The 54,920-nt window shown below is 66.2% G+C and carries 58 protein-coding genes, 4 tRNA genes and 2 pseudogenes (1 of these 64 running past the window's edge); 43 read left to right on the forward strand and 21 right to left on the reverse strand.

What is annotated here, in order from left to right:
- Positions 1-115, forward strand: a 115-nt coding sequence (locus tag A5745_RS24455; protein ID WP_175879821.1) for a class I SAM-dependent methyltransferase, incomplete at its 5' end; no start/stop codon positions are given.
- 7 nt (positions 116-122) lie between these two features.
- On the opposite strand, the gene A5745_RS16850 is transcribed toward A5745_RS24455, so the two are convergent.
- The 3 genes from A5745_RS16850 to menJ are packed head-to-tail and all read right to left on the reverse strand — an operon-like array spanning position 123 to position 2,506.
- Positions 123-509: a DUF732 domain-containing protein gene (locus A5745_RS16850; protein ID WP_076060878.1), complete on the reverse strand. Its 387-nt coding sequence runs from the start codon at positions 507-509 to the stop codon at positions 123-125.
- A 42-nt stretch (positions 510-551) separates the two neighbouring features.
- A complete protein-coding gene (locus A5745_RS16855) occupies positions 552-1,223 on the reverse strand; it encodes a class I SAM-dependent methyltransferase (protein ID WP_076117498.1) in 672 nt (223 codons plus the stop codon).
- Between the two features lie 56 nt (positions 1,224-1,279).
- A complete protein-coding gene (menJ, locus tag A5745_RS16860; RefSeq protein WP_139329663.1) occupies positions 1,280-2,506 on the reverse strand; it encodes a menaquinone reductase in 1,227 nt (408 codons plus the stop codon).
- A 47-nt stretch (positions 2,507-2,553) separates the two neighbouring features.
- On the opposite strand from menJ, the gene grcC1 reads away from it, so the two are divergent.
- From grcC1 to A5745_RS24775, 3 genes and pseudogenes are all read left to right on the forward strand, one after another.
- Entirely contained in the window at positions 2,554-3,561 is a 1,008-nt protein-coding gene (grcC1, locus tag A5745_RS16865) for a nonaprenyl/(2E,6E)-farnesyl/geranylgeranyl diphosphat synthase (protein ID WP_076117860.1), read from the forward strand.
- Between the two features lie 81 nt (positions 3,562-3,642).
- Positions 3,643-4,497 carry a zinc metalloprotease HtpX gene (gene htpX / locus A5745_RS16870; RefSeq protein ID WP_076060885.1) on the forward strand — a complete coding sequence of 285 codons (855 nt, stop codon included), beginning with the start codon at positions 3,643-3,645 and terminating at the stop codon, positions 4,495-4,497.
- A 127-nt stretch (positions 4,498-4,624) separates the two neighbouring features.
- A pseudogene (locus tag A5745_RS24775) lies at positions 4,625-4,949 on the forward strand (type II toxin-antitoxin system HicB family antitoxin).
- On the opposite strand, the gene A5745_RS16880 reads toward A5745_RS24775, so the two are convergent.
- Positions 4,946-5,365, reverse strand: coding sequence for a hypothetical protein (locus tag A5745_RS16880; RefSeq protein WP_076117503.1), 420 nt, complete (start codon positions 5,363-5,365; stop codon positions 4,946-4,948). The pseudogene A5745_RS24775 and the gene A5745_RS16880 sit on opposite strands and share 4 nt — an antisense overlap.
- A gap of 99 nt (positions 5,366-5,464) precedes the next feature.
- Here A5745_RS16880 and A5745_RS16885 point away from each other — a divergent pair, with 99 nt between their 5' ends.
- A complete protein-coding gene (locus A5745_RS16885; RefSeq protein ID WP_076060970.1) occupies positions 5,465-6,121 on the forward strand; it encodes a TetR/AcrR family transcriptional regulator in 657 nt (218 codons plus the stop codon).
- Between the two features lie 60 nt (positions 6,122-6,181).
- Positions 6,182-6,442 (forward strand): helix-turn-helix transcriptional regulator, encoded by a 261-nt coding sequence (locus tag A5745_RS16890; RefSeq protein WP_076060888.1) that lies wholly within the window; start codon positions 6,182-6,184, stop codon positions 6,440-6,442.
- Here the strand turns inward: A5745_RS16890 and A5745_RS16895 are convergent.
- The 4 genes from A5745_RS16895 to A5745_RS16910 form a co-directional block, all read right to left on the reverse strand.
- Positions 6,439-7,956: a SulP family inorganic anion transporter gene (locus tag A5745_RS16895; protein WP_076117506.1), complete on the reverse strand. Its 1,518-nt coding sequence runs from the start codon at positions 7,954-7,956 to the stop codon at positions 6,439-6,441. The genes A5745_RS16890 and A5745_RS16895 overlap by 4 nt on opposite strands.
- 228 nt (positions 7,957-8,184) lie before the next feature.
- Positions 8,185-9,210 carry an NAD(P)H-dependent glycerol-3-phosphate dehydrogenase gene (locus A5745_RS16900; protein WP_076060891.1) on the reverse strand — a complete coding sequence of 342 codons (1,026 nt, stop codon included), beginning with the start codon at positions 9,208-9,210 and terminating at the stop codon, positions 8,185-8,187.
- A gap of 41 nt (positions 9,211-9,251) precedes the next feature.
- On the reverse strand, positions 9,252-10,763 hold the full coding sequence (locus tag A5745_RS16905; protein ID WP_076117508.1) for an NAD(P)/FAD-dependent oxidoreductase: 1,512 nt from the start codon (positions 10,761-10,763) through the stop codon (positions 9,252-9,254).
- 82 nt (positions 10,764-10,845) lie between these two features.
- Positions 10,846-11,337, reverse strand: coding sequence for a YajQ family cyclic di-GMP-binding protein (locus tag A5745_RS16910; protein ID WP_076060895.1), 492 nt, complete (start codon positions 11,335-11,337; stop codon positions 10,846-10,848).
- 69 nt (positions 11,338-11,406) lie between these two features.
- On the opposite strand from A5745_RS16910, the gene A5745_RS16915 reads away from it, so the two are divergent.
- Positions 11,407-11,492: transfer RNA gene (locus tag A5745_RS16915), tRNA-Tyr, on the forward strand.
- 18 nt (positions 11,493-11,510) lie between these two features.
- Here A5745_RS16915 and A5745_RS16920 read toward each other — a convergent pair.
- A complete protein-coding gene (locus A5745_RS16920; RefSeq protein ID WP_076117511.1) occupies positions 11,511-12,833 on the reverse strand; it encodes a hypothetical protein in 1,323 nt (440 codons plus the stop codon).
- A gap of 80 nt (positions 12,834-12,913) precedes the next feature.
- Between A5745_RS16920 and A5745_RS16925 the strand changes: the two genes are divergently transcribed.
- Genes A5745_RS16925 through A5745_RS16950 form a run of 6 tightly spaced genes read left to right on the forward strand, consistent with a single transcriptional unit; the run spans position 12,914 to position 18,543 of the window.
- Entirely contained in the window at positions 12,914-14,356 is a 1,443-nt protein-coding gene (locus A5745_RS16925; protein ID WP_076117513.1) for an amidase, read from the forward strand.
- Positions 14,353-14,724 carry a hypothetical protein gene (locus A5745_RS16930; RefSeq protein WP_076117516.1) on the forward strand — a complete coding sequence of 124 codons (372 nt, stop codon included), beginning with the start codon at positions 14,353-14,355 and terminating at the stop codon, positions 14,722-14,724. The genes A5745_RS16925 and A5745_RS16930 overlap by 4 nt, the downstream gene beginning before the upstream one ends.
- A 48-nt stretch (positions 14,725-14,772) precedes the next feature.
- Positions 14,773-15,633, forward strand: a complete 861-nt coding sequence (locus tag A5745_RS16935) for an adenylate/guanylate cyclase domain-containing protein (RefSeq protein ID WP_083662973.1) — start codon at positions 14,773-14,775, stop codon at positions 15,631-15,633.
- Complete coding sequence (gene galT / locus A5745_RS16940) at positions 15,539-16,687, forward strand: galactose-1-phosphate uridylyltransferase (RefSeq protein ID WP_076117518.1); 1,149 nt, start codon at positions 15,539-15,541, stop codon at positions 16,685-16,687. Before A5745_RS16935 ends, galT begins: the two co-directional genes overlap by 95 nt.
- Complete coding sequence (locus A5745_RS16945) at positions 16,684-17,781, forward strand: galactokinase (protein WP_076117521.1); 1,098 nt, start codon at positions 16,684-16,686, stop codon at positions 17,779-17,781. The genes galT and A5745_RS16945 overlap by 4 nt, the downstream gene beginning before the upstream one ends.
- Positions 17,782-18,543, forward strand: a complete 762-nt coding sequence (locus A5745_RS16950; protein WP_076117523.1) for a Mut7-C RNAse domain-containing protein — start codon at positions 17,782-17,784, stop codon at positions 18,541-18,543.
- 7 nt (positions 18,544-18,550) lie between these two features.
- Here the strand turns inward: A5745_RS16950 and A5745_RS16955 are convergent, their stop codons facing one another.
- From A5745_RS16955 to A5745_RS16965, 3 genes are all read right to left on the reverse strand, one after another.
- Positions 18,551-19,033 carry a hypothetical protein gene (locus A5745_RS16955; RefSeq protein WP_076117526.1) on the reverse strand — a complete coding sequence of 161 codons (483 nt, stop codon included), beginning with the start codon at positions 19,031-19,033 and terminating at the stop codon, positions 18,551-18,553.
- A gap of 83 nt (positions 19,034-19,116) precedes the next feature.
- On the reverse strand, positions 19,117-19,794 hold the full coding sequence (locus tag A5745_RS16960; RefSeq protein ID WP_076060910.1) for an LpqN/LpqT family lipoprotein: 678 nt from the start codon (positions 19,792-19,794) through the stop codon (positions 19,117-19,119).
- 82 nt (positions 19,795-19,876) lie between these two features.
- Entirely contained in the window at positions 19,877-22,264 is a 2,388-nt protein-coding gene (locus A5745_RS16965) for a lysylphosphatidylglycerol synthase transmembrane domain-containing protein (RefSeq protein ID WP_076117528.1), read from the reverse strand.
- A gap of 120 nt (positions 22,265-22,384) precedes the next feature.
- On the opposite strand from A5745_RS16965, the gene A5745_RS16970 reads away from it, so the two are divergent.
- The 11 genes from A5745_RS16970 (at position 22,385) to A5745_RS17020 (ending at position 34,812) form a co-directional block, all read left to right on the forward strand.
- Positions 22,385-23,335, forward strand: coding sequence for a class I SAM-dependent methyltransferase (locus A5745_RS16970; protein ID WP_076117863.1), 951 nt, complete (start codon positions 22,385-22,387; stop codon positions 23,333-23,335).
- A 2-nt stretch (positions 23,336-23,337) separates the two neighbouring features.
- The gene (locus A5745_RS16975) at positions 23,338-24,276 is read left to right on the forward strand and encodes a class I SAM-dependent methyltransferase (RefSeq protein WP_076117530.1); all 939 of its coding nucleotides are present in this window, start codon (positions 23,338-23,340) and stop codon (positions 24,274-24,276) included.
- Between the two features lie 173 nt (positions 24,277-24,449).
- Positions 24,450-25,169 carry a FadR/GntR family transcriptional regulator gene (locus tag A5745_RS16980; RefSeq protein ID WP_076117533.1) on the forward strand — a complete coding sequence of 240 codons (720 nt, stop codon included), beginning with the start codon at positions 24,450-24,452 and terminating at the stop codon, positions 25,167-25,169.
- Entirely contained in the window at positions 25,166-25,963 is a 798-nt protein-coding gene (locus A5745_RS16985) for an ABC transporter permease (RefSeq protein WP_076117535.1), read from the forward strand. Before A5745_RS16980 ends, A5745_RS16985 begins: the two co-directional genes overlap by 4 nt.
- Before the next feature lies 1 nt (position 25,964).
- A complete protein-coding gene (locus A5745_RS16990; protein ID WP_076060919.1) occupies positions 25,965-26,834 on the forward strand; it encodes an ABC transporter permease in 870 nt (289 codons plus the stop codon).
- 5 nt (positions 26,835-26,839) lie between these two features.
- A complete protein-coding gene (locus A5745_RS16995; protein WP_076117537.1) occupies positions 26,840-28,054 on the forward strand; it encodes an MCE family protein in 1,215 nt (404 codons plus the stop codon).
- Positions 28,051-29,082: an MCE family protein gene (locus tag A5745_RS17000; protein ID WP_076117539.1), complete on the forward strand. Its 1,032-nt coding sequence runs from the start codon at positions 28,051-28,053 to the stop codon at positions 29,080-29,082. The genes A5745_RS16995 and A5745_RS17000 overlap by 4 nt, the downstream gene beginning before the upstream one ends.
- Positions 29,079-30,623, forward strand: a complete 1,545-nt coding sequence (locus A5745_RS17005) for a virulence factor Mce family protein (protein ID WP_076117541.1) — start codon at positions 29,079-29,081, stop codon at positions 30,621-30,623. Before A5745_RS17000 ends, A5745_RS17005 begins: the two co-directional genes overlap by 4 nt.
- Entirely contained in the window at positions 30,620-32,119 is a 1,500-nt protein-coding gene (locus tag A5745_RS17010; RefSeq protein ID WP_076060925.1) for a virulence factor Mce family protein, read from the forward strand. The genes A5745_RS17005 and A5745_RS17010 overlap by 4 nt, the downstream gene beginning before the upstream one ends.
- 44 nt (positions 32,120-32,163) lie before the next feature.
- Positions 32,164-33,258 carry a virulence factor Mce family protein gene (locus tag A5745_RS17015; protein ID WP_139329679.1) on the forward strand — a complete coding sequence of 365 codons (1,095 nt, stop codon included), beginning with the start codon at positions 32,164-32,166 and terminating at the stop codon, positions 33,256-33,258.
- 3 nt (positions 33,259-33,261) lie between these two features.
- On the forward strand, positions 33,262-34,812 hold the full coding sequence (locus tag A5745_RS17020; RefSeq protein ID WP_076117545.1) for an MCE family protein: 1,551 nt from the start codon (positions 33,262-33,264) through the stop codon (positions 34,810-34,812).
- Positions 34,813-34,824: 12 nt separating this feature from the next.
- Here the strand turns inward: A5745_RS17020 and A5745_RS17025 are convergent, their stop codons facing one another.
- A complete protein-coding gene (locus tag A5745_RS17025) occupies positions 34,825-35,568 on the reverse strand; it encodes a TVP38/TMEM64 family protein (protein WP_076117547.1) in 744 nt (247 codons plus the stop codon).
- A gap of 53 nt (positions 35,569-35,621) precedes the next feature.
- On the opposite strand from A5745_RS17025, the gene A5745_RS17030 reads away from it, so the two are divergent.
- Genes A5745_RS17030 through A5745_RS17055 form a run of 6 tightly spaced genes read left to right on the forward strand, consistent with a single transcriptional unit; the run spans position 35,622 to position 40,093 of the window.
- Positions 35,622-36,740, forward strand: coding sequence for a DUF2235 domain-containing protein (locus tag A5745_RS17030; RefSeq protein ID WP_076117549.1), 1,119 nt, complete (start codon positions 35,622-35,624; stop codon positions 36,738-36,740).
- Between the two features lie 13 nt (positions 36,741-36,753).
- Positions 36,754-37,314: a phospholipase D-like domain-containing protein gene (locus A5745_RS17035; protein WP_076060934.1), complete on the forward strand. Its 561-nt coding sequence runs from the start codon at positions 36,754-36,756 to the stop codon at positions 37,312-37,314.
- Positions 37,315-37,324: 10 nt separating this feature from the next.
- Entirely contained in the window at positions 37,325-37,840 is a 516-nt protein-coding gene (locus A5745_RS17040) for a nitroreductase family protein (protein ID WP_076117552.1), read from the forward strand.
- Positions 37,827-38,600, forward strand: coding sequence for a class I SAM-dependent methyltransferase (locus A5745_RS17045; protein ID WP_076117555.1), 774 nt, complete (start codon positions 37,827-37,829; stop codon positions 38,598-38,600). The genes A5745_RS17040 and A5745_RS17045 overlap by 14 nt, the downstream gene beginning before the upstream one ends.
- A gap of 11 nt (positions 38,601-38,611) precedes the next feature.
- Entirely contained in the window at positions 38,612-39,079 is a 468-nt protein-coding gene (gene cynS / locus A5745_RS17050; protein ID WP_076117558.1) for a cyanase, read from the forward strand.
- Positions 39,080-40,093 carry a patatin-like phospholipase family protein gene (locus A5745_RS17055; RefSeq protein WP_076117560.1) on the forward strand — a complete coding sequence of 338 codons (1,014 nt, stop codon included), beginning with the start codon at positions 39,080-39,082 and terminating at the stop codon, positions 40,091-40,093.
- A 203-nt stretch (positions 40,094-40,296) separates the two neighbouring features.
- Here the strand turns inward: A5745_RS17055 and A5745_RS17060 are convergent, their stop codons facing one another.
- The 3 genes and pseudogenes from A5745_RS17060 to A5745_RS17070 form a co-directional block, all read right to left on the reverse strand.
- The gene (locus tag A5745_RS17060) at positions 40,297-40,992 is read right to left on the reverse strand and encodes a crotonase/enoyl-CoA hydratase family protein (RefSeq protein ID WP_076117563.1); all 696 of its coding nucleotides are present in this window, start codon (positions 40,990-40,992) and stop codon (positions 40,297-40,299) included.
- Between the two features lie 71 nt (positions 40,993-41,063).
- A pseudogene (locus tag A5745_RS17065) lies at positions 41,064-41,932 on the reverse strand (hypothetical protein); the annotation flags it as partial.
- A gap of 78 nt (positions 41,933-42,010) precedes the next feature.
- The gene (locus A5745_RS17070) at positions 42,011-42,733 is read right to left on the reverse strand and encodes an MBL fold metallo-hydrolase (protein WP_076117568.1); all 723 of its coding nucleotides are present in this window, start codon (positions 42,731-42,733) and stop codon (positions 42,011-42,013) included.
- 88 nt (positions 42,734-42,821) lie between these two features.
- Here A5745_RS17070 and A5745_RS17075 point away from each other — a divergent pair, with 88 nt between their 5' ends.
- The 13 genes from A5745_RS17075 to A5745_RS17135 all read left to right on the forward strand — a co-directional run bounded on the left by A5745_RS17075 (position 42,822) and on the right by A5745_RS17135 (position 49,648).
- The gene (locus A5745_RS17075; protein ID WP_076060948.1) at positions 42,822-43,037 is read left to right on the forward strand and encodes a type II toxin-antitoxin system VapB family antitoxin; all 216 of its coding nucleotides are present in this window, start codon (positions 42,822-42,824) and stop codon (positions 43,035-43,037) included.
- 107 nt (positions 43,038-43,144) lie between these two features.
- A tRNA-Thr gene (locus tag A5745_RS17080) sits at positions 43,145-43,217 on the forward strand.
- A gap of 46 nt (positions 43,218-43,263) precedes the next feature.
- Positions 43,264-43,337, forward strand: a tRNA-Met gene (locus A5745_RS17085).
- Between the two features lie 42 nt (positions 43,338-43,379).
- Complete coding sequence (gene rpmG / locus A5745_RS17090; protein WP_007167776.1) at positions 43,380-43,547, forward strand: 50S ribosomal protein L33; 168 nt, start codon at positions 43,380-43,382, stop codon at positions 43,545-43,547.
- A 76-nt stretch (positions 43,548-43,623) separates the two neighbouring features.
- Complete coding sequence (gene hadA, locus A5745_RS17095) at positions 43,624-44,076, forward strand: (3R)-hydroxyacyl-ACP dehydratase subunit HadA (protein ID WP_371337034.1); 453 nt, start codon at positions 43,624-43,626, stop codon at positions 44,074-44,076.
- Entirely contained in the window at positions 44,063-44,491 is a 429-nt protein-coding gene (gene hadB, locus A5745_RS17100) for a (3R)-hydroxyacyl-ACP dehydratase subunit HadB (RefSeq protein WP_076060951.1), read from the forward strand. The genes hadA and hadB overlap by 14 nt, the downstream gene beginning before the upstream one ends.
- A gap of 3 nt (positions 44,492-44,494) precedes the next feature.
- Positions 44,495-44,995, forward strand: a complete 501-nt coding sequence (hadC, locus tag A5745_RS17105) for a (3R)-hydroxyacyl-ACP dehydratase subunit HadC (RefSeq protein ID WP_076117571.1) — start codon at positions 44,495-44,497, stop codon at positions 44,993-44,995.
- Positions 44,996-45,145: 150 nt separating this feature from the next.
- Positions 45,146-45,218: transfer RNA gene (locus A5745_RS17110), tRNA-Trp, on the forward strand.
- A gap of 58 nt (positions 45,219-45,276) precedes the next feature.
- Positions 45,277-45,738, forward strand: a complete 462-nt coding sequence (gene secE / locus A5745_RS17115; protein WP_076060973.1) for a preprotein translocase subunit SecE — start codon at positions 45,277-45,279, stop codon at positions 45,736-45,738.
- Between the two features lie 26 nt (positions 45,739-45,764).
- Positions 45,765-46,490, forward strand: a complete 726-nt coding sequence (gene nusG, locus A5745_RS17120; protein WP_076060955.1) for a transcription termination/antitermination protein NusG — start codon at positions 45,765-45,767, stop codon at positions 46,488-46,490.
- 26 nt (positions 46,491-46,516) lie between these two features.
- Complete coding sequence (gene rplK, locus A5745_RS17125) at positions 46,517-46,945, forward strand: 50S ribosomal protein L11 (protein WP_076060956.1); 429 nt, start codon at positions 46,517-46,519, stop codon at positions 46,943-46,945.
- A 76-nt stretch (positions 46,946-47,021) separates the two neighbouring features.
- Positions 47,022-47,729 (forward strand): 50S ribosomal protein L1, encoded by a 708-nt coding sequence (gene rplA, locus A5745_RS17130; RefSeq protein WP_076060958.1) that lies wholly within the window; start codon positions 47,022-47,024, stop codon positions 47,727-47,729.
- Between the two features lie 65 nt (positions 47,730-47,794).
- The gene (locus A5745_RS17135; RefSeq protein ID WP_217695289.1) at positions 47,795-49,648 is read left to right on the forward strand and encodes a fatty acyl-AMP ligase; all 1,854 of its coding nucleotides are present in this window, start codon (positions 47,795-47,797) and stop codon (positions 49,646-49,648) included.
- Here A5745_RS17135 and A5745_RS17140 read toward each other — a convergent pair whose 3' ends face one another.
- The 5 genes from A5745_RS17140 to mmaA2 form a co-directional block, all read right to left on the reverse strand.
- Positions 49,649-50,866, reverse strand: a complete 1,218-nt coding sequence (locus A5745_RS17140; RefSeq protein WP_076117575.1) for an RNA polymerase sigma factor — start codon at positions 50,864-50,866, stop codon at positions 49,649-49,651. It abuts the gene before it with no gap.
- An 8-nt stretch (positions 50,867-50,874) separates the two neighbouring features.
- A complete protein-coding gene (locus A5745_RS17145; RefSeq protein ID WP_076117578.1) occupies positions 50,875-51,573 on the reverse strand; it encodes a YciI family protein in 699 nt (232 codons plus the stop codon).
- A gap of 94 nt (positions 51,574-51,667) precedes the next feature.
- Positions 51,668-52,564 carry a hydroxymycolate synthase MmaA4 gene (gene mmaA4 / locus A5745_RS17150; protein ID WP_076117865.1) on the reverse strand — a complete coding sequence of 299 codons (897 nt, stop codon included), beginning with the start codon at positions 52,562-52,564 and terminating at the stop codon, positions 51,668-51,670.
- Positions 52,565-52,694: 130 nt separating this feature from the next.
- Complete coding sequence (locus tag A5745_RS17155) at positions 52,695-54,173, reverse strand: NAD(P)/FAD-dependent oxidoreductase (RefSeq protein WP_076061427.1); 1,479 nt, start codon at positions 54,171-54,173, stop codon at positions 52,695-52,697.
- Positions 54,174-54,339: 166 nt separating this feature from the next.
- Positions 54,340-54,920: the 3' portion of a cyclopropane mycolic acid synthase MmaA2 gene (gene mmaA2, locus A5745_RS17160; RefSeq protein ID WP_076061428.1), read on the reverse strand. 286 nt of this gene lie beyond the right edge of the window; only the last 581 of its 867 coding nucleotides appear in the window; its start codon lies off the right edge, out of view — the gene reads right to left on this strand; its stop codon occupies positions 54,340-54,342.

Here is a 54,920-nt window from a genome sequence, read left to right on the forward strand (position 1 = left end):
CGACCAGGCGACGCTGGCGGGTCGAATTTCGGCCGCGGGTTGGTCAGCGGTGCGGTGGCGCAACCTGACGGGCGGCATTGTCGCCTTGCACGCCGCGTACAAGGCGCTGCGTTGACCGGGGCCTAGCGACCGGCGCTTTGTACGAAGCCGACCTGGTCGGGGCAGTAGTGGTCGACCGCGGCGCCGAGGAACTGGAACGCCTGCCCCTCGGTGGTGCCGCGCGGCAGGTTGCGCTGGATGAAGTTGGCCGACTTGTACGGGTCGGTGTCCACGCCCCTGCCGATTCGGTCACAGGTGATCTTGCCCAGCCACGCCAGTTGGTCCTGCGGCTGGTAGATGCCGAACCCGTTCACGGTGTTCTTGAACGGAGCGTCGTAGTCGCTGGGCGGCGACGGTGTCCGGGGCGTCGGATACGGCGCAGTTGGCGGTGGATCGGCGTACACCGGCGCGGCCAGCGCGATGGCTGCGGCCGCCATGGTGACGCTTGCAAGCAGCTTGGTACCCCTCATTAGCAGGACTATACACCTCGGCGATGGCTCGAAATTGGCAAATCAGTCCCGGTGCGCGGACAACAGCCAGGCACCGACGGACCGCAGGCCGCTGGGTTCTTCGCGGAATCCAGCGAACGGCATATCGGGAAAGCTGTCGGGCAGGTTGGCGTGGATACGGGCCGGCCGGATCTCGTCGACCACCCAGAACTTGCGCACCGCGTCGCGCAACTCGTCGGCGGTGACGGCATTGATCGGACCCTCGGGCACGGCCGCTTTGTCGAAGACCAGGGCGAAGTACGAGGCGCCCGGCGCGGCGGCGCGGCTGATCGACCGCTGGTAGCCCTCGCGCGCCTCCACCGGGATGGAGTGGAACAGGGTGCTGTCGACGATGGTGCCGAACCGGCCGTCATATCCGCTGAATTCGCTGATGTCGGCGACCTCGAAGGTGACGTTGGTCAGGCCCCGCTTCTCGGCCTCGCGACGTGCTAGATCGACGGCGGTGGGCGACAGGTCCAGTCCCACCGTGTTGTAGCCGCGCTCGGCGAGCGCCAGCGAGATGGCGGCTTCCCCGCAGCCCACGTCGAGCACGTCGCCGTGGAACCTGCCCTGCTCGATCAGCGCGGCGAGCTCCGGCTGCGGGGCGTCGATGCTCCATGGCGGCCGCACGCCCGCACCGAACGGGGATTCACCGCGGTAGGCCGCCTCGAACTGGAAATCTGTTGGCTGAGTCATGGCCCATGTATATCAAGCGCCCTGATACATGTCAATGAACTTGATATAAACCCGCTTCAGCTGAACGGCGTGCGGCGGTCGATCAGTCGCGACAGCCGACCCCCGCCGCGCCATACCCGCGCCACCCAGTCGGCATCGTCGTCGGTGACCAGGTTGGCCATCACGCGCACGGCGATGGTCATGAGCGTTGTGGAGCGCATCGCGATCGGCCCGGTGGCGGGCAGGAAGCGTTGGAAGGTGAGCAGCAACGCCAGCCTGCGCGCCACTGAGAACCCGCGGCCGTAGTGGTGTTGCAGCAGCGAGGGCCACACCCGCGACAGGTCGCGGGTGTCCAGCAGCTCGGCGGCCAGGCGTCCGGTCTCCAGGCCGTAGTCGATGCCTTCGCCGTTGAGCGGGTTGACGCAGGCCGCGGAGTCGCCGATCAGCATCCAATTCGGCCCGGCCACTCCCGACACCGCGCCGCCCATCGGCAGCAGCGCCGAAGCCACCGCGCGGGGCTGGCCGGTAAAGCCCCACTCGTCGCGGCGCAGGTCGGTGTAGTACGAAATCAGCGGCCGCAGCGCCAGATCCGCCGGCCGCTTCGACGTCGACAACGCTCCCACGCCGATGTTCACCTCGCCGTTGCCGAGCGGAAAAATCCAGCCGTAGCCGGGCAGCACGGCGCCGTCGGGGGAGCGGAGTTCGAGATGCGACGTCAGCCAGGGGTCGTCGCTGCGCGGGGTGGTCAGGTAGCCGCGGGCGGCCACGCCGTACACCGTCTCTTGATGCCAGCGCCGGCCCAGTTTGCGCCCCAACGACGACCGGGCCCCGTCGGCGACGATGAGCCGGCGACAGCGCACCTCGGTGCCGTCGGCCAATGTCAGTGACGTCACCCGTCTCGATGAGTCATGGTGGGTGGCAACGGCTTTGGTTCCGAGCAGCATCCGCGCGCCGGCGTCTTCGGCGACCTTGCGGATTCGGTCGTCCAGCTCGAAGCGGGCCACCGCGCTGCCGGTCGACGGGAACGACGGTCCGGGCCAATCCACTTCCAGCTCGCCGCCGAATCCGCTCATCCGCAGACCCCGATGCCTGATGCGGCTATCCAGCCAGTCGCCCAGGCCCAGCCGTTCCAGCTCGGCGACGGCGCGCGGGGTCAGCCCGTCACCGCAGGCCTTGTCGCGGGGGAAGCTGGCCGAGTCGACGACCAGGACGTCGCGGCCCGCGCGCGCGGCCCAGGCTGCCGCGGCCGAACCCGCGGGCCCGGCGCCCACGACTACCACGTCGGCCTTGGTCTCCACGCTCACCAGTATGTTGGTCGAGTGAGTACTCCGGCGAACAGCGGGTGGGTCGGGTGAGGACTCCCGCAACGGTGGTGGCGGGCGTGGACTTCGGCGACGCCGCGTTCGCCGCGACGGTCCGCGACGGTGTCGCGAAAATCGAGCAGCTCATGGACACCGAACTGCGCAGCGCCGACGCGATCATGACCGACTCACTGACCCACCTGTTCAAGGCCGGCGGCAAGCGGTTCCGGCCGCTTTTCACCGTGCTGTCCGCGCAGATCGGACCCCATCCGGAGGCCGCGGAGGTGACGATCGCCGGCGCGGTCATCGAGCTGGTGCACCTGGCCACGCTTTACCACGACGACGTGATGGACGAGGCGGAGGTGCGCCGCGGCGCCCCGACGGCGAACGTGCGCTGGAGCAACAACGTCGCGATCCTGGCGGGCGACTATCTGTTCGCGACGGCGTCGCGGCTGGTCTCGCGCCTGGGCCCAGAGGCGGTGCGGCTCATCGCCGAAACCTTCGCTCAGCTGGTCACCGGCCAGATGCGCGAGACCCGCGGTGTCGCCGAAGCATCGGATTCGATCGAGCACTACCTGAAGGTGGTGTACGAGAAGACCGCCTGCCTGATCTCGGCCGCCGGCGAGTTCGGCGCCATGTTCTCCGGGGCGGACGACGACCAGGTCGCGCGGCTGAGCCGGCTCGGCGGCCTGGTGGGCACCGCGTTTCAGATCTCCGACGACATCATCGACATCGACAGCGACTCCCGCGAATCGGGGAAGCTGCCCGGGACCGATGTGCGCGAAGGGGTGCACACCCTGCCGATGCTCTACGCGCTGGCCGAAACGGGACCCGAGGCGGCGCGGCTGCGCGAGCTGCTGGCCGGGCCCGTCGACGATGACGACGCCGTGACCGAGGCCCTGACGCTGTTGCGGGCCTCGCCTGGCATGGCCAAGGCCAAAGACTTCCTGGCGCAATATGCCGCTAAAGCCCATCATGAGCTGGCCCTTTTGCCCGACGTGCCCGGGCGGCACGCGATGCAGGCGCTGGTCGACTACACCATCAGCCGGCACGGCTAGCGCTGATTGCGGAACTCCGCCCGCCGTTTCAGGCGTTCAATAGGCTGAAGTCCGCGACAGAGTGGTCCGAGGAGGACACCGATGACCTGGCATCCCCATGCCAACAGGCTGAAGACCTTCGCCCTGTTGGTCGGTATGTCCGTGTTGATCGTGCTGGTGGGCTCGCTGTTCGGCAGGACTGCGATGTGGCTGGCGGTCCTGTTCGCGATCGGCATGAACGCCTACACCTACTTCAACAGCGACAAGCTGGCGCTGCGTGCGATGCACGCGCAGCCCGTCTCCGAGCTGCAGTCACCGGCGATGTACCGGATCGTGCGCGAACTGGCCACCTCCGCGCACCAGCCGATGCCCAGGCTGTACATCAGCGACACGAACGCCCCCAACGCTTTCGCCACCGGACGCAACCCGCGCAACGCCGCGGTGTGCTGCACCACCGGCATTTTGGGCATCCTCAGCGAGCGTGAGCTGCGCGCCGTGCTCGGGCACGAACTTTCGCACGTCTACAACCGCGACATCCTGATCTCTTGTATCGCCGGCGCCCTGGCGTCGGTGATCACGGCACTGTCCTACATAGCGATGTTCTTCGGCGGTGACGACCGGGATGGCGAGAATCCCTTTGCGCTGCTGCTGGTTTCGCTGTTGGGCCCGATCGCCGCGACGGTCGTGCGGCTGGCGGTGTCGCGTTCGCGCGAATACCAGGCCGACGAGTCGGGTGCCGTGCTGACCGGTGACCCGCTGGCGCTGGCATCGGCGCTGCGCAAGATCTCCGGCGGCGTGCAGGCGGCGCCGCTGCCGCCGGAGCCGCAGCTGGCCAGTCAGGCGCACCTGATGATCGCCAACCCGTTCCGTGCGGGTGAGCGAATCGGGTCGCTGTTCTCGACGCACCCGCCGATCGAGGACCGCATCCGCCGGCTGGAAGCGATGGCGCGGGGTTAGGGCCTTCTTGGATTTGATAGCGCATGCGCTATCAAATTTTGAGCAAGCCTCATGGTCCGGACAGCCCGGCTCCGGTTGGGGATGAGTGAGTCACGAAATCGATAGCGCATGTGCTATCAATTCCGGCGTGAACCGCTATGCCTATCGCATCGAATGGTCGCCCGATCGCGACGAATACGTAGGTGTGTGCATTGAGCTGCCTTACTTGAGGCGCGAAGCACCGACCGCGGCACAAGCCGTCGTCGCGATCGAGAACGCTGTCGATCAGCATGTGGACAGCATTCTCCGAACGCGGCTATAGCGGCACATTCGTCGTCAGGACGTCCCCTGAGCTCCATGGGCGCCTTGCCGTCGAGGCCGCCGAGCAACGGGTTTCGATGGATCAGTGGGTTGTTGAGAAGCTCAGCGGGCGAGACCTGAGCGGCGGCCTCGGGCCCTACGGGTTCGATTAGGTCTTGACGGGTGGAAACCAGGGCGCTCCCCGAAGGGGGCGGTAGTCGGCGACGGCGAATGCGGTTGCAGTTGCTGAGATCAGCGCGACGAAGACGCCGGGCTGCCGCGTCGCGTGTTCAGGAAAGTTAAAGGGAATCAGCCAGGCGAGCAGCAACATTGAGGTGGTGTTCAGCAGGTCGGTTGCGGCGATAAGCGATAGATCAGGGCGGCCCGCCCCATACTGTCCGCCGGTGATCGCCGTGGCGATCCCGAGCACGCCGGCGGCCCCGAACAACGCGGCGGCTACTGCGTTGAGCTCCCAACCGGTGCGGTAGACGCCCTGAACGCCTGCCCAGGGTAAAAACACCGCGACGATTAACGAGGCGCCGCCGGCGCCGGCGATCAGCCGTCGGTATATGGATGTTTTCGTGGCCATGTCCGTCCTCCGGGTGAGTGCGGTGGGTCAGTCCCGCGTCGCATAACAACTGTTATTCCCTGTCACGAACATAACGGCCGTTATGGCATCATGTCAATGATGCGTTCGGCCGACACCACGTTGAACACCCGCGACCGTCTGGTCGCCGCCGCTTTGCTCGTCCTCGAGAGAGACGGACCGGCGGCGATTCAAGCGCGCACGCTAGCTGGCGAGATCGGCACGTCCACAATGGCGGTGTACACGCACTTTGGGGGAATGCCCAAGCTGATCGAAGCGATGATGCGTGAAGGCCTTGCGCGCTTCGCCGAGCACACTCGCGGGGTTCCCCACACCGACGACCCGATGGCTGATCTCCTCGCCGGCGGACTTGCCTACGGCGAGTTCGCACTCCAAAACCCGCAGATGTACCGGTTGTTGTTCGGTCTCACCGACCTTGGAGTCGACAAACTCCCTGAGGGTGTCGCCACACCCTGGGATCTCGCCGAGGGAGTCGACGCATTGTCGGTGCTGGTCAGCGCCGTCGAGCGGGTCATTGAAACGGGGCGGATCCGACCGCAGGAGCCGACCGCTGTGGCCACCCAAATCCTGAGTGCCACACACGGATTCGTGCTCCTGGTGATGAGTGGAATAGTCGACTCCCGCGGAGCGCAGGACGTGATGGCACCGTTGGCGATCAACTTGATGGTGGGTCTCGGTGACACGCGCCGGCGCGCCGAACGCTCCCTGGCCGCCGCGATCAAAGCGCGCGCGTCGTAGCAATAAAACGAATCACGCCGAATCAATACGTACCATGGGCGTTACGGATCGATTGGCTACATGGAAGCAGTGATTCCGATGCCGGAAGCTAACTCAATGGATATCCACGAAGCCGGATTGTCACTGGACCTGCCCGATTTGATATTCGAGACGCGCGTCGGCGCAGGCATGAACCAGGCCCAGCTGGCCGATGCACTGGGTATCGACAAGGACGTGGTCGCCGCCTGGGAGAAGGGGAGTGACGTGCCGCGCATCGATGTGCTGGAACGCCTGGCCCAAGTGTGCGGCAAGCGCCTGCACATCAGGATCGACGTCGACTAGGCCGCCGCTTCGGGTCTTTCGGGTTCGACCAGCTCGCGAACGGGCCGGCGGGCATGGCCCGTCTCGAACTCACCGTGGATTCGGATGCTGCCGCCCGTGGCCTCATACTGCTGCCGCCAGTCGGTAATCGCTTGGTGCGCAGCATGATCCATGTAGTTGACTGAAATGCTGACCGACACCGTGTGGCCGGTCGGGACCGACGCCAGCACGCGGGTCAGCCGGGGCAGGGCGAGAAATGTGCACGCGGTGCCCTCGATGATCACCTGCCATTCGTCGCGGACGGCCTTCGCCTCGACCTTGACACGGATCACCCGCCATCCGGTCAACGCGATCGCCAACGCGAGTCCGATCATCACGCCGTGCAGCAGATTGAGGAAGATGACGCTGACCGCCGTCACCACGTACACGGCGAGATCCCGGTGCTTCATTGCGGTTTCGATGTGCGCGGGCTTGAGCAATTGAATGCCGATGACGATGAGCAGTCCGGCAAGGGCGGCGGCCGGGATTTTCTCGACCAATTCCGCGAATGGAACCGTGAACAGCAAGATCCAGACGCCGTGCAGCATCGAGGAGGCGCGGGATTTCGCGCCCGCGTAGACATTCGTTGAGCTGCGCACGATCACGCCGGTGATCGGCAGCCCGCCGATGCTGCCCGACACGATGTTTGCGGCACCCTGTCCGATCAATTCGCGGTCGAAGTCGGTGCGCGGGCCGTGGTGCATCCGGTCGACGGAAACCGCCGACAGCAGGCTTTCGACGCTGGCGATGAGCGCGACCGTAATCACGCCGATTGCCACCGCGCCCCAGTTGCCATGCGGAATGTCGGGCAGCCGCAACGCGTTCAGCGGCGACTCGTCGATCTCGATCCGCCTCACGTGGAACGGGAAGGCCAGGGAGATGATCGTCGCCGCCACGATGGCGACCAGCGGGCCCGGGATGAAGCGCAGGCGCCCCGGAACCCAGCGCCAGGCGACCATGATGACGATCACCAGGACGCCGAGCAGCACCCCCGGCCGATGCGCGCCGATGATTTGGCCCGGCAGGCCGATGAGGTTGTGCCAGGCTGTGCTTTTGGATCTGCCGCCCAGCAACACGTGCGCCTGCTGCAGCGCGATCGTGATCCCGATCCCGGCCAGCATGGCGTGCACGACGACCGGCGAGATCGCCAGGGCCGCTCGCGCGATGCGGCTGAGCCCCAACAGAACCTGCAGCACGCCCGCGGCGGCGGTGATCAAACACGTTACGCCCCAACCGAAATCGGAGATAAGGCCGGCGACCACCACCGTCAGGCCGGCGGCGGGGCCGCTGACCTGCAGCGGCGATCCGCCGATGGCTCCGACAATGATGCCACCGACGATCGCGGCGATCAGACCGGCCAGGACCGGGGCGTTCGACGCGATGGCGATTCCGAGCGACAACGGAAGCGCGACCAGGAAAACCACGAGCGAAGAGGGCAAGTCGTGCCGCAGAATCGATCGCAATCGGTCGGAGGACAGCGCCTCGATATGGTGCATCGGTTGCTCCCTCGTTAGGACTAGCGGGGGACGTTCCGATATCCCGCCCTTGCGTTCAGTAACGTCTGCGTAACTGATTGGCGCACAAACGATTACACCCAGCGCAGCACGATGGGAACGCTTGGCTACCTCGTTCGACGGTATGGGCCAGCAAAACCTCGGTCAAGCTGACGGGGCGGGCGCATATGGAATGCAAATGTTTTCGTAACGCCCCGTTCAGCAGGCCAGTTAGAAGCCCGAGCCGTGTACCTCGTGCCCCGGTACCTCGGCGATCAGCCCGTGATAGGCCTGCTCGACGGACGAGCCGTGGTTGATGACCGCGTCGACCTCACGGGCGATCGGCATGTTCAGGCCGAACTCGTTGGCGAACTCCATGATCACGCTGGCGGCCTTGACCCCCTCGGCGACCTGGTTCATCGACGCGATGATCTCGTCGATCGGCTTGCCGGCTCCCAGCTGCTCGCCTACGTGGCGGTTCCGGCTGCGCTGGCTGGTGCAGGTGACGATCAGATCGCCCAGGCCGGCGAGCCCGGGGAAGGTGTCGGGATGACCGCCGATGGCCACGCCGAGCTTCGTCATCTCGCGCAAGGCGCGCGCGATGACCAGCGCGCGGGTGTTCTCCCCGATGCCCAGCGAGTAACCCATCCCCACCGCGATCGCGAAGACGTTCTTCAGAGCCCCCGCCATCTCCGCGCCGACGACGTCGTCGGTGGTGTAGACGCGGAAGCGCCGGGTGCGGAACAACGCCGCCAGCCGGGTAGCCAAATGCTGGTCGGGCATCGCCAGCACCGCCGCCGCGGCATACCCTTCGGCCACCTCGCGGGCGATGTTCGGCCCGGCCAGGATCCCCGCCGGGTGCCCGGGCAGGACCTCCTCGACGATCTGCGACATCCGCATGTTGGTGCCCTGCTCGAGCCCCTTGACCAGGGATACCACCGGCACCCACGGCCGCAGCTCTTTCGTCAGCTCGGTCAGCACGCCCCGGAAACCGTGCGAGGGCACACCCATGACGACCACGTCGGCGGCGTTGGCGGCCTCGGCGAAGTCGGTGGTCGCGCGCAGGGTGTCGCTCAGCACGACGTCGTTGCCGAGGTAGCGGTGATTGCGGTGGTTGTCGTTGATGTCCTTGGCGGTCGCCTCGGAGCGCACCCACTGCAGCGTCGGTCCGCGGCGCGCACAGATCGACGCCACCGTGGTTCCCCAGGAACCGCCACCGAGGACTACGACTTTGGGTTCGCGCTTCGTAGCTGCCATGGCGATCAGCGTATTGCCGACACTCGCGATTTAGAAGCAGTTCATCCGGCCAGGGGCGCCCGGTCGCCCGCCCGGCCGAACACCATCGCCTCCTCGATACGGTCGAACCGGTAGTCGATCGCGTCGGCGAGGTAGTTCTGCCGGACATTCCACGGCCGCTTGGTGCCCGACTTGGGCAGCGCGTGCAACGAGCGCTTCACATAGTTGGCCTGAATGTCCCAGGCCGGCTTCTCGGCCATGGGCTGATCGCCCAGGTGCGGAGCGGCGTGCGTGTAGCCGTGAGAGGCCATGTGCGCCATCAGCTTTGCGGTTGCCCGAGCGGTGATATCGGCCCGCAGCGTCCACGACGCGTTGGTATAGCCCACGCACCAGAACAGGTTGGGCACGTCTTCGAGCATGTGCGCCTTGTAGACGAAGCGGTCCCGCGGGTTGATCTCTACGCCGTCGATGCTGATCGTGGCCCCGCCCAGCGCCTGCAGCTGCAGGCCGGTGGCGGTGACGATGACGTCGGCGTCGAGGTGGCCGCCCGATTGCAGCGCGATGCCGGTGGCGTCGAAGTGGTCGATGTGGTCGGTGACCACCTCGGCGCGGCCTCCGGCGATCGCGGTGTACAGGTCGGCGTCGGGAATCAGGCACATCCGCTGGTCCCACGGGTTGTATCGCGGCTTGAAGTGCGTGTCGATGTCGTAGCCGTCGGGCAGATACCGGGTCGCCACGTATCGCAGCAGCCGCTTGATCAGCCCGGGCGTCTTGCGGGAGAAAAACCAGAACACCGCCTCGGTCAGCGCGGAGTATGTCCGGGTGACCAAGTGGGCGGCCCTGCGCGGCAACACTTTACGAGCCGCCGCGGCGACCCTGCTGTATTTCGATGCCGCCATCATGTAGGTCGGCGAGCGCTGCAGCATGATCACTTTCGCCGCGCGTTCGGCCAGTGCGGGGATGAGGGTGATCGCGGTGGCGCCGCTGCCGATGACCACGATCTTCTTGCCGCTGTAGTCCAGGTCTTCCGGCCAGTGCTGCGGATGCACGACGGTGCCGCGGAAGTCCTCGATGCCGGGGAAGTCGGGGGTGTAGCCCTCGTCGTAGTTGTAGTAGCCGCTGCCGAAGAACAGGAACCGGCTGCGGTAGTGCTGCGTCGCCCCGTCTTGTTCGACCGTGACCGTCCAGGTGTCGGTGGACGAATCCCAGTCCGCGGAACGCACGTAGCTGCCGAACCGGATGTGGCGGTCGATGCCGTGCTTGCGCGCGGTCGCGATCAGGTACTCGCGGATGTGGGTGCCGTCGGCGACGCCCTCCCTGCGGGTCCACGGCTCGAACGGATAGCTCAGCGTGAAGATGCTGCTGTCGGAGCGCACCCCGGGGTAGCGGAACAGGTCCCAGGTGCCCCCGATCCGCTCGCGCCGCTCCAGGATGGCGTAGGTCGTGTGGGGGTTGCGCTCGGTGATCCGGTAGGCCGCGCCGATGCCGGAGATACCCGCGCCCACGATCACGACGTCGAAGTACCCGGCGTCGGCCGCGCCGTCGCCGGCGGCCTCCTGGGGAGTCACGGTCATCGTGAACCTCGCTTGATTCGTGGGACTCGGCACTACCTTAGGCACCCACCGGTTGGTTGGGCCAGCAGCCAGATCCCCCGCGCTACCGGTAGTTGACGAACTGCAGCGCTACGTCGAGGTCGGCCTTCTTCAGCATCGCGATCACGGCCTGTAGGTCGTCGCGCTTCTTGCTGGTGACGCGGACCTCATCGCCCTGGATCTGCGTTTTGACGTTCTTGGGCCCCTCGTCGCGGATCAGCTTGGTGATCTTCTTGGCGTTCTCGCTGTTGATGCCCTGCTTCAGGGTGCCGGTGACCTTGTAGGTCTTGCCCGAGGCCTGTGGCTCGCCGGCCTCGAAGGCCTTCATGGAGATGTCGCGGCGGACCAGCTTTTCCTTGAAGACGTCGACGGCGGCCTTGACGCGCTCCTCGGTGGACGACGTCAGCTCGACCGCCTCGTCGCCCTTCCAGGCGATCTTGGTGTCGGTGCCACGAAAGTCGAACCGGGTGGCCAGCTCCTTGGCGGCTTGGTTGAGCGCGTTGTCGACCTCCTGCCGGTCGATCTTGCTGACGATGTCGAACGATGAGTCCGCCATTCGATCCGTCCCTTCATCAGGTGATAGCCGTTTGTGCCCTGTCTACCCGTTCGTTGTAACCTGTCTGGCGGCAGGTTGCCCGAGCGGCCAATGGGAGCGGACTGTAAATCCGTCGGCTTACGCCTACACAGGTTCGAATCCTGTACCTGCCACCAAGGTCAGCGCCGGAAGATTCAGAACCACGGACCGGGATAGTGTCCGTCCTGGTCCTGCACCATCACGATCTCCTTGCACTCGCCGGCGGAGTCCGCCGCGGTCTCACCGCGGCAGACCAGCGTCCAGCCGTTGATCCGCGCGAAGGGGCGCACCGACCAGTTCGGGGCGACCGGATCGGGACCGGGCAACGCGATGACCGAGAACGTGTTGCCCACGTTCGTGATGTAGAGGTGATCACCGAAGAAAGCCACCTTGGCGATCGGTTGCTTCAAGGCGTCGTCGCGGTTCTTCAGAAAGTCCCAGTGCTGTGTTCGCAGGTTCCAGACCCCGAACCCGAACTGCGAATTCTCCGACACGCGGCCGTCGACGAACAATTTCCCGTCCGACAGCGTCGTCGCCAGGCCACCGCCCGAGATCCGGTCGGAATCGCCGATCTTGATGACGGTCTTGGAGTTCAGGTCGAAGAACATGGTCGACACGGCCGTGGGGGAGTCCTGATGTGTGATCTTCACGAGTTTGTCTGGGCCATCGGATAATTCGGCGTCGACGGACACAACGTCGTTGTCCTGGTATATCGCTTCCCCGTTGGGCCGGCGGAGCTCGGCTCCCGTCGTCTTACCCTCCGTCGTGTTGCGCTGGAATGCGAGAACGTCCTGCCAGGTCCGGGCTGGCTGCGGGTCGTTCCACGTCGCGGAAAGGTCTGCGCCGGACAGGATTACGGTCCGCGGCGGTGATGTCGCGGTGTGGCCGTCGGTGAAGGCGTTCACCCACGCCACTCCGGATGCCGTTGCGCCGAGCCCCCATCCGTTCGGTGCGGTCAATTTCAGGTCAGGGGTGGGTGGCTGCAGCTCCTTGGTGGCCAGCGGCTGGCCGGACTTGAAATCGAAGGCATACGCGGTCGTCTTGGTGACTTCGGGGGCGGGCGCTTGGGCCGGCTTGACGGTGGTTACCAGGTAGACGACTTTCATGTCGTCGGCGACGCCCGTCAGCGCGCAGATCGCGCCCGTGAGATTCTCACCCGCGGGCACCGTGGGGACAGCAGGTGCTACATACTGTCCGGTTTTGGTATCGAAGACCTTGGGGCGGATGTCCTCGAGTGCCGACTTGGCGACCGAGAACCTTTCGGGACACCCGAAGTAGGCGGTGCCGCCGTAGCTTTTCCAATCCTTTTCCAACGGACCCGTTATCGGGGCTGGCGGGGGCGGCGCGCTGGCGGTCGTCGTGTGAGACGTCGTCGACGAGGTGGTCGGCGTGAACGGGGGCGGCGACACCGTCGCCGAACACGCGGCGACGGCAAGACAGATGCCGGGCACGGCGAGGGCGACCTTGCCTCCGGGCATAACCAACGAGCGTAAAGGCGGGCGGGTGCAATCGCGACTTCTGCACGGCGGTTTTGATCACACGTGATAGACCAAGAGCCATGAGCAAACTTGCCGACGAGACACGGTGGATGGATGCCACGGACCAGGCCGCGCTGGTGTCGAAAGGCGAGGTCACGGCCGGTGAGTTGGTGGACGCGGCGATTGAGCGGATCGAGCAAGCCAACCCGTCGTTGAACGCCGTGGTCATCGAGTGGTTCGAACACGCGCGGTCGGTGGCCGCCGATCCAGGCCTGCCACAGGGGCCGTTCCGCGGCGTCCCGTTTCTGCTCAAGGACCTCTACACGAGTTTCGCCGGCCAGACCCTGTCGAACGGCAACGTGGCGCTCAAAGAAGCGGGCAAGATCGACGCCGCCGACACGACGCTGGTGGCCCGGTTCAAGGCGGCCGGGCTCGTGATCGCGGGGCGGACCAATAGCCCGGAGATGGGCAGCCTGCCGACCACGCAGCCGGTGGCTTGGGGGCCGACGCGCAATCCGTGGGCGCTGGATCGCACGCCGGGCGGGTCGAGTGGGGGCGCCGCCGCGGCCGTCGCCGCCGGGATGGTGCCGTTCGCCAACGCCTCGGACGGCGGTGGCAGCATCCGGATCCCGGCGTCGTGCTGCGGGCTGGTGGGACTCAAGCCGAGCCAGGGACGGATCACGGCCGGGCCGCTGCGCACCGAGGCGGGCCTGGGGGTCGAACTGTGCGTCAGCCGCACGGTGCGCGACACGGCGAGCCTGCTCGACGCGGTGCACGGTCCGGGTGTCGGCGACAGCGTGATCGCGCCGGCGCCCCAGCGGCCGTACGCCACGGAGGTCGGCGCCGATCCGGGCCGGCTGCGCATCGGCCTGCTCGACGTCCATCCGCGCGGCGACTTCCTGCATCCGGACTGCGTCGCGGCCGTGCGGGCGGCGGCGTCGATGCTGGAGGGGCTCGGCCACATCGTCGAGCCCGCCTGGCCGGCGTGCCTCGCCGATACCTCGTTGGTCGAAAAGTTCATGGCGCTGTGGGCGACGCAGATGGCCATGGCGGCCCGCGGATTCGGCGAGACGCTCGGGCGCGAAATGACGGCCGACGACATCGAGCCGGTGAACTGGGTGCTGGTCCAGCAGGCGAGCCGGTTGACCGCCGTCGACTACGCCGACGCCCAGGCCGCGGGATGGGCCTTCCGCAGGGCGGTGCAGGGCTGGTGGGCCGACGGCTGGGACCTGCTCCTCACCCCGACGCTCGCGGAGCCGCCGCTGCCGCTGACGGAGTTCGAGAACAATCCCGAGCAGCCCACCGCGCCCATGCGCCGTGCCGGCCAATTCGCTGCGTTCACACCGCCATTCAACATGAGCGGTCAGCCGGCGATCAGCCTTCCGCTGCACCGCAACGGCGAGGGTCTACCCATCGGAATCCAGCTCGCCGCCGCCTACGGCCGCGAGGACGTTCTGATTCGCGTTGCGGCCCAACTGGAATCGGCCCACCCCTGGGCGTCGGTTCACCCGCCGATCCCGTGACGTTGGAGCAGAGATCAACTTCGCCCGACGGTCGATACAAAGTCTGCGTCGACCCGTTCGAGGCACGCGCTTCCCAGTGGGTGGAGACGCCCGAATTGATTGATTCCGCTACCGACAGAGCACTTCTGGCCCTGACGGATCGCTACTGGCACCTGGATTCGGCCGACTGGCGAAGCCAGTCGGTGGTGATCATGGATTTGCGGCACTTCCCGGATGGCCGCCCCCAGTACCGGGTCGACATCGACTGCGAGCAACTCACCGCAAGCGTTGATGGCGATGGGCCTTACCCCCTAGGGCAACTCGGCAAGGCGCTGGAGCGCGCCAGCGGGGCGCCCTCGCCGGCGCCGGGCCCCGGCGATCCCATTTGAGGCGGATGCCTCATGTGCCGTAACGGCGTCGGGGTGGACCATTTCACCATGATTGACGGCAAGACCCCGCGCCAGAACGCGCCGGTGACCCCGGAGCAGCGCTGGGACAAGGTGTTGACCGAAGGTCACGCGCCTTTGGTGAGCGCGCGGCGGGTGTTTCGCTACCTGCCGTCGGCCCCACGTTGCAAGCTGTGCAACAACCCCTTTGGTGGCCTGATCGGCCGCGCTTTCGCCGCGGCCGGGTTCCGACCGTCGCGCAAGAACCCCAATCTGTGCAGTCGTTGTTGTGATGTGCTGCCCCCCGGTGGCGCGGAGGTCGATATCGCAGTGTTGTTCGCCGACGTTCGCGGCTCCACCGCGCTGGGCCAGCGCGCGGTTGCGGCAGATTTCGCCGCGTTGCTCAACCGGTTCTACGTCGTGGCGACACAGACCCTGCTGCGGCACGACGCGGTGATCGACAAACTCATCGGCGACGAGATCATGGCGTTCTTTGTTCGGGGCATCAGCGGTCCGCAATACCGGCGGCGCGCGGTTCTGGCCGCGACGGAGCTGATCGAGGCGGTCGGGTACGGCAGCGACGAGGGGCCTTGGCTGAAGCTAGGCGTAGCGGTCAATGCGGGGGTCGCATACGTCGGCAACGTCGGGGGCGCGGTGGTCGATTTCACCGCCCTCGGTGATCCGGTCAACGTGTCGGCCCGGATGCAACAACACGCCGCCGGCGGGGAGTTGCTCGTCGCATCCGGAGTGGCCGACGAGCTGATGGGAATGGCGCCGCGGCGGCGACTCGACCTGCGCGGGCACGATCGGCCGATCGATGCCTTCGTTCTGGATTCGGCCTCGCGCGGCGGCCAAGCTAGTCTTCAACGTCGTGACACCGCCGACGCGGGCCAAGCTGGCCGACGGCCGTGACCTGCTTTTCTTTTCGCTGCCCGGGCACCGACCGGCCCCGGTCGAAGACCGCAGGCCGCTGCCGCCGCGCGACCCCGACCAGTCGCACTTGCGGTTCGACCGCTCGACCGGACAGTGGGTGATCATCGCGGCGCTACGCCAAGACCGCACCTATAAGCCGCCGCCGGACCAGTGCCCGCTGTGTCCGGGCCCGACCGGGCTGACCAGCGAGGTGCCCGCCCCCGATTACGACGTCGTCGTTTTCGAGAACCGCTTCCCGAGCCTGTCCGGCGCCTCAGCCGGTCATCCGGCGCCGGTGCCGCCCGCCGGTGACGGCTTCGTGTCCGCTCCCGCGCATGGGCGCTGCGAGGTGATCTGCTTTTCCAGCGACCACACCGGGTCGTTCGCGCAGCTGCAACCGCCGCATGCCCGCCTCGTCGTGGACGCGTGGCGGCACCGCACGGCCGATTTGATCGCAAAGCCCGGCATCGAGCAGGTTTTCTGTTTCGAAAACCGCGGCGAGGAAATCGGGGTGACGCTGACCCATCCGCACGGTCAGATCTACGGCTACCCGTATCTGACGCCGCGCACCGCTGCCATGCTCGGCCAGGCCCGCGAACATCGAATGCGCCACGGCGGCAACCTCTTTGCCGACCTCCTGGCGCGCGAGATCGCCGACGGCAGCCGCGTGATCGCGCGCACCGAGCTGTTCACGGCGTTCGTGCCGTTCGCGGCGCGCTGGCCGGTCGAGGTGCACATCTACCCGAACAGGTTCGTGCACAACCTTGCCGACCTCGACGAAGACGAACTGAACGGGTTCGCCCAGATCTACCTCGACGTGCTGGGACGGTTCGACCGAATGTATTCGGCTCCGCTGCCATACATTTCGGCGCTGCACCAGTTCGCAGACACGCACGACCAGGCCGACGGCTACTTCCACGTCGAGCTGATGTCGATCCGGCGCAGCGCCACCAAGCTGAAGTACCTGGCGGCCTCCGAATCGGCGATGGACGCGTTCATCGGCGACGTCACGCCCGAAGCGGTGGCCCACCGGCTGCGGGAGCTCGGCCGATGACCGACTCGAGCGTGCGGTACGCCGCCCCCGGGCGGATCAACCTGATCGGGGAACACACCGACTACAACCTCGGGTTCGCGCTGCCGATCGCGCTTCCGCAACGCACCCTGGTGACTTTTCTCCCCGACGGCGGCGACGCGATCACCGTGGGCAGCGATCGCGCGGACGGCTCGGTGCGCATTCCTCTCGACACCGCTCCCGGCGGCGTGTCCGGTTGGGCCGGCTACGTGGCCGGGGTGATGTGGGCGCTGCGACAGGCCGGCCACCCGGTGCCCGGGGGCGCGATGTCGATCACCAGCGACGTGGAGATGGGGTCGGGCCTGTCCTCCTCGGCGGCATTGGAATGCGCAACCCTCGGTGCGATCGCGGCGGCCGCCGGTGTGCGCATCGACGCAACGGAGCGGGCGCGGCTGGCTCAGCGCGCCGAAAACGAATACGTCGGCGCCCCAACGGGTTTGCTCGACCAGCTGGCCTCGCTGTTCGGGCGGCCCGCTACGGCACTGCTGATCGACTTTCGCGATGTCACGGTCGAACCGGTGGCCTTCGACCCCGAAGGCCGCGGCGTCACGCTGCTGCTGATCGACTCCCGGGCACGCCACCGTCACGCCGGCGGTGACTACGCGGCCCGGCGCGCCTCGTGCGAGCGTGCGGCCGCCGACCTGGGCGTGTCAACACTGCGTGATCTGCAGGATCGCGGCCCGTCGGTTCTGGCGAGAGTGACCGACCCGACGGACGCCCGCCGTGCCCGTCACGTGCTCACCGAGAACCGCCGGGTAACTGATTTCGTTGGCGCCCTGGGTGATTCGGACTTCGTCGAAGCCGGTCGCATCTTTACCGCCTCGCACGCCTCCATGCGCGACGACTTCGAAATCACCACCGAGCACATCGACCTGATCGCCGATGCCGCGGTCGGCGCGGGCGCCCTGGGTGCCCGGATGACCGGCGGCGGGTTCGGGGGCTGCGTGATCGCCCTGGTCCCTACCGACCGGACGGATTCGGTCGGCGCGGCGGTGCGACGGGCCGTGTCCGACGCGGGGTTTGAGCGGCCGGTGATCACCAGAACCCATGCGGCCGCGGGCGCGGGGCCCCAGTAGGTGGACGAACCGCCGGGAGTCGGCTTCGTCGAGGTTCGGGCGTATGCCGAACTGAACGACTTCCTGGCGCCCGAGCTCCGCGGCGCCACCGTGCGCCGCCCGTTCCGTTCCCACCAGACCGTCAAGGACGTGCTGGAGGCAATGGGCATTCCGCACACCGAGATTGACCTGATCCTGGTCAACGGTGATCCGGCCGGCTTCGACCACCGGCCAACGGCGGGCGACCGCATCGCCGCGTACCCGATGTTCGAGGCGCTCGACGTCGCGTCGACCGCAAAACTTCGGCCGGTGCCGTTGCGCGATCCGCGATTCGTCGTCGATGTGAACCTCGGCCGGCTCGCGCGGCTGCTGCGCGTCCTCGGCTTCGACGCGTGGTGGTCGAGTGATGCCGACGACGTTGCCCTGGCCCGCATCAGCCTCGACGAGCAGCGAATCCTGCTGACCCGCGATCGCGGCCTGCTGAAGCGCCGGGCCATCACGCATGGCCTCTTCGTCCACTCCCAGGATCCCGAGCAACAGGCCCTCGAGGTGATTCGGCGACTGGACCTACGCGAACGGCTGGCGCCGCTCACCCGCTGCCTGCACTGCAACGGCGCATTGGTCGCGGTCGACAAGCGCGACGTGATCGACGAGCTCGAGCCGTTGACCGCCCAGTACTACGAGGAATTCAGCCGCTGCGCCGGGTGTGGCCGCATCTACTGGGCCGGCTCGCATTTCGCAAAGTTGCTCGGCCTCGTCGAACGGCTGCGCGCGCAGCTTTGATCGGCGCCTATACGGGAGTCAGCCGGACCGCTCCCAGGTGCATCCGGTCGACGGCCTCGGCGAATTCGTCGAGGGTCGGGATGCGCTGGTCGCGAAATTTCAATCCGATCATCCGCTGCGCCCGCTGGACGCCGTAGGCCTGGGCGCAGCGCAGGTAGAGGTCGGAGACGACGGCGCGGTCCCGGATGAGCTCGCCGCGCATGGATGTCGTCTTGCCGTCGTAGACAACCTCGGCGGTGGCGCCGCCGCGGAAGTTCTGCTTCCAGGGCGCGCCGGTCAGCGCGTAGAGGTCGTTGTCAATCATGTGGGCGCTCACCGGAAGTGAGTACGGCTTCCCCGTCTTTCGTCCGGTGAAGCTCAACACCATCAGCTGCTTGCGCGCGGACCCGGCCAGCGGGGTGCGCAGCAGGGAGCGCAGCATCGGGTTGACGATGCGAAGTAGAGCCGACGGTGGGTGCCCGACGTCTATCGCGGGCGACTGTTCTGCCATGCCAACACCGTAGGACCAATCGGGGTCCGGGGGAACACGCGATCGCGCCGCGGAATGTTCGTCTCCGCGGCGCGATCCGGTGCTCAGACGGAGATGGTGGTTTGGTCGTCGACGATGTTCATCCCGTCGATCAACGTCGCCTTGTCGGTGGCGAGTGCGTCGGCGTTGAGCTGCAGCACGAAGAGGGCGCCCTGGCCGGGGATCACCACGGTCTTCTGTCCGACGAACCGGGTCTTGCCGTCCTTGACGTAGGTGCCGCTGATCTGCCACGCCTGGAAGCCGCTGAGGGTGGACGCGGATCCGTCGCCGGAGACCTGGGCGCCCGGCAGATTCTGCACCTCGCCCGGGGCGTACTGGATGATCTTCGCCGGGTCGGCGTTACCGTCCAGCTTGGCGACCAGCGCCGAGATCGTCGGCGGATCGGAAGGATCCGACGGCTGAGAGAAGGCGATGGTGCCGTAGGAGGCGCTGCTTTCGTTGGCTACCTGCCAACCCGGGGGCATCGGCAGACTGATCGTGGGGGAGCCTGGATCGCCCCGGCGAACGGGGCTCTGCGTGATGTGGTTCTCGTTGAAGTAGTCGGCGATGGACTTGTGGGCCTGGCCGGAAGATGTCGCGCTGGTTGTCGTCGTGGTCGTCGACGTCGACGTGCTCGTCGATGTTGATGTCGACGTGGATGTCGATGTCTTGTTGTTGGATCCGCAACCCACGAGCGCCACAATCAGGGTCACGGTAATGGTTGCTGCGGTCAAGTGTTTCATCAATCAACTCTCCCGAAAATTGGGGCCGGCACCAGCGCCAGCCGCGCGGATTGAGACTAGCCGAAGTCGCTGCAGAAAGTTGCTAGACCATCTCGTTTGCGGTCAGCCACCGCATCACCGGCCACCCGACGAATACGGGCAGCCAGCAGGTGAGCACCCGATACAGCAGAACCGACGGCACACCGACGGCCGCGGGCACGCCGAATGCGGCCAGACCACCGATCAATGCCGCTTCCACGGCGCCGACGCCGCCGGGCGTCGGCGCGGCCGAGGCGAGCGTTCCCCCGACCATCGTCACCACGGTGCAGGTGACGAACGTCGCGCCGCCGCCGAAAGCCTCGACGCTTGCCCACAGCGCCAGGGCGGCACCGAGAGTCGTTCCGGCGCAACCGAGCACGATGAGCCCCAAGCGTTTTGGTTGTCGGGTGACTTCGATGACGTCGCGGGTGACCTCCTTCAGCTTCGGGCGCAGGTCCGTTGCCAGCCAGCGTCGCAGCCTGGGTACCAAGAGAAATGCGCCGACGATGCCCAGCGCCACGCCCGCGATCAGGTACAGCACCGTGGCGTTGGGGACGTAGTGCGCCAGGTCCATCGACGCGCCCGCGACGGTGCTGAACAAGATCAGCAATATAAGGTGCATGATCACCTGCATCGCTTGCTGCAGCGCCACCGCGGTCGTGGCTCGCACCGCGGACAGGCCGCCCCCTTTCTGCAAGTACCGTGTGCTCAGCGCGAGCCCGCCGACACCGGCCGGGGTGGTGGTCGCGGCAAAAGTGTTGGCCACCTGCGCGATTGATAGCTTCCAAAAATTCACCGATTCGTCGGCGCTGGCCCATAAAGCGGCGGCCGCGCCCACATACGTCAGCGCCGATATCACCACGCCCAGGAGTGCCCACCACCAGTTCGCCCTACTCACGTGGGATACGAATGTCGGCACGGTGCTGATGAACGGATATGCGACGTAGACCAGTGCGACGAGCAGCACCAGCTGAATGACCTGCCTGCGGGTGAACCGGGTGATCGTCTCGGTTTTGATCTGATCCGCGCCGGTTTGCCGCTGCACCTCCTCGCGGGCGGCGGAAATGACGGCCCCGGCGTCCGTTACCGACTGTCGAACACGTTTCGGCACAGCGGCTTTGGTGAGCCTGCGGGAGGCGGTCAAGACGGCGTCTTTGCCGAATACGTCGATCGCGGCGGTCACCGCGGATTTCGGGTCATATAGCGCCGACGTGGTCACCAGGAGTTGTGCGACGTCGGACTGCAATTGGGCCTCGGTGGCGCCGTATTCGGCGCTGCCGAATCCCCCGAAGAACACGGTGCCGTCGCGCACCGTGATCTCGTCGCCGCGCAAATTTCCGTGCGAAATCTGCTGTCCCTGCAGGGTTTTCAGCGACTCCCACACTGCGGCGACGGGTGTCGCGGAGGCGCATTCAACCAGGGGAAGCCCTTGCACCGGCCGGTGCGCGTACATGATCCAGCCACGGTCGAGTTCGGCGACCGCAATCGTCGCCGTGTTGGCAACTCCCACTTGGCCGATCGCGATGGCCATCAATGCGCGGTGCTCGACGATACGACGCATCGAGGTCTGAAAGGGCGCGGTCTCGGAGCCGCGCAGCCTTAGCTTCCACCACAATTGGCGCAACGCGCCACCGCTGCGCTGATGCGGGCCGTACAACTCGACAACGGCGGTGTCGGAGTCCGAATCGGAATCCTGACATATTGCGTTAAGTACTAGCGGCCCCTGTCCGGCCGGCTGGATCACGCGCAATCGGGTGACCACGCAGCCGCGTTTGGCCAGCGCACGCGCGGCACCGTCCAGCGGCACCTCCAGAGCGGGTGTGCCGACGACCAGAACCACCAGCGCGCCGACGAACCAACCCACCGCCAGTCCCAGCAGGGAGCGGGCCGGAACTATCGCGCTGATGAACAGGTGGATCGGCACGAACGCCAGCAGCAGCGCCCACCACCAACGTCGCCAGCGCGCGGGAAGCCAGGGACCGGATACCGTCAGCACGGCCGCGAGCAGGGCGATCCACCGTGGGTCGTCCAGGATCTGGGCCAACACGGTTTGGGGTCGATCAGTCAGGTCGAAGTGCCATCGGGGCGCCGCGATGCCGTTGCCGCCGATCGAGAGCGGAAGAACGGCCAACAGCCCCGCGGCCGCGTAGGCGCCGAGCAGTTTCCACTGCCGGGCGGCGATCAATCCGATCAGGATCGCGAACGGCAGCACCAGTATCGCGATGCCGTACGCCAGGTAGACCAGATCGGATTGGGTCGGTGTCAGCACGCCGACGATCTCGGAGATCGACTTTTCCAGCGCGACCCACTGCGGGCGGGTGATCAACGAACCGGCGATGACGATCCCGAAGAACACCACGGTGGCGCCGAGCCGCAGGATGTCGTTGGTCCGTCGGGTCAATGGTTGCAGCAAGTCGCCCGAGACGCTGATGTCACGCCCGTCAACCCGCATGTCCGACAACTTAACCGGATACCTCCGGGTCAGCGGGGGAGAACCTGACGTACAGCTGGCTCACACGCAGCGCGCGTACGGTCGCTATGTAGGCGTGCTAGCAAATTGGAGGACGTGAGCGTGGCGAGAACCGACAACGACACCTGGGACATCACCGAGAGCGTGGGCGCGACGGCGCTGGGCGTGGCGGCGGCCCGCGCGGCCGAAACCGAGAGCGAGAACCCGCTGATCAGCGACCCGTTTGCGCGGGTGTTCCTCGACGCTGCGGGAGACGGCATGTGGAACTGGTTCGCCGCACCGGACCTGCCCGCCGAGATCGCCGAGGCCGAACCCGACCTACAGCCGCGCATGCAGTCAATGGTCGGCTACATGGCCGCGCGGACCTTGTTTTTCGACCAGTTCTTTCTGGATGCCGCCCGCTCGGGCGTGCATCAGGCGGTGATCCTGGCGGCGGGGTTGGACTCGCGGGCATGGCGGCTGCCCTGGCCCGACGGCGTCACGGTCTACGAGCTCGACCAGCCCCGGGTGCTGGAATTCAAGTCGTCGACGTTGCACGACAGCGGCGCCGAGCCGAAGTGCAACGCGGTGCATGTCCCGGTGGACCTGCGGCACGATTGGCCGGCGGCGTTGCAGCAGGCCGGTTTCGACGCCTCCGCGCCGAGCGCGTGGTCGGCCGAGGGGCTGTTGCCGTTCTTGCCGGCGGCGGCGCAGGAGTTGCTCTTCGAGCGCGTTCAGGCGCTCGGTGCCGCCGGCAGCCGGATCGCGGTGGAGGCACCCGGCCCCGACTTCCTCGACCCGGACGCCATCGCAAAGCGGCGCGAGACGATGCAACGGGTGCGCGAGCTGATGGCCAAACTCGAGCCGAAGCGGGAGATCCCCGAGGTTCAGGACCTGTGGTACCTGGAGGAGCGCGAAGACGTCGACGCCTGGTTGCGCCGCCACGGCTGGGACACCACGGTGACGCCGGCCGAGGAACTGATGGCCCGCTACGACCGGACTCCGCCGCAGCACATCGAAGGCGCCGCCCCGCGGACCCTGTTCGTGACGGGCGAGCGGACGGAAGGGAACTGAGCGTGGCCAGAACCGACAACGACACCTGGGAGATCACCGAGAGCGTAGGGACGACGGCGCTGGGGGTGGCATCGGCCCGCGCGGCGGAAACCGAGAGTGACAACCCGATGATCCGCGACCCGTTCGCACGCGTGTTCCTCGACGCGGCGGGTGATGGGCTGTGGAACTGGTATTCGGCATCGCAGCTGCCCTCCAAGCTCCTCGACGCCGAACCCGAGATTCGGCTGCAGATGCAGGCGATGGTCGGCTACATGGCATGCCGCACGGCCTTTTTCGACGAATTCTTCATCGACGCGACGGGCGCGGGCATCCGCCAGGCGGTGATCCTGGCCGCGGGACTGGACTCCCGGGCCTGGCGGCTACCCTGGCCCGACGGCGTCACGGTCTACGAGCTGGACCAGCCGAGGGTGCTGGAGTTCAAAGCGGCGACACTGGACGAGCACGGGGCACAGCCGGACTGCAACCGGATCGCCGTTCCGGTGGACCTGCGTCAGGACTGGCCGACGGCGTTGCGCCAGGCCGGTTTTGACGCGTCGGCGCCCAGTGCCTGGTCGGCCGAGGGGTTGATGCCCTACCTGCCGGCCGCGGCCCAGGACCTGCTCTTCGAGCGCGTTGACGCGCTGGCGGCCAACGGCAGCCGTGTCGCCGTGGAGGCGCTGGGCCCCCGATTTCACGACCCGGAGTTCCGCGCCAAGCGTCGGGCGCGGATGGAGCGGATCCGTGCCGTCATGACCGAAGTAGACCCGCAGCGGGAGGTTCCCAACAACGAGGAGCTGTTCTACTTCGAGGAGCGCGAAGACGTCGGTGACTGGTTGCGGCGCCACGGCTGGGGCGTGACGGTGACGCCGTCCAACGAGCTGATGGCGGGCTATGGGCGCAGCGCCCCCCACGAGGTCGCGGACACCATGCCGGGAAACCTGTTCGTGGCCGCGCAACGGTAGGCAAGCCAGCGGCGCGTCGCCGAATGTGCGGCTGGCCGCACGTTCGGGCTCGAGTGTGCGGCCAGCCGCACGCTCGCCGGGCCCAATGCGGTACGAAACTCACGCGGCGAAAGATTCGCGACACGCCGGTGTTCTGACCACTTTACAAGCGTCACACCAGCCACACTGGCCGCATGCCGTTACCGCCGGTACGCCGATCCGTGCCGGAAAAGGTATTCGAGGAGATCGCCGCCGATGTGCTCAGCGGCGAGATGCGGCCCGGTCAGGCCTTGCCCAGCGAGCGCCGGTTGGCGGAGGTTTTCGGGGCATCGCGCCCCGCCGTCCGCGAGGGACTGAAGCGGCTCTCGGCGGCCAGCCTGGTCGAGGTGCGCCACGGCGGCGTCACCACCGTGCGCGATTTCCGGCGGCACGCCGGCCTTGACCTACTGCCCCGGTTGCTGTTTCGCGACGGCGAGGTCGACCCCGCCGTTTTCCGCAGCATCCTCGAGACCCGCCTGCGCATCGGTCCGAAGGTCGCGGAGCTGGCGGCCGAACGGCACGAACCGGAACTGGCCGAATTGCTCGAGGATTCGTTGCACCTCCTCGAGGCCGACAGGGACCCGGTCCAGTGGCAGCGCGACACGCTCGCGTTCTGGGATCACGTGGTCGACGGCACCGGCTCGATCGTATTTCGGTTGATGTACAACGCATTTCGCGCCGCGTACGAGCCTGCGCTCGCCGCCCTGGGCTGCGCGATGGCCGCCGACGCCAAACGCCCGGACGCCTACCGAACATTGGCCGCCGCGATATGCGCAGGCGATACCGCCGGGGCGAAGCAAGCCGCCCACGACGCACTCGAACTCGCCAACACCACGATGATCGCCGCCCTCGACCGCCAAGGGATCCGGCGATGAGCACCGCCACCGTGATCACCACGTATCTCCGTGGCCAGCTCCAGCCCGGGGTCGATGCGGTCGGCGGGTTCTACCGGACGTGCGTGCTCACCGGTAAGGCGCTGTTTCGGCGCCCTTTCCAGTGGCGGGAGACCATCGAGCAGGGCTGGTTCATCACGAGTGTCTCGTTACTGCCGACCCTCGCCGTCTCGATTCCGCTGACCGTCCTGATCATCTTCACGCTCAACATCTTGTTGGCCGAGTTCGGCGCCGCCGACATCTCGGGCGCGGGCGCGGCGCTCGGCGCGGTCACGCAGCTGGGCCCGCTGACCACCGTGCTGGTGATCGCCGGGGCCGGCGCCACCGCCATCTGCGCCGACCTGGGTGCCCGCACCATCCGCGAGGAAATCGACGCGATGGAGGTCCTCGGCATCGACCCCATCCAACGGCTGGTGGTGCCGCGGGTGGTCGCCGCGACGATCGTTGCCACACTGCTGAACGGCGCGGTGATCACCATTGGCCTGGTCGGTGGTTTCGTCTTCGGTGTTTTCATCCAACACATTTCGGCCGGCGCCTACGTCGGCACCCTCACCCTTGTCACCGGCTTACCCGAGGTGGTCATCTCGGTGGTCAAGTCCGCCACGTTCGGAGCGATCGCCGGCCTGGTCGGGTGTTATCGCGGCCTCACCACCAAGGGCGGTCCCAAAAGCGTCGGCACCGCCGTCAACGAAACGCTGGTGTTGTGCGTGATCGCGCTGTTCGCGGTCAACGTGGTGCTGACCACCATCGGCGTGCGGTTCGGAACGGGGCGCTGACGTGTCGACGCGAGTCATACTGCGCGCGCGCTACCCGCGGACGGCCGCCAACCTCAACCGCTATGGCGGCGGCGCGGCCCGAAGGCTGGAACGGATCGGGACTTTCGCGAGGTTCACCCGGATCAGCGTCATGCAGATCGCCTGGGCGCTACACCGCTACCGCCGCGAGACGCTGCGCCTGATCGCCGAGATCGGCATGGGCACCGGCGCGATGGCCGTGATCGGCGGCACGGTCGCGATCATCGGCTTCGTGACGCTGTCCGGCAGCTCGCTGATCGCCATCCAGGGCTTCGCGTCGCTGGGCAACATCGGCGTCGAGGCGTTCACCGGATTCTTTGCGGCACTGGCCAATACACGGGTGGCCGCTCCCATCGTCTCGGGTGTCGCGCTGGCCGCCACGGTCGGCGCCGGCGCCACCGCCCAGCTGGGCGCCATGCGGATCAGCGAGGAGATCGACGCGCTGGAAGTCATGGGCATCAAGTCGATTTCGTTTCTGGTGTCCACCCGGATCCTGGGCGGGCTGGTGGTGATCGTGCCGCTGTACGCGCTGGCCCTCGACATGGCTTTCACGTCGGGACAGGTCGTCACGACGATCCTCTACGGACAGTCGAACGGCACGTATGAGCATTACTTTCGTACGTTCCTGCGCCCCGAGGACGTCGGCTGGTCGGTCGTGCAGGTCGTCATCATCGCGGTGGTCGTGATGATCACCCATTGCTACTACGGCTACACCGCCAGTGGTGGACCGGTCGGCGTCGGCCAGGCCGTCGGGCGATCGATGCGGTTTTCTCTGGTCTCGGTGGTGGTGGTTGTCCTGCTGGCCGAGTTGGCGCTCTACGGCGTCGACCCGAACTTCAATCTCACGGTGTAACACCCATGACGACGCAGCTGACGCGCAAGAGTCGACGGGTCCTCCTGTACGTGGAGGGTGTCGTCTTGTTGGCAGTCGCCGCGTTGGTTCTGGTGTTGGTGTACATGCAGTTTCGGGGGGATTTCACCCCGAAGACCGAGCTGACCATGGTGGCTTCGCGGGCGGGGCTGGTGATGGAACCCGGAGCGAAAGTCACCTTCAACGGGGTCGCGATCGGCCGGGTGGCCAGGATTACGGAGATCGAGCGTGACCGCGGCCCCGCGGCAAAGCTGGGGTTGGAGGTCAACCCCGAGTTCGTGAAGCTGATTCCGGCCAACGTGGTGGCGACCATCGAGGCCGCCACCCTGTTCGGCAACAAGTATGTGGCGCTATCTTCACCGGAAAACCCATTACCCCAACGGATCTCGCCGCGCGACGTCATCGACGTGCGGTCGGTGACCACCGAGTTCAACACGTTGTTCGAGTCGATCACCTCGATCGCCGAAAAGGTGGATCCGGTCGAACTCAACGCGACGCTCTCGGCGCTGGCGCAGGCGCTGGACGGGCTGGGCGGGGGCTTCGGAGACTCGCTGGTCAACGGCAATCAGATTCTGCAGCACTTGAACCCGCGCGTCGAGCGGCTCGGATACGACGTGCGGCGGTTGGCGGATCTCGGCGAGATCTACACGCGCGCTTCGCCGGATCTGTGGGGCTTTCTGCAGAACGCGCTGACCACCGCCCGCACACTGACCAGGCAGCAGGGGGAACTGGACGCCGCGTTGTTGGCGGCGGCGGCCGCGGGCAAGACCGGTGAGGACATCTTCGCCAGGGGCGGGCCGTATCTGGTGCGCGGCGCAGCCGATCTGGTCCCCACCGCCGAGCTGCTCGACACCTACAGTCCCGAGCTGTTCTGCACGACGCGCAACTTTCACGACGCCGCGCCACTGATCCTGAACGCGGCCGGCGGCAACGGCTATTCGCTGGCGGCATACGGAACGCTGCTGCCGGCACCCAATCCCTATGTCTATCCGGACAATCTGCCCCGCGTGAACGCCCACGGCGGGCCCGGGGGGCGGCCGGGCTGCTGGCAGACGATCACCCGGGATCTGTGGCCGGCGCCCTATCTGGTGATGGACACCGGCGCCAGCCTCGCGCCGTACAACCACCTCGAGCTGGGCCAGCCACTGTTCGGTGAATACGTCTGGGGACGCCAATACGGGGAGAACACGATCAACCCATGAAAACCACTGGCACGGCACTCAAACTCGGCATCGTGTGGTTGGTTCTGCTCGTGTTCACCGTGGTGATCATCATCGTGTTCGGCCAAGTGCGTTTCGATCGCACCACCGGCTATTCCGCGGTGTTCTCCAACGCGAGCGGGCTGCGGGCCGGTCAGTTCGTCCGCGCGGCGGGCGTGGAGGTCGGCAAGGTCTCCAAGGTGACGCTGATCGACGGGGACAGGCGGGTTTTGGTGGCCTTCACGGTGGATGACTCGCTGTCGCTGGACAAGGCGACGACCGCGTCGATCCGCTACCTCAACCTGATCGGCGACCGCTACTTGGAGCTCAAGCGCGGCGACAGCGGCCAGCCGCTGTCCCCGGGCGGCACCATCCCGCTCGAGCACACGCAGCCGGCCTTGGATCTGGACGCCTTGATCGGCGGGTTTCGTCCGCTCTTCAAGGCGTTGGACCCGGACAAGGTCAACAGGCTCGCCCAGTCGATCATCACCGTGTTCCAGGGACAGGGCGCCACCATCAACGACATCCTCGACCAAACCGCCTCGCTCACCGCAACGTTGGCCGACAAGGATCAGGCGATCGGGGAGATAGTCACCAACTTGAACACGGTGCTGGCGACGGCGGTCAAGCATGAAAAGGAGTTCGACACAACGGTCGACAAGGTAGAGGTGTTGATCACCGGGCTGAAGAACAAGGCCGATCCGTTGGCGGCGGCGGTAGCCCACATCAGTGGCGCCGCGGGAACCCTGGCCGACCTGCTGGGGGAGGACCGGCCCCTGCTGCACAGCACATTCGGACGCCTGGAGGGAATCCAGCAGTCGCTGATACACGATCTGCCGACCCTCGACGACGTGTTACGCAAGCTGCCGGGTGCGTACCGGATCATCGGCCGCGCCGGCGGCACCTATGGCGACTTCTTCAACTTCTACCTGTGCGACATCTCGTTGAAAGTCAACGGATTGCAGCCCGGCGGTCCGGTACGCACCATCAAGCTCTTTGGGCAGCCCACCGGGAGGTGCACGCCGCAATGAGGACGCTGACGGAATCCAACCGCGGCCGCGTGGGGCTGATGGGTGTCGTGGTCACGCTGCTCATCATCGGTGTGGGACAAACCTTCACCAGTGTGCCGATGTTGTTCGCCACGCCCACCTACTACGCGGAATTCACCGACACCGGCGGGATCAATACGGGCGACAAGGTGGAAATCTCCGGGGTGGACGTCGGTCTGGTGCGCTCGCTGGCGATCCGCGGCAACCGGGTGGCGGTCGGGTTCACGCTGGATGGTAGGACGGTCGGGACGCAAAGCCGGGTAGCGATTCGCACCGAGACCATTCTCGGCCGCAAGAATATGCAGATCGAACCGCGTGGTTCAGAGCCGTTGCGGCCCAACGGTTTCCTTCCGTTGGCGCAGACCACTACGCCATACCAGGTCTACGACGCCTTCGTCGATGCCACGAAGGCGGCGAAGGGCTGGGACATCGAGGCCACCAAACGTTCGCTCAAGGTGTTGTCGGAGACCTTCGATCAGACCGCTCCGCATCTCAGTGCCGCCCTCGACGGGGTCAGGGCATTCTCGGACACCATCGGCAAGCGAGGCGAGCAGCTCAAGCAACTGCTGGCCAACACCAACAAGATCGCCCGGGTGCTGGGCGACCGCAGTGGCCAGTTCAACGGGTTGCTGGTCAATGCCGACACGCTGCTGGCCTCGTTCAAGCAACGCAGCCAGGCGCTGAGCATTCTGCTGAGCAATGTGTCGGACGTGTCAGCCCAGGTGTCCGGTCTTTTTAAGGAAAACCCCAACCTCAATCATGTGCTGCAGCAGTTGGGAACCGTCAGTGACGAACTGGTCAAGCGCAAGAACGACCTGGCCGATGTGCTGGTACTGCTGAGCAGATACACCGCATCCCTGACCGAGGCCGTCGCTTCCGGGCCGTACTTCAAGGCGATGGTCGCGAATCTGCTTCCCTACCAAGTCCTTCAGCCGTGGGTTGACGCGGCGTTCAAAAAGCGGGGCATCGACCCCGAGAACTTCTGGCGCAGTGCCGGGCTGCCCGAATTCCGGTGGCCCGATCCCAACGGCACCCGGTTTCCCAACGGCGCGCCTCCGCCGGCGCCGACGGTGCTGGAAGGCACACCGCAGCATCCGGGGCCGGCCGTCCCGCCCGGATCGCCGTGCTCCTACACGCCGGGGCCGGGCGCCTCGCCGCGGCCCGACAATCCGCTGCCCTGCACGGGCGCCGCCATCGGCCCGTTCGGTGGACCCGCATTCCCGGCGCCGCTCGACGTCCAGACGTCTGCGCCCAAATCCGATGGGCTGCAACCAGAACCGGGCATCCCGATCGCAGGCCGCCCGGGTGAGACGCCGCCGGATGTTCCGGGCGCACCGGCGCCGCTGCCGTCGCACGCGCCCCCCGGCGCGCGCACCGAACCGCTGGGGCCGGCCGGCCCGACATCGCCACCGTCGACGTTGGCGCCGGGCCTGCCGCCGCGCCCTGCCCCACCACCGGGACCGGGACCGCAGCTGCCGGCGCCGTTCATCACGCCCGGCGGGACGGGAGGTAGCAGCCAATGAGCACCATCTTCGACATTCGCAGCCTTCGACTGCCCAAAGTGTCGCGTAAGGCACTGCTCGCCGCGGCGTTGGTAACGGTGTTGGGCCTCGTCGCGCTCGTCGTCGGGGTGCAGCTCTACCGGAAGCTGACGAACACGAGCGTTGTCGCGTATTTCTCCGAGACCCTCGCGCTCTACCCCGGCGACAAGGTCCAGATCATGGGCGTGCGGGTGGGTTCGATCGACAAGATCGAGCCGGCCGGCGACAAGATGCGAGTCACCTTCCACTACAGCAACAAATACAAGGTGCCCCTCAACGCCACCGCATCGATACTCAACCCCAGCCTGGTGGCCTCGCGCACCATCCAGTTGTCACCGGCCTACACCGACGGACCGGTCATGAAGGACGGCGCGGTCATCCCCGTCGAGCGCACCCAGGTCCCCGTCGAGTGGGACCAGCTGCGCGACTCCCTCAACGGGATCCTGCGACAGCTCGGCCCAACACCGCAGCAGCCGGAGGGCCCGTTCGGCGAGCTCATTGAATCGGCCGCCGACAATCTGGCCGGTAAGGGCAAACAGGTCCACGACACCCTGAACAGCCTGTCCGAGGCGTTGACCGCGCTGAACGAGGGGCGGGGCGACTTCGTCTCGATCACCCGAAGCCTGGCGCAATTCATCGGCGCGCTGTACCAAAACGACCGACAGTTCGTCGCCCTCAACGACAACCTGGCTCAGTTCACCGATTGGTTCACCAAATCCGATCACGATGTGGCCGACACGGTCGCGCGGGTCGACGAGGTGCTCGCCATCACACGAAAGTTCGTGAACGACAACAGGTCCGCGCTCAGTCACGATGTCAACAACCTCGCCGACGCGACCACCGCGCTCCTGCAGCCCGAGCCGCGGGACGGTCTGGAAACGGCGTTGCACGTGCTGCCCACGTTCGCGGGCAACATCAACAACATCTACTATCCGGCGCACAGCTCGCTGGTGGGGTCGTTCGTATTTCCCAACTTCGCGAACCCGATTCATTTCATCTGCAGCTCCATTCAGGCCGGCAGCCGGCTCGGCTATCAGGACTCGGCCGAGCTGTGCGCACAGTATCTGGCGCCGGTGCTGGACTCCATCAAGTTCAACTACCTACCGTTCAGCGCGAACTTTTTCAGCTCGGCGGACACCTTGCCCAAGGAGGTGGCGTACTCCGAGGACCGGCTGCGCCCACCGCCGGGGTACAAGGACACCACCGTCCCCGGGATCTTCTCGCCGGACACACCCTTTTCGCACGGCAACCATGAACCGGGCTGGGTGGTCGCGCCCGGGATGCAGGGGACGCAGGTTCAGCCGTTCACGGCCAACGTGCTGACCCCGGACTCGCTGGCCGAGCTGATGGGTGGTCCGGACGCCCCGCCGCCGCCGCCGGCGAGCAACCTTCCGGGGCCGCCGAACGCCTATGACGAGTCCAATCCGCCTGCGCCGCCGTGGTTTTCGCAGCCCGCACAGCCGGGGCCGGGCCGGTGAAGCGCGTGATCGTCGGCGCCGCGCGCCGCGGCCTGGTGTTGCTGATGGCCTTGGTGTTGAGTTCGTGCACCTGGCGTGGCATCGCCAACGTGCCGCTGCCCGTCGGCCGTGGCACCGGCGCGGGCCACATGAGGATCTACGTCCAGGTGCCCGACACGCTGGCACTGAACACCAATAGTCGGGTGCGGGTCGCCGACGTCTGGGTCGGCACGGTGCGTGACATCAGGCTGAAGAACTGGATCGCGACGCTGACGCTGGATATCGATCCGAGCGTGCAGCTTCCGGCAAACGCGACCGCGAAGATCGGCCAGACCAGCCTGCTGGGCACTCAGCACATCGAGCTGGCCGCGCCGAAAAACCCGTCGCCGCAACCGTTGAAAGCCGGCGACACCATCGGCCTGGCGAACTCCTCGGCATACCCGACCGTCGAACGGACGTTGGCCAGCATCGCGGTCATCCTCACGGGAGGCGGCATCACACACCTCGAGGTGATCCAAAACGAGATCCTCAATGCCCTTGACGGCCATGTCGATCAGGTTCGCGAATTCCTCGGGCGGTTGGACACATTCACCGCCGAACTGAATCGGCGAACCGGTGATCTGACCCGCGCAATCGATTCGACCAACGAACTCCTGGCCGCCATCGCGGACCACAACGACACGCTGGATCGGGTGCTCACCGACATCCCACCGCTGATCCGCCACTTCGCCGACACCCGCGAATTGTTCGCCGACGCCGTCGAATCCCTGGGGCGGTTCAGCGACGTCGCCAACCGGGCGCTATCGGATTCGCGGCGCAACCTGCGCCAGAACCTGGATTCCTTGCAGCGGCCGCTCATTCAGCTCGAGCGGGCCTCGCCGCTAACGGTCGATGCGTTGCGGTTGGGCCTCACCGCGCCGTTCAACATCGACGGTGTCCCCAAGCTGATCCGCGGCGACTACATCAACATTTCGGCCGGCATCGACCTGACCTTGTCCGCCCTGGACAACGCATTGCTGAGCGGAACGGGACTGTCCGGCATGTTCCGAGCGCTCGAGCAGGCGTGGGGCCGCGATCCGGCGACGATGATCCCGGACGTCCGCTATACGCCGAACCCGAACGACGCCCCGGGTGGACCTCTGGTGGAACGGGGCGAGTGAAAGATGCTGACTCGCCTCATCAAAACCCAACTGGTGCTGTTGGTGGTGATGGCGGTCGCTGCGATCGTGGTGTTGGGCTGGTACTTCCTGCGGATACCCAGTCTCGTCGGCATCGGGCGATACACACTCTATGCCGAATTGCCGCAGTCCGGTGGGCTTTATCGAACCGCGAACGTCACCTATCGGGGCATCACCATAGGGACGGTCACCGCCGTCGACCCGACCGCGCGCGGTGCGCGGGCAACGATGAGCATCGACAACGGCTACCAGATCCCGACCGACGCGTGGGCCAATGTGCACTCCGTGTCCGCCGTTGGTGAGCAGTACCTCGATCTGGTGTCCACCCGCACCGGCGGTCCGTACCTCGAGAACAACCAGACGATCACCAGAAGCACGGTCCCCAGCCAGATCGGCCCGGCGCTCGATGCCGCCAACCGTGGGTTGGCCGTGCTGCCCAAGGACAAGGTGGCGTCACTGCTCTACGAGGCATCGCAGGCCCTGGGTGGGCTGGGGCCGTCGCTTCGGCGCCTGGTCGACGCCGCCGAGGGCATCAGCCACGACTTCAACGGCAGCATCGGCGATGTCGACGACATCGTCGACCATTCGGCGCCCATCATCGACAGCCAGGTCAATTCGGGTGACGACATCGCGCGCTGGGCCGCCAACCTCAACACGCTGACCGTGCAAACCGCGCAGCAGGATCAAGCGATTCGTCGCATCCTGTCCAACGCCGCGCCGACCGCCGAGCAGGTCAACGCCACGTTCGGCGATGTGCGGGAATCGCTACCGCAGACGCTGGCCAATCTCGAGGTCGTGATCGACATGCTCAAGCGCTATCACAACGGCGTCGAGCAGGCGTTGGTGTTCTTGCCACAGTCCGCAGCCGCCGCCCAGTCGGTTACCTCGGAATTTCCCGGCCAGGCGGCGCTCGGCGTCGGCGCCCTGTCCCTCAACCAGCCACCGCCGTGCCTGACCGGCTTCCTGCCGGCATCGGAATGGCGGGCGCCGGCCGATACCAGCACCGCGCCGCTACCCAGTGGGACCTACTGCAAGATCCCGATGGACGCGCAGAACGTCGTCCGTGGGGCACGCAACTACCCGTGCGCCGACGTGCCGGGCAAGCGGGCCGCGTCCCCGCGGGAGTGCCGCAGCAGCGAGCCGTATGTGCCGCTGGGTTCCAATCCGTGGTACGGAGACCCGAATCAGATCCTGACGTGCCCCGCCCCGGCCGCGCGGTGTGACCAGCCGGTGAAACCCGGTCTGGTGATCCCCGCGCCGTCGGTCAACAACGGTCTCAACCCGCTGCCGGCCGATCAGCTGCCGGGCACGCCGCCCCCGGTCAGCGACCCGCTGCAGCGACCCGGATCGGGCACCGTCCGCTGCAACGGGCAGCAGCCCAATCCGTGCGTCTACACCCCGGATTCGCTTTCCGCTGCAATCTATGACGTGCAGAGCGGCAAAGTCGTGGGGCCTGACGGCGTGGTCTATTCCGTTGAGAACTCGACCAACATCGGCGACGAGGGGTGGAAGAAGATGCTGACGCCGGCCGGCTGAAGCGGCGTTTCGTCAGCGCGCCTCGGCTTCCGGATCCGCTGTGCCGGCGGTTTTTTCGTGGCGGGCGTGGTGACGCCAACTCCGGTACCCGCGTCGCGCGGCGAACGCACCGACGACGGCCGACACGCACCACACCGCTATCGCCGCGTAGGCCAAAGCGGGCGACCGAGTGCCGATCGATGCGCCCAGCGCGGTATAGGCGAAAGCGCGCGGCAACGAACCGATGAACGAACCGACGGCCATCTGCCACAACGGAACTCCGAATGCCCCGAACGCGTAGGAGGCGAGCGCATCCGATATGCCCGGGACAAAGCGCTGACCCACCACCGCCCACAGCCCGCCGTGTTCGATCAGCGCGTCGATGCGGTCCGCGCGTGCCGCGCCCAGCAGTGCCCGAGCGCTGTTGCGGCCGGCCCGACGGCCCAGGCGGCTGGCGACGATCGCGGTGCCCACCGCCGCGCCCAGCGTGACGAAGACGCCCACAATGGGGCCGAACAACAGCCCGCTGCCCGCCGCCAGAATCGAGCCCGGCACGAACATCGCGCCCAGCACGGCCGACGCCACGACGTAGGTGAGCGGGGCCGCCGGGCCCGTCGCCGACACCACGCGGCGCAGGTCCTCGATGTCGACAATTCGCTTGACGGCCAAGAGATAGAACATCGCGGCCAAGAACGCGGCGAACACGGCGAGCCGCACGATGTGGCTGCGTCGGGACGTGGGTTGGGTCGCCGGTGCGGGACCGTCGTCGTCGGGCATCGGGCGTCATTCTTCCGCAATCGTCTTACTATGCGACATGGGAGGCCCTCACCATGACCGAACGCCCCGAGTCGCCGCGGCGCAAGCGGATCGTGGTCTGCCTTGACGGCACCGCCAACCAAATCGGGGCCGGCAACCTCACCAATGTCGCCAAGCTCTTCGAGTTGCTGGCAAAGGACGATCCAACCAGCCAACTGACCTACTATGACCCCGGCGTGGGCACACTGGCCCCCGCCGCCGCGCACTCGGGGCTGCGTCGCACCGCGTCGCTGCTATTCGAGCAGGCATTCGGTGCGGGCCTGAAAGACAATGTGGCACAGGCATACCGGTATCTGATGGAACACTGGCGGCCCGGCGATGCGATCTACATATTCGGGTTCAGCCGCGGCGCGTATACCGCCCGCGCGCTGGCCGGGATGCTGCTGCGGCCGGGGCTGATGCGGCCCGGTTCGGAGAATCTGCTGCCGTACGCGATCGAAAAGTACGCTATCAACCGGGATTTCACCAAGAACGAGTACGACCTCTGGGGCGAGTTTGCCCGCGCATTCTGCTGGCGCACCGAGGGCGAGCCACTGTTTTCGACTGTGCGCCAGAACAACCCGAATCAGGTGTGGCACTACGCGGTGCCGGTGGCATACCTGGGACTATGGGACACGGTCAAGGCGGCGGGCTTCCTGCGGTTCGGCACCCTGCGCTGGCCGTATACGCGCACGCTGCCCAACGTGGCGCGCATCCGCCACGCCGTCTCGATTGACGAACGCCGCCGTCCTTACCGCGAATACCTCGTCGAACGGCACCCGCTGGGCCTTGAGGAGCGGTGGTTCGCCGGCGTGCACGCCGACGTGGGGGGCACGTTCATGCCCGACCACCGGCTCGCCACGATCGCGCTGAAGTGGATCGTCGACGGCGTGGCCCACGAGCTGGCGATCGACGCGGACGACTACCGCCAGCGGTGCGCTGTGACCGAGGACTTCGCGACCGCGCCGATCCACGACAACGGCAAACTGTGGTACCTGGTGGGGCGGCGGCGTCGGCCGATCCCTCCCGACGCTCTGCTGCACCCCAGCGTGCTGGTGCGACGCCGTGCAGACCCGGAATACTTGCCGAAGCTGAGCGCCGCGCAGGTACAGGCCAGCGCGGCCCAGCCGGATTGGACGACTCCAGCGTTGTAGAGGAGCAACTGTCATGGCACTTGATTCGCTACCCGAACTCGACCAGTACAAAGCCGCGCCGTTCCCACCCGGCTATCCCGACCACACCCGCACCTTCTACAGCCCCGTCGACCGAGTGCACGAGGCGCTCAAGGCGTTGCTGACTTCCGCCAACAAGAGCCTCGTCGTGGCGATGTACGGCTACGACGACCCGGAGCTGAATTCGGTCCTCAAGTCCAAGCTGCAGGACGAAAAGATCTATGTGCAGCTGAGTCTCGACTCCACCCAAGCCAAAGGGGTCGCCGAGCGCGGTCTACTGGCAGAGTGGCTGAATGACAAGACCGGCAATAGCATTGCGATCGGCCACAGCGAGAAGTCGGCGATCATGCATTTGAAGATGGTGATCATCGACGGGGTCGACGTCGTCACGGGCTCCACGAATTGGTCCCAGGGCGGAGAGACCAGGCAGGACAACCAGCTCACCGTCATCCGCGACCCACTGGTCTGCGCGGAAGCCCGCTCGCGGATCGACATCATCCACGACGACATGCTCAAGCAGATGGCCGCCAAGGCACAATCCGGAACCACGCATTAGAGGGGACGAGATGGAAACGTGGGACGCGATCCGCGCCCGGCGCAACGTACGGCAATACACGGCGGAACCGGTGCCGGAGGCCGACCTGAACCGGATCGCCGAGGCCGGATGGCGGGCGCCGTCGGCGAAAAACCGTCAGCCGTGGGACTTTGTGATCGTCACCGACCCGACTCAACTCAAGGAGCTATCCACGGTCTGGATGGGTGCCGGTCACATCGCCGCAGCCGCGGCCGCGATCGTCATCGTGGTGCCGGTGCCGCCGGACGAGCGCCGGCTGGTGACGGACAACTACGACGTCGGCCAGGCAACGATGGCGATGCTGATCGCGGCCACCGACCTGGGAATCGGCACCGGCCATTCATCGGTGGGGGATCAGGAGAAGGCGCGCGCCATCCTGGGCGTCCCCGACGACCGCGTGGTGGCCTTCATGCTCGGCATCGGCTATCCCGCCGACCGGCCCCTGGCCCCGATCCGCAAACCGAATCGGCGCCCGTTCGACGAGGTCGTCCACCGTGGCCGCTGGTGAATCGGGGACCACCGGAACCCGGAAGGGCGAATACGGATACGACGGCTCTTTCCACACCCTGTCCGCCGGAACGCAATTGGCCGGCGTCGCAGCCACTTCCGCTGGTCTGCTCGCGGGGGCCGGCTTCGCGCTGGCCCGCGGTAACCGATTGGCGGCGTCGCTCGCGGCAGCGTCGGCGGTCGAGATTCTCGCGACGGCCGCTTCCTACATCTACGCAACGAGATGGGGCAAGTTTCGCGCCTGGGACGACATTTTGGACAACCTACGACTGCGCGGCGACGAAACGTTGCTCGACCTCGGGTGTGGGCGGGGCGCCGTGCTGCTGGCCGCGGCCAAGCGGTTGCCGCAGGGCCGCGCGGTGGGCGTCGACCTGTGGCGGGCCGATCAGACCGAAAACTCCCAGGAGGCAACGTTATCCAACGCGGCCCTGGAAAGCGTCGCCGAGCGCGTCGAGGTGTACACCGCCGACATGACGGCCCTGCCGTTGGGCGACGAGAGCGTGGACGTGATCGTGAGCAGCCTGGCCATCCACAACATTCCGAAACGCGCCGGCCGGCGGAAGGCCTTGGACGAAGCGGTTCGGGTGTTGCGGCCGGGTGGCCGCCTGGCCATCGCCGACCTATGGGAGACCCGTCAGCACGCCGCGCGGCTGCGCGAGCTGGGCTGGCTCGACGTGCGGCGCCGCAACCTGGGATGGCGCATGTGGTACGGCGGGCCGTGGTTCGCCACCCGCTTGGTCACCGCGACGAAACCCGGCTAGGTCAGGCGTGCATGCTGGGACGCATGACGAGAAACGAAGTCACCGAGCAGATCGTCGTTGCCCGCCTCGCGCGCGGGCTGACGTGGCAGGAGCTGGCAGAAGCTATCGGCCGGCCGGTCGTGTGGACGACGTCAGCATTGCTCGGTCAGCACCCCATCCCCGTCGAACTCGGCAAGGTCTTGGCCGAGATGCTGGGTCTCGACGAGTCGGCGGTAGCCGTGCTGGCCGTCCCGCCCATGCGTGGCGGACTGCCTACGACGGTGCCGACCGACCCCACCATCTACCGTTTCTACGAAGCGCTTCAGGTGTACGGCGGCGCCATCAAGGAATTGATTCACGAGCGGTTCGGCGACGGCATCATGAGCGCGATCAACTTCAGCGTCGACCTGCAAAAGAAGCCGCACCCGTCGGGCGACCGCGTGGTGGTGACATTCGACGGGAAATTCCTTCCCTACGACTGGGTTTCGGCGGAGAACTAGATGGCGGTCAAGGCGGCACAGCCGAAATCGGTGGATCTGGTGCTTTCCGGTGGTGGCGTGAAGTTCATCGGTCTGGTGGGCGCCATCGTCGCGCTGATGGATTCCGGCTACTCGATCAAGCGGATCTCGGGTGTGTCGGCCGGCTCGGTGGTTGCCGCGATCTTGGCGGCCGGGTCTAAAGGCGGCCAGCTGAGCAGCGCGGACATGAAGGAACTCGCCTTCTCGGTACCGCTGAACCAGTGGCGTGATGCGGGGCCCGTCCCCTTCCTCGGTGCCGCGTGGGGACTGGTGCGGGACACGAGCATGTACCGCGGCGATGTTGCCTACGACTGGATTCGGAGCGAGCTGAAGAACCTTGGCGTCACCTCCTTCGGCGATCTGGTCCTCGACGAGGACCACCCGATCGAGGGATGGCAATACAAGCTGGTGGTCACTGTCGCCGACCTGACCGCGGCGCAATTGGTGCGGCTGCCCTGGGATTACCGGCGCCTTTACGGCCTGGACCCCGACGAGCAGCCGGTCGCCGAGGCGGTGCGCGCTTCGATGGCGATCCCGTTCTTCTACCGCCCGGTCAAGCTGACGAGCGCGAGCGGCGAGACGTCGACCCTCGTCGACGGTGGTGTGCTCTCGAACTTCCCGATCGACACCTTCGACCGGCCCGACGGCAAACCGCCACGCTGGCCCACGTTCGGGATCACGGTGCTGCCGAGGCTCAACGAGGGCATCCTCGCGGTGATGCCCGCGCTGAAACCCCTGCGCTTCTTCGAACAGACCGCGTTGTTGGAAAGCCTGCTCACCACGATGCTGGCCGGCCACGACCAGACCCACCTCAACCGCCCGTGGGTCGCCGCCCGCGCGATCCCGGTCGAGTCGACCAATGTGGGGGTGCTCGACTTCGATGTCGCGCCCGGGCGCCTCGAAGAGCTCTACGACAGGGGTTACGAGGCGGCGCAAGAGTTTCTGGCGACGTGGGACTGGACCGCGTATCTCAAGCGCTTCCGCTGGGCCGGTTGACGGTCACCCTTCCGGGCCGAAAGGCCTGCTCACGGGGTGAAGTGACGGCATCGCGCAAACGTGTCAGACTTCCGAATGGAGGAGGCGACATGAGGGGAGGCGGTTGCCCGGGCAACCGCATCGCCTTCTCCGCAAAACTGAATCATGTTGCATCGCGCCAACTTTCAGCTGGTCAACGCCTGCGGGGAGAGCTACACGCCGAACTACACGCCGAATTCGGCTTCTATCCCGTCGATCCCGGCGCGGATGGCCGCCAGCGCGTCGGCGCGGGCGCGCAACTTGGTCGCGGCGTGGGCGTGCCGGTGCAGGCCGGCGAATTCCTGCGCGGCTTCTTCGGCGCGGCTGAGCACCATCTCGGGCAGGACGATCTCGTCGACAAAGCCCGCCGCGAGGGCGGTCTCGCCGAAGAACGTCTTGGCCAGGCCGGTGGCTTGCTGGTACGCCGACCGCGTCAGCCGCAGCTTCATGATCTCCAGGGCGGCATACGGGATGATCATCCCGATCGCGACCTCGTTGGCCTGAATGTTGTACGCGTGCGCGGCCACTCGGTGGTCGCCGGACGACAACAGGAACGCGCCCATCGCGATGGCGTGACCGGTGCAGGCCATTACCACCGGCTTCGGGTAGGACAACAGTCGATGCGCCAGCTCGAAGCCGCCCCTGAGCATGTCGATCGCCGGCTGGACCTCACCGGAGGTCAGAATCTTCAGGTCGAATCCGCCGCTGAACACCCTCTCGTTGCCGGCGATCACCACCGCGCCCACGTCGTCACTATCGGCCCGGTCGATGGCTTCGTTGAGGGCCTGCTGCATGGTCGGGCCCAGCGCGTTGACTTTGCCGTCGTCCATCCGGATGACCGCGATGGACTCGTTACGGCTGTAGGTGACCGGGCCGCTCATGGCTCACTCCTTCGGTACGGACGCGCAGTCGATTGAATCAGATCGACGTCAGGGTCCGATTGGCCGCCGCCGCCCGCCGTCACACGTGCTGGCCGCGATGCTTGCCCAGTTCGTTTTCGGCGTTACCCCAGCGCAGGCTGACATCGGTCGGCTCGTCGAGCTGCCGCGTGCGCCACCGGTCCTGGGTTTCCTGCACCGCGCCGTTGATTCGTTCGATCTCGCTGCGGAACACGTCGGGACGCGTTTCCTTGCTCGCGTAGTGGAAGTAGGTGAGCAGCCCGCGCAGCAGTTCCAGCTTCTGCTTTTCCCGCTTCGCCAGGTCGTGGGTCGTCATCAACTCGATGCGCTGAACGGGTGGCAGGGCATCCCAGTCCAGCACCACGTTGGTTTCCAGCGGACGGCGTTCGCGCCGCCAGAACCGCCATCCGCGCGGCGCATCGGGGCGGTCGTAGTAGATCACCTTGCCGGTAAAGCGCGACTCGATACCACTCCCAATTTCGCCGCGGTCGAGCGCAGAATCCCACACCATCCGCCATTCCTGGCCGGGCGCCAGTACCGGCAGCTCGCGGGGAAGCTGCAGTGGGACGACATCGGCGTAGCCGTCCGAGGCATTTTCGTATTCGGCCACCGTCGGGGGATTTGGAAATGAAAAGCGGATGTCATACGCCGCGGTCTGACCGAAATTCCGGACCACGAGCTCGATCACGTGCCAGTCGGCGGCGTGGGGCTCCATGAGCATGGCGACGTGGGGGCGGGTCTGCTCCGACGCCAACCGGCGACCGCGGTTGATCTGCCGGTTTGCGAATATCAGCGCGACGACACCGAGCGCGATGGCCGCCCAGGCCGCCCACGCCAGCCAGGTGCTGGACCCGACATCGGTGACCCCGTGCCAGCTGTCCTGGATCCACCCCATTGAAACGACCCTCCGCTTATCTGTCATCGCACGAAATTTCGCTGGACTGATAGTAGAGGTGCCAGGCGAATATCGCCGCATTCAGGAGAAAGGCCGCTGAGTCTTTCAGCCGCCCATCAACATTCGCCACTGATCGAGGTTGGCGGGCCGGTACACGTAGTTGGACCGCTTGACCTCCGACAACGACGCACTGGGATCGGCGGAATACCAGTGCCCCGGAAACACGGTCGGATCGCCGGGAAGCGCCGCGAGCTGCTGCAGGCTGCGATACATCTCGTCGGAGTCGCCGCCGGGAAAGTCGGTGCGCCCGCAGCCGTCCAGGAACAACGTGTCACCCGCGACCAGCCGGCCGTCCAACAGGAAGCACTGGCTGCCGGGCGTGTGACCCGGCGTGTGCAGCAGCTCGATTTCGATGTCGCCGATGCTGATCTTGTCGCGGTGCTCGTGGGTGGTGAGGTCGCCCAGCCCGATGCCGGTAACCCGCGAAACCCAAAGTGCCTCATGGGTATTCACGTGAACCGGCACACTAGCTCGCTCCAGCAGTTCGGCGAGTCCCTTGAGCTCGAAGCCCATCATGTTCCCGCCCACATGGTCGGGGTGATGGTGGGTCACCAGCACCCCGGACAAGTGCATGCCGTCGGCCTCCAGCGCGTCGAGAAGGTCGCCCGCGGCATACGCCGGGTCGACCACCACGCAGTCTCCGGTCCGCCGGTCGCCGATCAGATAGGCGAAATTGCGCATTTGTGTCGCAAACATGTCGCCGGCGGCGAAATCGCGACCGGAAAGCAGTTGACGGAAGTACAGCCGGTCTTCGGACGAATCTGACACGTCACCAGACTATGACCCGCCGCGGTGCGCTTCCGGCGCGCCTGGCAGCAAACCGCTTCAACCGGTCCGTACTGGGTATCGTTAGCCCATGCTGAAGAAGTTCGAGATCGACGTGGACTTCGAGCTTGTCCAGGAAGCCATACGCCGATACCACCTGGCGGACGCGCGCGAGGCCATCCACCTCGCGCTGCGGACCTTGCTCGGCGAGACCGATGCCGCAGACAAAGATCAGCGCGACGGCGACTACGACGAGTTCAGCGACCTCAGCGCCTGGGAACCGCACCGCAGGAGCGACACCGGCTAGACCTTCCCCCCGGCAACTCCGGTCCCGCGCCTGTGGTTTGGTGCCGTTGCGGGCCAGGCTGTACCCTCTTTTAGGCCCGCGGGACGACTGGTCGCTTCGGGCGAACGGCCCCCTTAGCTCAGTCGGTAGAGCGTTTCCATGGTAAGGAAAAGGTCAACGGTTCGATTCCGTTAGGGGGCTCGGCGGATGCCGAGCAGGCGTGGCGGCCCCGACCCAGGGTGGACAAGGCGATGTAGCTCAGTCGGTTAGAGCGAACGACTCATAATCGTTAGGTCGCCGGTTCGAGTCCGGCCATCGCTACAACACAACAACGCACTTTGAGAGATTTGAGAGAGAACCGTCATGGCTTCCAGTACCGACGTCCGGCCGAAGATCACCCTGGCGTGCGAGGTGTGCAAGCACCGTAACTACATCACCAAGAAGAATCGCCGCAACGACCCCGACCGGATGGAGCTGAAGAAGTTCTGCCCGAACTGTGGCAAGCATCAGGCGCACCGCGAGACCCGCTAGCGCGAACCGGCGACCGTTTATTGAGACTGACTAGGTAGATTCGAGAGCCGTGCCATTAAAGACCAACATCGTCGGGATGCATTACCGCTATCCCGACCATTACGAGGTGGAGCGGGAGAAGATCCGCGAGTACGCGGTCGCCGTCCAGAATGACGACGCGCCCTTCTTCGAGGAGAAAGCGGCCGCCGAGCTCGGTTATCACGGTTTGCTGGCCCCGCTGACCTTCATCTCTGTGTTCGGCTACAAGGCCCAAAACGCGTTCTTCAACTACGCGAACATCGCGGTCGAGGACGCGCAGATCGTCCAGGTCGACCAGGTGCTGAAATACAAGAAGCCGATCGTGGCCGGCGACAAGCTGTACTGCGACGTCTATGTGGACTCGGTCCGCCAGTCGCACGGCACCCAGATCATCGTGACCAAGAACATCGTCACCGACGACGCCGGTGACATCGTGCAGGAGACCTACACGACCCTCGCGGGCCGTGCCGGTGAGGATGGAGAAGAGGGATTTTCTGATGCCACTGCGTGAGTTCAGCTCGGTGAAGGTGGGTGATCGCCTCCCGGAGAAGACTTACCCGCTGACGCGCCAGGATCTGGTCAACTACGCGGGCGTCTCCGGGGACTTGAACCCGATTCACTGGGACGACGAGATCGCCAAGGTCGTCGGGCTGGACACCGCGATCGCGCACGGGATGTTGACCATGGGATTAGGCGGCGGCTACGTCACGTCGTGGGTCGGCGACCCGGGCGCGGTCACCGAGTACAACGTGCGGTTCACCGCCGTGGTCCCGGTGCCCAACGACGGCAAGGGCGCCGAGCTCGTGTTCAGCGGCAGGGTGAAATCGGTCGATCCGGAAAGCAAGTCCGTGACCATCGCACTCACGGCCACGGCCGGCGGCAAGAAGATCTTCGGCAGGGCCATCGCGTCCGCGACTCTGGCGTAGCCCATGGCGCTCAAGACCGATATCCGCGGGATGATCTGGCGGTATCCGGATTATTTCGTCGTGGGTCGCGAACAACTGCGTCAGTTTGCGCTAGCCATCAAGAACAACCACCCGGCCCATCTCGACGAGGAGGCCGCCGCCGAACTCGGCCACGACGCGATCGTCGCACCGCTGACCTTCGCGACCATCTTCGCCAAGCTGGTCCAGCTGGACTTCTTCCGGAACGTCGACATCGGCATGGAGACCCTGGTGATCGTCCAGGTCGACCAGCGGTTCGTGTTCTCCAAGCCGATCAAGGCCGGCGACAAGCTGTGGGCCCGCATGGAAGTCCAATCGGTGCAGGAGCGCTTCGGCGCCGACATCGTTGTCACCAAGAACATCTGCACCACCGACGACGGTGAGGTGGTCTTGGAGGCCTACACCACATTGATGAGCCAGTACAGCGACGGTTCCGCGAACCTGCGCTGGGACGCGGAGTCCGGCCAGGTCGTCCGAAGCGCGTAATTAGTATCTGACTCCTGCGTCGATGTACACTCGGACCTCGGGGTTTTCCCATAACAGCGCGCTGTCCGTCGGTTCGGCGATCACCGAACGGGGAGCGCGCGTGTCGTGTAGGCCCCGGTAGGTAAGCGCAGGTTGGCCTGCCAACCGCGAAGGGGCGTAGCTCAAATGGCAGAGCAGCGGTCTCCAAAACCGCAGGTTGCAGGTTCAAGTCCTGTCGCCCCTGCTGATGGCCAAGACGTGCCATGCTGGACACTGAAAGCCAACGAACAAAGGAGCATGCGGTGAGCGACGAGGGCAACGCTGCCAACGACGCCGCAAGCGACGGCGGCGAGACCGACGACAGCCGCGCCGGCGGTGGTCGGACGGCCGTGGTGACCAAGCCAGCGCGGCCCACCGGCAAGCGGTCTCGGCAGCGGGTGGCCGACGTCGACGAAGACGTTGACGTCGAGTCGCCGGACGAGGCTGAGGCCGAGGGCAAGACCAAGAAGGCCCGGGCAGCCAAGAAGGACGGCAAGCAGCCCAAGAAACCGAAGAAACCCGCCGGCCGTTCGGCTAACCCGTTCGTGTTCGTCTACAACTACCTCAAGCAGGTCGTTGCGGAGATGCGGAAGGTGATCTGGCCGAACCGCAAACAGATGCTCACCTACACCTCGGTGGTGCTGGCATTTCTCGCCTTCATGGTGGCGCTGGTCGGTCTCGCGGACTTCGGGCTGACCAAGCTGGTCCTGTTGGTGTTCGGCTGAGCGATTGACAGAGAGGACTGACAACCGTGACTACCTTCGACGGTGACACGTCCGCGGGTGAAGCGGTCGACGTGCAGGAGGTCGCTGAGACCCCTGAGGCCGAGGCTCACGCGGAGCCGGCCGAGGAGATCGACCCGGCCGCCGCGCTCAAGGCGGAACTGCGCAGCAAACCCGGCGACTGGTACGTCGTGCACTCCTACGCGGGGTACGAGAACAAGGTCAAGGCCAACCTGGAAACCCGGGTGCAGAACCTGGACGTCGGCGACTACATCTTCCAGGTAGAAGTACCCACCGAAGAGGTCACCGAGATCAAGAACGGCCAGCGCAAGCAGGTCAACCGCAAGGTGCTGCCGGGCTACATCCTGGTGCGCATGGACCTGACCGACGACTCGTGGTCCGCGGTGCGGAACACGCCCGGCGTCACCGGCTTCGTCGGGGCGACGTCGCGCCCGTCGGCGCTGGCGCTCGACGACGTGGTGAAGTTCCTGCTGCCCCCGGGCTCGTCGAAGAAGGCCGCCAAGGGCGCGGCCAGCACCGCCGCCGCCACCGAGGCGGGCGGCCTGGAACGTCCCGTCGTCGAGGTCGACTACGAGGTGGGCGAATCGGTGACGGTGATGGACGGGCCGTTCGCCACATTGCCGGCCACGATCAGCGAGGTCAACGGCGAACAGCAGAAGCTCAAGGTGCTGGTGTCGATCTTCGGCCGTGAAACGCCGGTGGAACTCACCTTCGGCCAAGTCTCCAAGATTTAACTCCCAGGAAGGAACGTCAACAACTCATGGCCCCGAAGAAGAAAGTCATCGGGCTGATCAAGCTGCAGATCCAGGCCGGGCAGGCCAACCCCGCTCCGCCGGTGGGACCCGCGCTCGGCCAGCACGGCGTCAACATCATGGAGTTCTGCAAGGCGTACAACGCCGCGACGGAGAACCAGCGCGGCAACGTCATCCCGGTGGAGATCACCGTCTACGAGGACCGCAGCTTCACCTTCGCGCTCAAGACGCCACCCGCCGCCAAGCTGCTGCTGAAAGCCGCGGGCGTAAGCAAGGGTTCGGCCGAGCCGCACAAGGACAAGGTCGCCAAGGTGAGCTGGGACCAGTGTCGCGAGATCGCCGAGACCAAGAAGGCCGACCTCAACGCCAACGACATCGAGGCAGGCGCCAAGATCATCGCCGGGACCGCCCGGTCGATGGGGATCACGGTCGAGTAGCTCTCAGCCGTACCCCGTGGGAGGGCCAGCTTCGGCCCGCTTCGTAACCACGACCCAACACCGGATTGGATATTCAATGAGCAAGAACAGCAAGGCATTCCGCGCCGCCGCCGAGAAGGTGGACCGCAACAACCTCTACACCCCGCTGGAGGCGGCGAAGCTCGCCAAGGAGACGTCCTCGACCAAGCAGGACGCCACCGTCGAGGTGGCGATCCGGCTCGGCGTCGACCCGCGCAAGGCGGACCAAATGGTACGCGGCACAGTCAATCTGCCGCACGGCACCGGTAAGACCGCCCGCGTCGCGGTGTTCGCGGTCGGCGAAAAGGCCGAGCAGGCGCAGGCCGCCGGCGCCGACATCGTGGGCAGTGACGACCTGATCGAGAAGATTCAGGGCGGGTTCTTGGACTTCGACGCCGCGATCGCCACCCCCGACCAGATGGCCAAGGTCGGACGCATTGCGCGAGTGCTGGGTCCGCGCGGCCTGATGCCCAACCCCAAGACCGGCACGGTGACCCCCGACGTCGCCAAGGCGGTGGCCGACATCAAGGGCGGCAAGATCAATTTCCGCATCGACAAGCAGGCCAACCTGCACTTCGTCATCGGCAAGGCGTCGTTCGACGAGAAGAACCTCGCGGAGAACTACGGCGCCGCGATCGACGAGGTGCTGCGGCTCAAGCCGTCCTCGTCGAAGGGCCGCTACCTGAAGAAGATCACCGTGTCGACGACCACCGGCCCGGGCATTCCGGTCGACCCGTCGATCACCCGCAACTTCGCCGACGGGTGAGCAAGACGGCGTTTCACTGTTGGTCGCTACCGTGAAACCCAATGCCCGTCTCTTAGACTCCGCTCATGTCAGGTGCCATGGGAAGCAATGACGGCGGTGGTGTAGACCGGCCGAAGTTGACCGACTACCTCGACGCGGATGGCGGCATCCTCCTGCCCCACGGCGTCAACCTGGTGACATTCCTGGATCGCCACATCGCCGACATCGGCGATGCCGTGGCGTACCGCTATCTCGACTACGCCCACGATGCCGAGGGGACGTTGATCGAGTTGACCTGGGCCGAGCTGGGCACCAGGCTGCGGGCCATCGGCGCCCGGCTGCAGCAAGTCACCGCCCAGGGCGATCGGGTGGCGATACTGGCGCCGCAGGGCATCGACTACATCGTGGGCTTCTTCGCCGCGATCAAGGCCGGCGATATCGCCGTTCCGCTGTTCGCGCCCCAGTTGCCGGGCCACGCCGAGCGCCTCGATGCGGTGCTGCGCGACGCCCAGCCCTCGGTGGTACTGACGACCGCTGGTGCGGCCGCGGCGGTTGGGGACTTCGTCCGCTCGCTGCCGCGCAACAGTAGACCGCGGGTCATCGCGATCGATGAAATCCCCGACTCGGTGGGTGCCACGTTCGCGCCGGTTCACCTCGACACCGACGACATTGCCTACCTGCAATACACCTCGGGGTCGACGCGTACCCCCGTCGGTGTTGAGATCACCCACCGCGCGATCGGCACCAACGTGCTGCAGATGGTGATCTCCACCGGCATCGACTGGGACATCCGCAGCGTCAGCTGGTTGCCGCTGTATCACGACATGGGCCTGCTGATGATCGTGTGCGTGGCGGTCTTCGGCACCCAGCTCACACTCATGTCGCCGATGGCGTTCGTCCGGCGGCCGCAACGATGGATCCGGCGACTTGCGGCCGAGTCCAAACTCGGTCCCACCTACGCGGCGGCACCGAATTTCGCGTTCGAGCTGGCCGCTGAGCGCGGGCTTCCCGATGCCGGCGAGGCCCTCGATCTGAGCAACGTGGTGTCGCTGATCAACGGCTCCGAACCGGTGCGGATCGAGTCGATCGAGAAGTTCAACGCCGCGTTCGCCCCATATGGTCTGCCGAGCACGGCGGTCAAGCCGTCGTACGGCATGGCCGAGGCGACCCTGTTTGTCTCGACCATTGACCTCGCCGAGCGGGCAACCGTTGTCTACCTGGACCGGGAACAGTTGGGCACGGGGCATGCGGTTGAGGTCCCGCGCGACGCGCCCAACGCCATCGCGCAGGTGTCCTGTGGTCGGATTGCGCGCAGCCAGTGGGGTGTCATCGTCGACCCCGAGACGGAGGCGGAGCTGGCCGATGGCGAGGTCGGTGAGATCTGGTTGCACGGCGACAATATCGGCCGCGGGTACTGGGGACGCCGGGAGGAAACCGAGCGGACGTTCGGCAACAAGCTGCAGTCCCGGCTACCGGTAGGCAGCCACGCTGACGGGGCGCCGAGTGAGGCCGCCTGGCTGCGGACCGGTGATCTCGGCGTCTACCTCGGCGGTGAGCTCTACATCACCGGGCGCATCAAGGATCTGATCATTGTGGATGGCCGCAACCACTACCCGCAGGACATCGAGGCCACCGCGGCCGCCGTGTCGCCCGCGGTGCGCTCAGGTTATGTCGCGGCATTCTCGGTGCCGGCGAACGATGGGGTCGGCGAGCGTGTGGTGATCGTCGCCGAGCGGGCACCGGGGACGGGGCGGGCCGATCTGCAACCCGTAATCGATGCCATCCGCGCGGCGGTATCGCGCCGGCATAGCCTGCCACTGGCCGATGTGCTGCTGGTGGCGGCCGGGGTGATCCCGCGAACCACCAGCGGCAAGCTGGCGCGACGCGCCTGCCGCGCCCGATATCTCAACGGCGACTTGGGCGCACGGAACCCCTCCTGACTATCCGCCGCACTCGGCGATGCGTCGGCGCAAGAACTCGCGGCCCGGCTCGGAACCGTTGGACTCCAACGCGATTCGGTACCAGGCCACCGCGTCGGCCGGCCGGCCGGCGCGGCGCAGCAGATCGGCGCGCACCGTCGCGACGAGATTGGAGCGGGCCAGCCGGGGATCATGCGCCACCTTGTCCAGCGCGGCCAGGCCCGCCCCCGGGCCGTCGCGAAAACCGATCGCCAGCGCGCGATTGGCGGCCACCACGGGGGAGTCGGTCATCCGCCACAGCCGGTCGTAGGCGGCGCAGATCGCGACCCAGTCGGTCTGCTCCCAGGACGGGGCCGTCGCGTGCACCGCCGCGATCACCGCCTGCGGCAGGTAGGCGCCCGTCGATCCCGCGGCCGCCCGCAACCGCTGCAGGCCGCGCGCGATGCGGCCGCGGTCCCAACGGCGCCGGTCCTGGTCCTCGAGCGGCACCAGCATGCCGGCGTCGTCCACCCGGGTCGCCCGTCGCGAATCGTGTAGCAGCATCAGGGCCGCCAGGGCGTGCGCCTCCGGCTCGTCGGGCATCAGCGCGCACAATTCTCCGGCCAGCCGAATTCCCTCGTCGCACAGCTCGTCTCGAATTGCGGACGGTCCCGCGGTCGACCAATAGCCCTCGGTGAACACCGAGTAGATGCAACCCAGCACGTGCGGTGTGCGCTCGGCCAGCAGCTCGGCCGGAGGCACCCGCAGCGGGATGTTGGCGTGCCGAATCTTGTTCTTGGCGCGCGTGATTCGCTGGCCGATGGCCGGCTCGGTCTGTAGCAGGGCGCGGGCGATCTCGGCGACGGTCAACCCGGACACCAGCCGCAGCGTCAGCGCCAGCTGCGACTGCCGGTCCAGCGCCGGGTGCGCGCAGGTGAACATCATCCGCAACTCGTCGTCACGGACCGGGTGCACGTCCACCCGGTCGGTCCGGGCCCTGATCTCGTCGACCACCGCCGCCAATTCCTTTCCGGGACGGATGGATTCGCGACGCAGCCGGTCGCGCGCGCGGTTGCGGGCGACGGTCACCAGCCACCCGCCGGGACTGTCGGGCACGCCGTCGCGCGGCCAGGTCCGAAGCGCCTCGGCGCAGGCCTCCTGGACGGCGTCCTCGGCGACGGTGAGGTCCCCGGACCACCGCGCGAGCGCGGCGACGGCCGGTCCCCATTCCCGGCGGAAGACGCCGTCCAGGTTGGCCATTCGCGAATCTAGAGCCCTGACACCCCGGCCAGTTGCCGCAGCTCCACGGTGGAGGCGGGGATCATTCCGGCCAGCTTGACCGCCTCGTCGCGATCCGCGGCGGCCAGCAGGTAGAAGCCGGTCGCGATCTCGGCGCCTTCCGCGTAGGGCCCGTCGGTCAACAGCACCTGGCCGTCGCGGACGCGCACCGTCGTCGCCGTCGTCGACTCGCGCAATGCGGCGCCCCCGACAATGTGATCGCCTGCGGCAGCGGCGAATTCACCGTGCCGCGCCGCTTCCGCCTCCCATTCCGGCGTGCCCGGGGTATTGGCGGATGCCGGCGACTCCAGGAGCAGTGCCAGCCATTGGCCGCCGGTGCCTTTCCAATCGGGATCGAACGCGTGGTAGGTCGGCCGGACCTCGATCGCGCCGTGCTGGGCGGCGGGAACGTCGCGGGCCAGCTTCAGCGCCTCGTCGAGGTTGTCGGCCTCGAACACGTAGTAACCGCATGCCACCTCGGCGGCCTCGGCGAATGGACCGTCGGTGACCACTGGCGAGTCGGGTCCGCCGGTGATGCGCACACCCGTCGCCGTCGGTAGCAAAGCGTCACCGGCGCGGATCGCCGAGCCGGCCTTGGCGTGGAAGTTCTGGTAGGCCGTCATCACGGGCTCCCGCTCGTCGGGGGTCAGCTCCCGTTCCTGGCTGATCAACAGCGCGAAATACTGCATGTTCGTCACCTCCGGTCGTGAGCGAAGCCCTGTGCTCCACTCTCTACCTGTTCGACGAACGCCGCAGCGCCGATCCGACACCCGGCGAAAAAAATTAGGCGGCGGCCCCCGGCTTGAGGTAGGTCACCAGGCTGACGTCAAGCATTTCTTCGGTGAAGTAGTGCTCGCAGCCCCGCAGGTACTTGATGTAGCGGTTGTAGACCTCGTCGGAAGTGACCTCGATGGCCTTGTCTCTGTTGGACTCGAGCGTGTCGCCCCAGATGTGCAGCGTCTTGATGTAGTGCGGGCGCAGCGAAAGCGGTTCGGGCACCACAAAACCCGCTTTCTCGCCGTGGTCGACCATCATCTGAGTGGACGGCAGCCGGCCACCCGGGAAGATTTCGGTGATGATGAACTTGATGAAACGGGCCGTCTCGAAGGTCAACTTCTTGCCGAGGGCCGCCATCTCGTAGGGGTGGTAGCTGACGCTGCTCTGGACGGTCATCCGCCCGTCCTCGGGCATGATGTCGTAGCACCTCTTGAAGAAGTCGTCGTAGTTCTCGTGCCCGAAGTGTTCGAAGGCCTCGATCGACACGATGCGGTCGACGGGCTCGTTGAAGTCCTCCCAGTTCTGCAGGCGGACCTGGCATGACCGGTTCGTGTCCAGGGCCCCCAGCACCTGCTCGCAGCGGGCGTGCTGATTCTTTGACAACGTCAGGCCGATGACATTGACGTCGAACCGCTCGACGGCGCGCTTCATGGTGGTGCCCCAGCCGCAGCCGATGTCCAGCAGGGTCATGCCCGGCTTGAGGTCCAGCTTGTCCAGGTTGAGGTCGATCTTGGCGTACTGCGCCTCTTCCAGCGTCATGTCGTCGTTTTTGAAGTAGGCGCAGCTGTAGGTCCTGGTCGGGTCCTGGAACAGGGCGAAGAAGTCGTCCGAGACGTCGTAGTGCGCCTGAATGTCTTCGGGAGCCGTCCGTATCTTGGTCGGGCTAGCCGGTTGATCAGCCATTTTCGCCTTCTTCTCCTGGATGATGGTCATTGCCTGGGGCAGGCACGCATCTCGGTCGGTGTCAAAGGATACCCAATGTCAAGGCGGGGTTTGACCGACACAGGCCGAATTTCGACGGGGGCGCGGCCGGTCAGCGGAACTGGTAATCGCTCAGCGGGAATCGTGATCCTTCACGTACCGCGTTGCGCGTCGACGTGGGCCGCAGCAGGGTCGCCTCGCCATCGGGGTTGAAGTAGTAGGACCGCGAGGTGGCACAGTCGCCCGCGTAGAACACCGTGTTGTCGAGAAGGTCGGTCATCCGTTCCAGGAAGCGCGCATTCGCTTCCTCGGTCACCTCGAATTCCGTCGCTCCTCTGCGCTGCATTTCCCCGAACAGCCGGTCCATGTGCCGCATCTGGTATTCCATCGTGTTGAAGAACGACAGGCCGGAAAAGGCGAACGGACTGGCCAAGCTCAAGTAGTTGGGGAAGTACGGAATGGACACCCCCTCGTAGGCCTGGAACCGGTTCTCTCGCCACCACTTCCCCAGGTTGCGGCCTTGGCGCCCGATCACCTCGATGGCCGGAAAGTTGGTGTTCCAGAGATCAAAACCGGTGGCCAGTGCCAGCGTGTCGATGACGGTCTTGCGCCCGTCGGCGGTGACGATGCCGTCGGGCTCGATCCGCTCGATGCTGTTGGTCTCCAGATGCACATGCGGCTTGGTAAAGGTCCGGTAATAGCTGTTGGACCAGGTGGGTCGCTTGCAGCCGAAGTCGTAGTCGGGCGTCAGTCTGCGCCGCAGTTCCTTGTCGCGGACCGAGATGAACCGGTTGATTTTGGCAAGATCCGCCGCGGCAATGTTCAGCCGCCGGAACTGCCGGTAGTGCAGCACACCGGTCACCATCATCAACTCGAAGAGCGTGTCGGTGACCAGCCGGAAGGCCCGGTGCACCAGCGGCACCCGAGCGAATACCCGCTGCAGCCAAACCGGGATCGCGAAGTCGATCTTGGGCACCACATGGATCGCCGTCCGCTGGTACACCGTCAGCTCGGCGACTTTGGCGGCCAGCTCGGGTATCAACTGAACCGCGGTCGCCCCGGTACCGATGATCCCGACGCGACGGCCGTCGAACTCGTAGTCGTTGTCCCACGCGGTGGTGTGGATGACCTTGCCTTCGAAAGTCTCCATTCCTGGGATGTCGGGGGTGTGTGGCTGGGACAGGAAGCCTGTCGCGGTGATCAGAAAACGTGTCGTCAGGCTCGTGCCGTCGGCCAGCGCCACCTGCCATAACCGCTGGTCCTCATCCCAGCTTGCGCTCTCGACCGTCGCGTTGAATCGCATGTGGCGGCGCACGTCGTACTTGTCGGCGACGCGTTCGGCGTACCGCTTCAGTTCGGCGCCCGGCGCGAACAGCCGCGACCAGTACGGATTGGGCTCGAACCAATACGAGTAGGTGGTGGACGGGATGTCGACGGCCAGCCCGGGGTAATGGTTGACGTGCCAGGTCCCGCCCAGGTCCGAGTCGCGATCGAGGATGACGATGTTGTCGTATCCAAGCCGCTTGAGCTGGATGGCTGTGCCAATCCCCCCGAAACCTGCACCGACTATGACGGCGTCGAGATTGTCCATGGTGCGTGAAAGGGTCCTTTCGTGGAGCCGGGCAACCGGCGCGTCGCCAGCTGCCCTCCACGGCGAACTTGATCAGGTGAAATCTTAGTAGGAAATCCGATTCGTCGCCCACACGCCCTGGCCACGGGTTGGTTTGAGCTCAGTCACATCTATATAAAAATGCGCGCTACTTCTTCTCCAGGGTGAATTGGTTGACGTCGGCGTAGCGCGTGCGGAATGCCTTCGCGCAGCCGGTCAGGTACTTCATGTACCGCTCGTAGACCTCCTCGGACTGGATCGCGATGGCCTCGTCCCGGTGCGCCTGGAGCGCCTCCGCCCACAAGTCGAGGGTCCTGGCGTAGTGCAGCTGCAGTGATTGCCGGCGGGTCAGCGTGAAGCCGGCCTTCGACGAGTGCTGCTCGACCTTCTCGATAGACGGCAACCGGCCGCCCGGGAAGATCTCGGTGACGATGAACTTGATGAAGCGGGCCATCTCGAAGGTCAGGGGGATGCCCTGTTCAGTGCACTCCTGCGGCGTCAGCCCGGTGATCGTGTGCAGCAGCATCACCCCGTCGGCGGGCAGGACGGTGTGGGCCATCCGGAAGAAGTCGTCGTAACGCTCGTGGCCGAAGTGTTCGAACGCGCCGATCGACACGATCCGGTCGACGGGCTCGTCGAACTGCTCCCAGCCGTTCAGCAGCACCCGTTTGCTGCGTGGGCTGTCCATCTCGTCGAACATCTTCTGGACATGGGCGGCCTGGTTCTTCG

Origin of the sequence: Mycobacterium sp. IS-2888, assembly GCF_001954215.1 — a bacterium.
Lineage (GTDB): Bacteria > Actinomycetota > Actinomycetes > Mycobacteriales > Mycobacteriaceae > Mycobacterium.

Bases quoted from the DNA above. Each gene is read 5' to 3' on its own strand.
- A5745_RS16850 (WP_076060878.1), bottom strand. From the start codon at position 509: ATGAGGGGTACCAAGCTGCTTGCAAGCGTCACCATGGCGGCCGCAGCC.
- A5745_RS16855 (WP_076117498.1), bottom strand. From the start codon at position 1,223: ATGACTCAGCCAACAGATTTCCAGTTCGAGGCGGCCTACCGCGGTGAA.
- htpX (WP_076060885.1), top strand. From the start codon at position 3,643: ATGACCTGGCATCCCCATGCCAACAGGCTGAAGACCTTCGCCCTGTTG.
- A5745_RS16880 (WP_076117503.1), bottom strand. From the start codon at position 5,365: ATGGCCACGAAAACATCCATATACCGACGGCTGATCGCCGGCGCCGGC.
- A5745_RS16885 (WP_076060970.1), top strand. From the start codon at position 5,465: ATGCGTTCGGCCGACACCACGTTGAACACCCGCGACCGTCTGGTCGCC.
- A5745_RS16890 (WP_076060888.1), top strand. From the start codon at position 6,182: ATGGAAGCAGTGATTCCGATGCCGGAAGCTAACTCAATGGATATCCAC.
- A5745_RS16895 (WP_076117506.1), bottom strand. From the start codon at position 7,956: ATGCACCATATCGAGGCGCTGTCCTCCGACCGATTGCGATCGATTCTG.
- A5745_RS16900 (WP_076060891.1), bottom strand. From the start codon at position 9,210: ATGGCAGCTACGAAGCGCGAACCCAAAGTCGTAGTCCTCGGTGGCGGT.
- A5745_RS16905 (WP_076117508.1), bottom strand. From the start codon at position 10,763: ATGACCGTGACTCCCCAGGAGGCCGCCGGCGACGGCGCGGCCGACGCC.
- A5745_RS16910 (WP_076060895.1), bottom strand. From the start codon at position 11,337: ATGGCGGACTCATCGTTCGACATCGTCAGCAAGATCGACCGGCAGGAG.
- A5745_RS16920 (WP_076117511.1), bottom strand. From the start codon at position 12,833: ATGCCCGGAGGCAAGGTCGCCCTCGCCGTGCCCGGCATCTGTCTTGCC.
- A5745_RS16925 (WP_076117513.1), top strand. From the start codon at position 12,914: ATGAGCAAACTTGCCGACGAGACACGGTGGATGGATGCCACGGACCAG.
- A5745_RS16935 (WP_083662973.1), top strand. From the start codon at position 14,773: ATGATTGACGGCAAGACCCCGCGCCAGAACGCGCCGGTGACCCCGGAG.
- galT (WP_076117518.1), top strand. From the start codon at position 15,539: ATGCCTTCGTTCTGGATTCGGCCTCGCGCGGCGGCCAAGCTAGTCTTC.
- A5745_RS16945 (WP_076117521.1), top strand. From the start codon at position 16,684: ATGACCGACTCGAGCGTGCGGTACGCCGCCCCCGGGCGGATCAACCTG.
- A5745_RS16955 (WP_076117526.1), bottom strand. From the start codon at position 19,033: ATGGCAGAACAGTCGCCCGCGATAGACGTCGGGCACCCACCGTCGGCT.
- A5745_RS16960 (WP_076060910.1), bottom strand. From the start codon at position 19,794: ATGAAACACTTGACCGCAGCAACCATTACCGTGACCCTGATTGTGGCG.
- A5745_RS16965 (WP_076117528.1), bottom strand. From the start codon at position 22,264: ATGCGGGTTGACGGGCGTGACATCAGCGTCTCGGGCGACTTGCTGCAA.
- A5745_RS16980 (WP_076117533.1), top strand. From the start codon at position 24,450: ATGCCGTTACCGCCGGTACGCCGATCCGTGCCGGAAAAGGTATTCGAG.
- A5745_RS16985 (WP_076117535.1), top strand. From the start codon at position 25,166: ATGAGCACCGCCACCGTGATCACCACGTATCTCCGTGGCCAGCTCCAG.
- A5745_RS16995 (WP_076117537.1), top strand. From the start codon at position 26,840: ATGACGACGCAGCTGACGCGCAAGAGTCGACGGGTCCTCCTGTACGTG.
- A5745_RS17000 (WP_076117539.1), top strand. From the start codon at position 28,051: ATGAAAACCACTGGCACGGCACTCAAACTCGGCATCGTGTGGTTGGTT.
- A5745_RS17005 (WP_076117541.1), top strand. From the start codon at position 29,079: ATGAGGACGCTGACGGAATCCAACCGCGGCCGCGTGGGGCTGATGGGT.
- A5745_RS17010 (WP_076060925.1), top strand. From the start codon at position 30,620: ATGAGCACCATCTTCGACATTCGCAGCCTTCGACTGCCCAAAGTGTCG.
- A5745_RS17015 (WP_139329679.1), top strand. From the start codon at position 32,164: ATGGCCTTGGTGTTGAGTTCGTGCACCTGGCGTGGCATCGCCAACGTG.
- A5745_RS17020 (WP_076117545.1), top strand. From the start codon at position 33,262: ATGCTGACTCGCCTCATCAAAACCCAACTGGTGCTGTTGGTGGTGATG.
- A5745_RS17025 (WP_076117547.1), bottom strand. From the start codon at position 35,568: ATGCCCGACGACGACGGTCCCGCACCGGCGACCCAACCCACGTCCCGA.
- A5745_RS17030 (WP_076117549.1), top strand. From the start codon at position 35,622: ATGACCGAACGCCCCGAGTCGCCGCGGCGCAAGCGGATCGTGGTCTGC.
- A5745_RS17035 (WP_076060934.1), top strand. From the start codon at position 36,754: ATGGCACTTGATTCGCTACCCGAACTCGACCAGTACAAAGCCGCGCCG.
- A5745_RS17040 (WP_076117552.1), top strand. From the start codon at position 37,325: ATGGAAACGTGGGACGCGATCCGCGCCCGGCGCAACGTACGGCAATAC.
- cynS (WP_076117558.1), top strand. From the start codon at position 38,612: ATGCTGGGACGCATGACGAGAAACGAAGTCACCGAGCAGATCGTCGTT.
- A5745_RS17055 (WP_076117560.1), top strand. From the start codon at position 39,080: ATGGCGGTCAAGGCGGCACAGCCGAAATCGGTGGATCTGGTGCTTTCC.
- A5745_RS17060 (WP_076117563.1), bottom strand. From the start codon at position 40,992: ATGAGCGGCCCGGTCACCTACAGCCGTAACGAGTCCATCGCGGTCATC.
- A5745_RS17075 (WP_076060948.1), top strand. From the start codon at position 42,822: ATGCTGAAGAAGTTCGAGATCGACGTGGACTTCGAGCTTGTCCAGGAA.
- rpmG (WP_007167776.1), top strand. From the start codon at position 43,380: ATGGCTTCCAGTACCGACGTCCGGCCGAAGATCACCCTGGCGTGCGAG.
- hadA (WP_371337034.1), top strand. From the start codon at position 43,624: ATGCATTACCGCTATCCCGACCATTACGAGGTGGAGCGGGAGAAGATC.
- hadB (WP_076060951.1), top strand. From the start codon at position 44,063: ATGCCACTGCGTGAGTTCAGCTCGGTGAAGGTGGGTGATCGCCTCCCG.
- hadC (WP_076117571.1), top strand. From the start codon at position 44,495: ATGGCGCTCAAGACCGATATCCGCGGGATGATCTGGCGGTATCCGGAT.
- rplK (WP_076060956.1), top strand. From the start codon at position 46,517: ATGGCCCCGAAGAAGAAAGTCATCGGGCTGATCAAGCTGCAGATCCAG.
- rplA (WP_076060958.1), top strand. From the start codon at position 47,022: ATGAGCAAGAACAGCAAGGCATTCCGCGCCGCCGCCGAGAAGGTGGAC.
- A5745_RS17135 (WP_217695289.1), top strand. From the start codon at position 47,795: ATGTCAGGTGCCATGGGAAGCAATGACGGCGGTGGTGTAGACCGGCCG.
- A5745_RS17140 (WP_076117575.1), bottom strand. From the start codon at position 50,866: ATGGCCAACCTGGACGGCGTCTTCCGCCGGGAATGGGGACCGGCCGTC.
- A5745_RS17145 (WP_076117578.1), bottom strand. From the start codon at position 51,573: ATGCAGTATTTCGCGCTGTTGATCAGCCAGGAACGGGAGCTGACCCCC.
- mmaA4 (WP_076117865.1), bottom strand. From the start codon at position 52,564: ATGGCTGATCAACCGGCTAGCCCGACCAAGATACGGACGGCTCCCGAA.
- A5745_RS17155 (WP_076061427.1), bottom strand. From the start codon at position 54,173: ATGGACAATCTCGACGCCGTCATAGTCGGTGCAGGTTTCGGGGGGATT.